The following is a 57,671-nucleotide window of genomic DNA, read 5'->3' as shown; positions in this document are numbered from 1 at the left end:
GACAAGGCTGGCAAGATCAGTACGATCGCGAGCAGCAGCGCGCAGGCCGCCGCCGCGAACTGCGGGAGGGTGCGCCACGTCCGCCGGGGTCGCGCGCCCGATGCCAGTGGCGCGAGCCCGGCGGCGGGTGCGCTTTCAGCGTGGTTTAGCGCTTCGACTAGCGCTTCGGACTGCCACAACGCCTGCAGATCGGCAAAGACCTCCCGATGACGTGCCGACGCTGCCATCCAAGCATCGAAGGCTGGCCCCGCAGCGGCGTCGAATACCGGCTGGTTGATACGGTCGATCCAGGCGGCTGCTTCCTCCGCGATCTGGCTCTCACGGTTCATCGCACATTTCCAGAAGCGCACGCCTCTCCCGGCATCGCCTTGTGGAGGTCTGCCAGGCCACGCGTAATGTGCTTCTCTACCGCCTTCGGGCTCAACCCCAGATCCCTCGCTATCGCGGCACAACTCTGCCCCTGCAATCGCCGACGGACAAGCACGTCGCGGCGCAGCGGCGGCATCGCCGCCAGTGCTTGCCGCAAGATCGCGACCTCCTGCCGACCGACCAGCACCCGATCGGGCAACGGCGCATGGCTGACGGGCTCTTCCTCGCGTTCGGCGACATAGCGGCTGTCGCGGCGATGATGGTCGATCAGCAAGTTCGCAGCGATCCGGAAGCCCAACGCATAGACGCTCACTAGTGTCTGCACGCGACTCTGGTGCACCAGCCGCGACAGTGTCTCCTGCACGACGTCCTCGACCACGTCGGTCCGGTTGGTGCGCGCCCTCACGTACCGGCTCAGCGTCGCAGCGATTGCGCGCCAATCCTCAGAAGGAGCTCCCTTACAGCTCTTAATCTGGTGCAGTATGGCGGGCATGGAGTATCCGGGTTGCTAGTCCCGCCGACCTAGACCGCGTTTGTGACAATCTCGGTGAGATCGGTAGAAGTGCGACAAGTACACAGTCGCGTTTGCAGATGCGCGAGTAAGCAACCGGATTGCAACACCCGTGTAACATAAATGAAACTAAATAGATTGTCGGGTTTATCGCCCGAGGCTCGTCTTTCCCGCAAACCATCTGGGGGAAGACATGTTCCACAAAATTCGACGCTCGCATCTTTTGCTTAGTTCCGTCGCGCTGTCCGTCTTCGTCAGCGCGCCTGCTGTCGCGCAGGCGACGTCGGCGCCGCGCCAGTTCACGTTCGACGTGCCGGCGCAGGACCTCGGCAATGCGCTGTTGGCCTTTTCGCGCCGGACTGGTCTGCAGCTCGCCTCGTCGCCGTCGCTGTTGAAGGGCGTCCGTGGCCAGCGCCTGCGCGGGCGGATGACCGCCGAGGAAGCACTCGCACAACTCACAGCGGGTAGCGACTTGGACGGCCGGATCGTCGACGGTACGGTAACGGTGGTCCGTCACATGCGCTTCGCCACGGCGGGGGCGCCCGTCCCTGCCGTGGCACTTGGCGGCGTGGCCCCACAGGTAACCAGCGCGTCGGACGTGCAGCTCGAGAACGGCACCGATATCGTCGTCACGGGCTATCGCGAGAGCATCGCCAAGGCGCAGCAGATCAAGAAAGCGGCGACCGGATCGCAGGACGTCATCCTGGCGCAGGACATCTCCGCCTTTCCCGACCAGAACCTCGCGGAAGCGCTGCAGCGCATTCCCGGCGTCGCGATCACGCGAGACAGCGGCGAAGGCCGGCAAATCTCGTTGCGCGGGCTCGGCGCGGATTTCACGCGCACCCAGCTCAACGGCATGGAGGTGCTAACCAACACCTCGTCGGGGCTGGACAGCCGATCGTCGGTCAGCCGTTCGCGGTCGTTCGATTACAGCATATTCGCGTCCGAGCTCTTCAACAAAGTCGTGGTCGAGAAATCCTACGCGGCCGAGCAGGATGAGGGCGGCATCGGCGGTACCGTCGGGCTGCACACGGCCAGGCCGTTCGATTATACCGGGCTTACCGTCGTCGCGTCCGCCAAGGGGCAGACGAACCAATATACCAAGGATGTCACGCCGCGGCTGGTAGGCCTGATATCGGACCGCTGGGGAGATTTCGGCTTCCTGGCATCGGTCGCGTACAGCACTGCGGACACGGTCGAATTCGGCTATCGCAACTGGAACTGGTCGCAGATCAATTTCGGTGCCCGGAATGTCGGGCCGACCGTCTCGGCGGCGGACCGCGCGCTGCTGGTGGGTGCGACCGGCGCCAACAGGATCTGGAACAGCCGCGCGCAGACCTATGCGACCTTCTTCAACAAGCGCGAGCGACTGGGCCTGACCACGGCACTGCAATATCATCCCGACGACCGCACCGATGTGTCGCTCGATGTGCTGTACGGCAAGCTGAACAACGACCGTACTTCGGGCGTAATCGGCGCCGCAGGCACGAATGGTATCGCCGCCAACAACGTGACCGGCACGCAGGTGCTGACCGGTGTGACCTTCGACGATTACAACGACATCGTCGGCGCATCGTTCGATCATGTCGACATGCGGACCGAATCGAAGGTCACGCATGACCAGACGACCTTCTGGCAGGCGGCGCTGAACGGCCACACCGATCTCAGCAGCAACCTGACGGTCAATTTCCTCGGCGGCTGGTCGAAATCGACGTTCGATTCAGACTATGCCCAGGTGTTGCTGGAGTCCGTCGACAAGAGCTACTCCTTCTCAGGTCTGAACACGGGATCGCCGCGCACCAGCTACGGCTTCGACACGACCGACGCGTCACAATGGGACCTGCAGGGCCTCGAAACCCGCGCCGATCGCATCACTAGCGAATTCTACAACAGCAAGGCGGAACTCGCCTGGACCGTCGGCTCGGGTTCGACGATCAAGGCGGGAGCCGGGTTCAAGCGTTTCACGAACAGCGGCTGGCAGCGCAAGGTCAACCCGAACTACGAGGACAAGCCGGGCAACCCCGACGTGCCGACCAGCATCCTGTCGAACAGCACCCTCGCCCCTTACATTATCGGCGACGTGGCGGAGACCTACGCGCTGCTCGGCCAGAGCACGACCGTGGATGCGAGCCGCACCGTCACCGGCACCGCATACGACCTGCTCGAGAAAACCTATGGCGCCTATCTGCAATACGACCTCAAGACCCAGCTCGGCAGCGTCGGGCTGCGCGCCAATTTCGGCGTGCGCTATTACCACACGGACCTTGGTTCGTCGGGAACGGCGCTGGTCGGCGGCGTGCTCGTGCCCGTAGACGTGACCAACAGCTATGACGGCTTCCTGCCCGCGGCGAACCTAGCGTTCGACATCAGCCGGTCGCTGGTCTTCCGCCTGAGCGGCAACCGCAATTTGAGCCGCCCCGCGTTGAACGACATGCGCGCGGCGGGCACGCTCAACCTCGCCACGTTCGGCGGCACGGTCGCTGCCGGCAACCCCAACCTTGCGCCCTTCAAGGCGGACTCCGTCGAGACCTCGCTGGAATATTATGACGGGCAGCGCGGCTCGCTGGCGATAGGCGCCTTCTACAAGAAGATGGACTCGTACATCACCTCGGAGACGCGGCTCGTCGCCTACGACACCACGGGATACCCCGCCGCGCTGCTGCCCCCCGGCGTCAGCCCCTCCGTACTGGTGAACTACACCCGTCCGATCAACGGGCCAGGCGCGTCGATCAAGGGCATCGAGATCGCGGCGAAGCGCGACTTCGATTTCCTGCCCGCGCCGTTCGACAAGCTCGGCGTGCTCGGCAACGTGACCCTCGCCAGGGGATCGAGCGACGTGTTCTATTCGGGGGTAGCGGTACGCCTGCCCTTGCCGACGCTGTCGAAATTCTCGTCCAACGCGACGCTCTATTACGATACCGATCACTGGGGGGTGCGCGGCTCCCTGGCGACGCGGTCGCGCTATCGCTGGGGCGATGGCGGCAACGGCAACATCGGCGAATACATCAAGGGCACGACGAATTTGGACGCGTCCGCCTATGTCAATCTGACGCGGCAGTTCAAGCTGTCGCTGGACGTGATCAACATCACCGACGAGCCCATCGTCCAATATGCCGACGGCACCGCCAAGCGCGTGATGACCAATACGGTAAGCGGCCGGACGTTCGCGTTCGGCGGGACCATGCGGTTCTAGCGGAATACAGGAGGGGGCAAGCGCCGCAGTGCGCGGACTTGCCCCCTCCAGCCGGCATTTCGTCCGTCACTCCTTGGGATGCTATCGCCTGGCGAGCCTTTCCGCTGCAGACGTCCCGTTCCTTCTCGTCAAAGGTTTTGCATCGTTTGATGGGCAGCAATCGTTCGGGGCGAGTTCGACGAAGAAAATGCGATCCTACGCCTACAAATCCCTGAAAGTTTCATGACCCGGTCAGTATCTCTTATAACATTCGATGAAGAACATCGGTGTCACGCCCGCTATCGAAAAAGCGATGTTTGACGACGCCCAATATATGCAGCGTGATTAGCGCGAGCATCGTGTAAGCCAGGGTCTTGTGTACCCACTCAAATATTGCAAAGGCATCGTCGTTTTTAGCTAAAATCTCCGGCAAATTGATGCCAAAAAACGGGACGCCGTCACTCTGAGTGAACGAACTCGACATTGCGTAACCCATCAGCGGAACGACCACCGCCAGCGTCAACATTGCATATTGGACAACGGTCGACAGCATATTCTCCCAGCCGCTCAGTTCGGCGGGATGCGGGGGCAGCGCCGAACGCGTCCGCACTACCAACGCTGTGAGGCCAATGATGAACGCGAGGACCCCAAATTCCTTGTGAACGGGATACATCCAGTCGAATTTGACGGCGGTGCTGTCGGGTAGCGAGGTCATCACCCATCCGAGCGCGATCAGCCCGATGATCAATCCAGCGCGGGTCCAGTGCAGGGCCCGCATCGGCACGGTATAGCGATCGCGACCATTCATTGCTCAATCCTTGCAGCGTGGGGCCGATCGTTGTGCTGGACGAAGAGTGTCCTCTCTCACGCTGTTTTGTCCATCAGCGAGGCGGCACGTTCGACATCGATCGGTAATGCGTTTTGCCCTGCGCCTAACACACACGATCCGTAATCCTATCCCCGCAATCTGGAGCCAGGATATATGATGATAGAAACGGAGCTCTTAATCATCAGATCGTTTAGGATCTGAGCCGCGGATGAGCTGTTTGCCTATCTTCACAAGCCTTCCGCACGATGTTTTCTGTCACTAGGTCTATCTGACAGGATCGCAGCGAACGCCGAGGCGTAAAAGAGATCTTACAGCGACGACTAGTCGGTAGCGCACCGTAACCAGCCCCGACACGGCACGCGTGCCGGTCCAGCGACGGCCGAGGCTATGGTCGGGCATTGTGTAGTCCGTGGTGGACGTCGACCACGCCATCCTCATAGGATACCGGCATTCCCGTAACGGTTTCCGCTAAGGGGACCATGCCGACGAACCGGATTGGCGCAACGAACGATAAAATCTGTTGAGGTTTGCCGAGCATAATCCGCTGCTCGACTTCAACCCCGGTCACCTTATGATCGGTGCTCGTCTCTGGCCACAGTATCACCGTTAGCGAAGACAGGGATCCAGACCCGTTCTGCTATTGTCGCGAGCGACCAAAACCGATGCCGGTAAAGCTGTCAGCAACCGCCAATCGAACTGGAAACGAACGGATCGGCATATGTAACCTTATCCTTTTTCAAAACCCACGGTGCGACCGATGAACCAGTTTACGATCCGGAAGCGTAGCCGTGGTAATCAGGAAGAATGACCTGGTTCGAGTCTCTCGCGAACACGCTTGAGAAAGCCTTCTAACCAAGGATGTGCTAGCCAAACGCATCGCCCTGACCGCCGCGCTCAAGCCGCGCAGTCGGGTCAGGATCGTGGTGACTGACAACGGTCCAGGCATACCATCACACCTGTCGCACGAAATGTTCCTGCCGTTCTTCAGGACCAAGTTCCGCGGCAATGGAGTCAGTCCCGTTTTCGCGCGGCAGATCGTCCTATTGAGCGTTTCGGTGCAGTTGCCGCGCTCCAGCCTTTCGTTTCCGGGACAACCAAGGCAAAGCGGCCGCATGGAGACGATCGGCAAACCGGTTCGCGAATGGCACGGCGTCACGCGGGAGATTTTCGAGACTGAGGTCGTACCGATGGGTGAACCAGCGGTACTCCGCGGGCTCGTCGCGGACTGGCCGGCGACCATCGCTGGCAGCCGTACGGGCCGTGAACTGGTCGCATATTTGGCGTCCCATGACTCGGGCGCGCCGCTGTCGACCTATGTCGGCGCACCCGCCATCGCCGGCAGGTTCTTTTACCGGGAGGACATGAACGGCTTCAACTTCGACCGCGGGACAGCGCCGTTTCGCGCCGTAGCCGATATGTTGCTCGGCGATCTTGCGACGGGTGCGGGTCCGGCGATCTACAGTGGCGCTGCATCCGCGGTGGAACACTTCCCGACATTCGCCGCCGACAACCCCATGCCGTTGCTCGATCCGACGGCGACACCCCGGTTGTGGATCGGGAATGCGGTGACGGTATCGACGCATTACGACACTGCCGACAATATCGCCTGCGTGGCTGCAGGCCATCGCCACTTTACCCTGTTCCCCCCCGCACAGGTCGCCAACCTGTATGTCGGGCCTTTGGAAAACACGATTTCCGGTCAACCCGTCAGCATGGTCGACCCGTTGGCGCCTGACCTGGAGCGCTTTCCACGCTATGCCCTGGCGGTGGAGACTGCGCGGTCGGCGGTGCTTGCGCCCGGCGACGCGATCTATGTGCCGACGATGTGGTGGCATCACGTTCGCTCGACCGAACGCCTCAACCTGCTCGTCAATTACTGGTGGAGCCCGCCGAACGATGCGTCGGCATTCGAAGCGCTGATCTACGCGATGCTGGCCGTTCGCAACCGGCCGGCAGCGGAGCGCCAGAACTGGCGCGCGTTTTTCGATCACTATGTTTTCGATGCGGACGCGGCCGACGCGGAGCATCTGCCGGAACACGCACGCGGTATCCTGGGACCCAGTAGTCCCGAGAGAACGGCGCTCATGCGGGAGTTCCTCCTGCGTGGACTGGGACGAAGGCCTTGAACGACCGGCGCCACGCCAGGCTGACGGTCAGCTTGTCGGGTACGAACCTCGAACGGGCAGCGGAGTATAACCAGCGCGTGGTATTGCAGGCGATCCGCTTGCGGGCGGTGACGACGCGGCAGGAGTTGGTCGCGGTGACGGGTCTGACGCCGCCGACCATCGCAACGATCACCCGCCGCCTGATTGCGGCCGGCCTGGTCCAGATCGTCGGACGCTTGCAACAGGGGCGCGGTCAGCCCGCCGTGCAATTGGGCATCGATCCCGATGGTGCGTTCGGCATCGGGGTCAACATCGACCGCGACCATTTGACCTTTGTCATTCTCGATCTGGCTGGAAATGTCCGGGCGCGCGTGTCCCAGGACATAGCCTATGCCCTTCCCGAACAGGTACGGGCATTCGTCGCCGGGGCGGTAACGACCTGCTGCGACAACCCTAGCGTGATAGTTGATCGGATCGTCGGCGCAGGCATCGCGGTTCCCGAACCGTTCAGCAAAGCCGGCTTTCACGATCAACCGACCGGCTACTCGGTGTGGAACGATCTCGACATCGCGGGCTTGCTGGCGGACCTGATGCCGTGGCCGCTGCACGTCGACAACGATGCCGCAACGGCAGCTTTGGGTGAGCTGGAGTTCGGCTCGGGCCGCAACTGCCACAATTTCTTTTACCTGCTGATCGGTGCGGGTCTTGGCGGCGGCCTGGTGATCGATGGAAGCTATTACAGGGGCGCGTCCGCAAGAAGCGGAGAAGTTGGCTATATCCTGAGCCGGGTTCCTGCTTCGAGCGGAAAGTCCATCGAAAGCCGCGTTTCGCTTTCCGCTCTGTACGATCGCCTGTCGGACGCTGGATGCGTTAGCGGGACACTTGCCGCGCTCGGCCTGGACGATGCTAGTACCAAGAGCGTCATCGACGCCTGGATTGCCGAAGCTTCCGAGATGCTGGTCGATCCGATGATCGCGATCAATTGCCTTATCAATCCGCAGGCTGTGCTGGTGGGCGGCCGGTTGCCCGAGCCGCTGATCGATGCCTTGGTCGCGGCCTTGACGCATGCGCTCGCCGAGCACGCCGCCGACATGCCGTCGATTGCGCCGATCAGGCGTGCGGCCATGGCCGCCGACGCACCGGCGGTTGGTGCAGCGCTGTTGCCGTTCAGCGATCTCATGCTGCCTTCGGACGCTATCCTGATGAACGTCGGACGGGACTGAGCGTATTTTTGAAAATCAAAATCAATATTGATTGACGACGCCTCCCGAGTGGTTTGAAACGCTGCCAATCCCGCAAAGGCGGGAACCGGGGAGAGAATGATGAAGACGAAGCTTTCGGTTGCCAGCGTCCTGGCGTTGCTGGGTGGCGCCACGGCGATGGCGCAGACCGCGCCGGCCTCGCTCTCCCCCGTCGCGCATCCCGAGACATGGCCAAAGGTGGCTGCGAAGCCCGCGCTGGATCCAACGCTCGAAGCTAGGATCGGCAAGATCCTTGCCGCTATGTCGGTCGAGGACAAGGTCGGGCAAATCATCCAGGCCGATATCGCGACCGTGAAGCCCGAGGACCTCAAGACATACAAGCTTGGCTCGGTGCTGAACGGCGGGAATTCGGCGCCCAACAGCGATGAACTGGCGCCGCCGGCGGAATGGCTGAAACTGGCCGATGCGTTCTACGACGCCTCGATGCAGCGCAATGACGGTCGCCCGAAGATCCCGACGATCTGGGGCACCGACGCGGTTCACGGCAACAACAACATCGTCGGGGCCACCCTGTTTCCGCACAATATCGGGCTGGGTGCGGCACGAGACCCCGCGCTGATGGAGAAGATCGGCCGTATTACGGCACGCGAGACGGCCGCCGCCGGTCTCGACTGGAGCTTCGCACCGACGCTGGCGGTCGTGCAGGACGATCGTTGGGGGCGCACGTACGAGAGCTATTCGGAAGAGCCTTCCGTGGTGGCCAGCTATGCGGGCCCGGTCGTTACCGGCATCCAGGGCAAGGTGGGTTCGCCGGATTTCATGACGCCCGGCCACGTCATCGCCACCACCAAGCACTTCGTCGGGGACGGCGGCACGGGTGGACGGGATCAGGGCGATACCAAGGTGTCGGAGGTCGTGCTGCGCGACGTTCATGCGGCCGGATACCCACCCGCGATCGAAGCCGGCACGCTGACAGTGATGGCCAGCTTTTCGAGCTGGAACGGCGAGAAGATGCACGGCAACAAGACATTGCTCACGGACGTGCTGAAGGGCCGGATGGGCTTCAACGGCTTCGTGGTCGGCGATTGGAACGCACACGGCCAGATCGCCGGATGCACCAACGAAAGCTGCGCTGCGGCGATCAATACCGGCCTCGACATGTTCATGATGTCGGGCGATTGGAAGGCGCTGTACCGCAACACGCTGGCGCAGGCCAAGTCGGGCGAAATCGTGCCTGCGCGTCTCGACGACGCGGTTCGTCGTATCCTGCGCGTGAAGATGCTGGCCGGCACCTTCACCGCGGGCAAGCCCTCGACGCGACGCTATGCCGGGCAGTTCGGCCTGATCGGATCGCCGGAAGGCCATGCCATCGGCCGGCAGGCGGTTCAAGAATCGCTCGTGTTGCTCAAGAATAACGGGGGTGTTCTGCCGCTCAAGCCCGAGGCGAATATCCTCGTCGCGGGTATCGCGGCCGACGATGTCGCGCAGCAGGCCGGCGGCTGGTCGATTACCTGGCAGGGGACGGACGTGCCGAAGCGCGGCTTTCCCAATGCGACGTCGATCTGGAGCGGCATCGACCAGGCCGTTCGCGCCGGCGGCGGGACCGCCACCTACTCGCCGACGGGCGCGTATTCCGCGAAACCCGACGCCGCGATCGTCGTGTTCGGCGAGACCCCCTATGCCGAATTCATGGGCGACCGACCGACCCTGGAATACTCGCCGGGCGACAAGAACGATGTCGCGCTGCTCCGCAAACTGAAAGCGGCGGGAATCCCCGTCGTCGCCGTTTTCCTGTCGGGCCGCCCGATGTGGGTGAATGCCGAACTCAACGCTTCGGACGCTTTCGTCGCGGCGTTTCTGCCGGGAAGCGAAGGCGCAGGCGTCGCCGACGTGCTGTTCGCGGGCAAGGACGGCAAACCCGTTCATGACTTCCGGGGCAAGCTGTCCTTCTCGTGGCCTAAGCGTCCCGACCAGTATGTCCTGAATGCCCGCGATCCGAATTACGACCCGCTGTTCAAGTTTGGTTACGGCCTCAGCTATGCGGATCGCGCCGTGGTCGGCACACTGGACGAGACCCGTCCCGTGGGCATGGCGGTAGACGCAGGCGGCGTCTTCTTCACGAAGGGGCGCGTACCCGAAGCGTGGAGCCTGTCGCTGGGCGAAGGCGACCGGGGATCGACCCGCATCGTCGGCAACAGTGGTCGAAGCCCGGCTGGCGCACTGACGATCGCCGGTATCGATCGCAATGCACAGGAGGACGCTCGACGCTTTACCTGGACCGGTACGCGCGAGGCGGACGTCAGGATCGAGGCCAACGCACCGCTCGACATCGCCCGTGAGGCCAATGGCGAGCTGAGCATGATCGTCCAGTTCCGGATGGACGCGAAGCCCGTGTCCGCCGTCGCTCTCTCGATGGCCAGCCCCGGCAAAACTGCCGCGGTCCCGATCACCGGCATTTTACAGGCGGCACCGATCGGCGAGTGGAAGTCCCTGGCGATTCCGCTCAAATGCTTCGTCACCGCCGGAGTCGATCCCCACAAGGTCACCGAGCCGCTCGTCATCTCGACTGCGGGGAAACTGATGCTCTCGATCTCCGACGTTCGTCTGGCGCATGCCGACGGACCGGTCGCGGCGTGCCCGAGCCGCTGAGGTGACGATCGCAGCGATCCTTTTCCTCCTGCCGATGCAGACTTTGGCGGCGACCAATTATCAGGTCGCCGCTCCCATGCCTGTGCCGTCGACCCGGCCGAGCTGGACGGACGAGTTCGCGGGGAAAACGATCGACCAGACGAAGTGGCGGTTCGATACGGCGAATAACAAGACCGGCTGGTTCAATCACGAACGGCAATACTATGCTGCCGATCGTCCTGAAAATGCTCGTATCGAAGACGGCGCGCTCGTGATCGAAGCACGGCGTGAAAGCCTGCCGGACAAGCCCGACTGGGGCGGTCAGACCTACACGTCCGCCAAGCTCGTGAGCCGCGTATCGCACGCCTATGGCTTCTACGAAGTCCGCGCGATGCTGCCATGCGCGCGGGGTACCTGGCCTGCGCTATGGCTGTTGCCGCGGACCGGCAAATGGCCGGACGCGGGCGAGATCGACGTCATGGAGATGGTGGGCTGGCAACCGAACATCGTCCACGCCACGCTCCACACCGCTGCATTCAATCACGCCAAGGGGACCCAGCGCGGCGGCCAGAACGAGGTATCGACGGCCTGTACCGCCTATCACCGCTATCAACTCGACTGGCGCCAGGACTCGATCACCATCGGCGTCGACGACAAGGCGTACATGCGCGTCGCGAACGATCGGCCGGGTGGCACCGATGCCTGGCCCTTTACCCGCCCCTACGACCTGATCCTCAACCTTGCCATTGGCGGCGACTGGGGCGGCGTGAAAGGTATCGACGACGCGGCCCTGCCCCAGCGAATGCGGATCGATTATGTCCGCTACTGGGCATCGGAGCGACGTATCAGATAGCGGCGCAGTGTGCGCGGATATAGTCCGATTGCGACGGCATCTGCGCGATCGTCTGGCGGATACCCAGCCGCATCCGCTCCACCGCCTCCACAAGTTTTCGTTCGTCGAGCCCATCGACGATCGGGTCGTACCCTTCGGGCGTAACCCCCTGCCCCAACATCACCGCCACCCAGCTCGCGAGCGAGAACAGTTCGTCGTCATAGCGGAAGAAGCGGCCCTTCGCCTGGAACAGTTCGGTCTTTCGACGCAGGCTGTCCGGCACGGTCATCGTCCGTACATGGTTCCAGAACGGTGAATCGTCCCTGGTCGTGGCGTGATAATGCAGGATGATGAAGTCGCGCACGCCGTCATATGCGCTGCCCATCAGGCGGTCATACTCGCCCGCCTCGACCTGCAGAAACCGTCGATCCGGAAACAGCGCGAGAAGCTTGGCGATCCCGGTCTGGATCAAATGGATCGAGGTCGATTCGAGCGGCTCGAGAAAGCCGCCGGAGAGGCCAAGTGCGACCACGTTGCGGTTCCAGAACCGCTTTCGCCGCCCCGTGACGAACGCCAGACGTCGCGGATCAGCGATCGGCGATCCTTCGACGGTCGCGAGCAGCGTCGCCTGCGCATCCTCGTCGGAGATATGCGCGCTCGAATAGACATAGCCGTTGCCGGTGCGGTGTTGCAGCGGAATGCGCCACTGCCAGCCGGCGCTTCGGGCGGTCGCGCGGGTGAATGGCACGGGGTCGCCGATGTTCGCCGTGGGGACCGCAACGGCGCGGTCGCACGGCAGCCAATGGCGCCAATCCTCATACCCGGTCTTCAGCGCGCCTTCGATCAGGAGACCGCGAAACCCCGAGCAATCGACGAACAACTCGCCTTCGATGCGACGTCCACCCTCGAGCGTGAGCGCCTCAACGAACCCGTCTTCGCCGCGCAATCCGACATCGACGATCCGGCCCTCGATACGCTCGACGCCGCGCGCTTCGGCATAGGAGCGCAAATATCTCGCGTAGAGCCCGGCGTCGAAATGGAACGCGTACGGCAACGTGCCGAACGGCGACCGCGGATCAGGCGATTGCCGCGCGAACCGCCCCGCCGCCGCTGCCACCGCGCACGGCGCGTAATGCCAAATGTCGGCGCACTGGCCCTGCTGGGCGAGCTTGAGGAAGAACTGGTGGAAGTTCAGCCCTTCGATATCGTGCCCGAACTGGCCGAAGGGGTGAAAATAGCGTTCGCCGATCCTGCGCCAGTCGACGAACTCGATGCCGAGCTTGAACGTGCCTTGCGTCTTCGCGACGAAGTCATCCTCGTCGATGCCCAGCATCTGATTGAACGTCGCGATTGTCGGAATCGTCGCCTCGCCGACACCGACGGTGCCGATTTCCTCGCTCTCGATCAGGCGAATACACGGCTGCCCCTGTCCTTGGCCGCCACCGAGGAACTTGGACAGCGCCGCCGCCGCCATCCAGCCGGCGGTGCCGCCGCCGACGATGACGACCTCGCGGATGGTGTGTTCGCTCATGCGTTGGTCCTCAAGCTTGCCAGATACGCGCGGTGTGTCGGGGCGGCGGCGACCGCCTTCGACAACCGCGTTCGAAAATCCGCCATCGCGGCGCGCGCACGCTTCGGATCGATAGCAGCGGCCAAAACGTCGCCGCGTCGGGGCAGGATACCTTGTCCAAGCAGCACCGCGTGCCAGCTATCGCGATCGAAGCTTTCGCCATCGCGGATCGGCAAACGCCCGCGCTCGCGAAACAGGGTGAGCGTCTCGGCCAGCTCCGGCGGCAACGTGGCGTCTCGCGCCGCCTGCCAAAACGGCTCCGGTCGATCGGACGTCGCGTAGTGCAGGATCAGGAAATCGCGGAGGCGATCCGCCTCCTGTCCCGTCTCACGGTTATAATACGCCAGCTCGACCTCGTCGAAATCGCGGTCGGGCAGCGACGCGACCAGTCGGTCGATCTGCGTATGCAAGACGTGGAGCGGTGCGGCTTCGAGCGGTTCGACGACGCAATCAGCCTCGCCGATCGCCACGACATTGCCGATCCAGGCGCGCGATCGCCTTCCGCTGCGGAACCGCCGAACGTCACCCGGCTCGGCGCGCACGCCGCTTGCATAGACGATGGCCGTATCGGTTCTGCCGGGCAGGCACGATGTCAGGCGCCATCCGCCATCGATCGCTTCGACCTGCTCAAGAGGTGACAGGAACCGATCACCAGGCTCGGCATCCGATGTCCCGCGCCTCTGGACGAAACTGTCGCCCGGCAACCACGGCGACCAATCCTGCCAATCGTCGCCGAACTGGGTGATAAGGTGCGCATCGGCGTTGGTCGCGTCGATGTAGAGGTCCGCCTCCAGACGCCCTCCATCGTCCAGGTGAAGTGCCGTTACGCGATCACCGTCCGTCTCGGCTTGTCGCAGCCCGCTGGCAGTCACCACGACACCCAAATGTCGGGCATAGGCTTCGATGAACCGGCGATAGACCGGTGGATCGAGCTGCAGCCCATTGGCATAGCCACCGAGCAAGCCCGCGCGCGGCGGTACGAACCGACCCGCTGCCGCCAACGCGGCCGCCGGTGCAAAGCTATCGAAGGGCTCGGTGCCACCCAGGCCTTCCCACAGCGTGGCAAAGGGCACACCATCGACAGGCATCCCGGCAGGGCCGTAGGCGTGGGTATAGTCGGCCCCGCTCCACCTCACGAACCGGGTGCCGAGCCGTATGCTCGCGCCGGTCCGCGTCAGGACATCGCGCTCGTCCAACCCGATGTCCGTGTGGAACTCCCCGATCGACGGTGATGCGCCGCCGAACAGGTCGACGAAGCCGGGACGCAGTTCCGCGACCGGGATCAATGCGACCGAGATACCGGGGACACGCGCCTTCAACGCAGCCGCGGCGCTCCAGCCCGCAACGCCGTCACCGACCACCGCGATCGTCCTGATGCGCGTATCGCTCATGCAGCCGCCGCCCCCGATTGCGCGATATAGGCGGCGTGATCGGGCATGGTCATGACAGCGTCCCGCGTTTTGGTGCGCAGCCGTGCCAGCGCCTGGACCAGCGCGGCATCGGACGGCCGGTCCGCACGCTGGTCATATCCTTTCGGCACCACGCCCTGCCCGAGATACACGGCAATCCAGCTCGGCTCGAGGAATACGCCTTCACGGTAGGTCATCACGCGCCCCCGCTGGCGGAACAACGTCATTTTCTCCGCGAGCGTGTCGGGTACGTCCATCGTCCTAACATGATCCCAGAACGGTGAATCGTCGCGCGTCGTCGCATGGTAATGCAGGATCAGGAAGTCGCGGATACGGTCGTATTCCAGATCGACTACCCGGTTGAACGCATCGCGGTCGATCGGCGAGATCGGCGTGGCGGGGAACAGCTCGAGCAACTGGGTAATCGCCAGCTGGATGAGATAAATGCTCGTCGATTCCAGTGGCTCAAGAAAGCCGCCGGCGAGTCCGACGCCGATGACGTTCCCGACCCAGCTGCGCGCTCTCCGGCCCGCCTTGAAACGCAGCATGCGCGGGTCCGCCAGCGGCGTGCTTTCGATCGATCGCAGCAAGGCGTCCTGCGCGACGCCGTCGTCGATGTGCGCGGACGAGTAGACATAGCCGTTGCCGACCCGGTGCTGGAGCGGAATACGCCATCGCCAGCCGGCAGGCATCGCGGTTGCCGTAGTGTAGGGCTTCAGCGTTCCAGCGTCGGCGCAGGGCACTGCGACTGCACGGTCGCAAGGCAGCCAATGCGACCAGTCCTCGAACGGCTCGCCCATCGCCTGTCCCAGTAACAGCGATCGGAACCCCGAGCAGTCGATGAACAGGTCGCCCGTAATTCGTTGGCCGTCGTCGAGCACGACCGCCACGACATCACCCGTGGCGCTCCGTTCGACATCGACCACGCGTCCTTCGGTTCGCGTCACCCCCTGCCGCTCGGCCCGAGCGCGGAGAAACGGAGCGTAGCGCGTCGCGTCGAACTGATAGGCGTAGCCAAAGGTCGACAACAACGAGCGCGGATCCTCCAGGGGCGGCGCGAACTTCGCGTGGCGGGCGGCGACGACCGGCAGCGAATAATCCGGAAGCGTGGCAATCTGTCCGGCACGGCTGAGATAATGGTGGAATCCTACCCCGTCGACATCGTGTCCGAAGGCGCCGAACGGATGGATATAGCTGTCGCCGATCCGCGCCCAGTCGCAGAACTCGATGCCGAGCTTGAACGTCGCGCCGGTCGCTCGCATGAACTCCGCCTCGTCGATACCCAAGCGCGTGTTGAAGGCTCGGATATGGGGCAGCGTAGCCTCGCCGACACCGACGATGCCGATCTCTTCGGACTCGACGAGGTGGACCTCCGCGACCGATCGGCCGGCAACGGCCGCAAGCGCAGCGGCAGTCATCCAGCCTGCGGTACCGCCGCCCACGACGACTACCTTGATAGGAGTGCGCGAAGCCGAATTGATAGCGATATCCTCTCCAGTTTGGCCGGTACGGTTATGCCGATCTCAGCGACTGTGACCTGTAGGCAACATATGAATGAAAATCAAAACAGTTATACCTCAGGACCACACGTCAAACATTGTCCTGCCGCCGGAACGCGAGCTACCGAGCACCATCACTCGCGTATTTGCGAGAAAGAGAGTCGGCGCACATTCGCAGCTCGGCCTCGGGGGAGAAACTGAATGCACGTCATTGCCTCGCGTAGCGCGCACCTATCTTTCGTCCGCTCGCTGGGTATCGGTGTGTCCGCATTGGCACTCACGTCCGGTGTGCAAGGCTTCGCGCAGACGGTGACGCAACCGACCGCGCCCACGACCAATTCCCAGGATGGCGGCATATCGCGGTCGACCGATCCCGTAGTGTCCGGCGCCGCCGCACCCGACGCGCAGACGGGGACGCCGGCTACGGGGCAGGATCCCGTTGCGGCCCAGACCGACGCAGCAACCGGTGACGAAATCGTCGTTACCGGCATCCGCGCCAGCCTGGCGAACTCGCAGGGTATCAAGCGCGATGCCGACACCGTCGTGGACGCGATCACTGCCGAAGATATCGGCGCCCTGCCGGACCGCTCGGTAACGGAGGCGCTCCAGCGCGTTCCCGGCGTCTCGATCAGCCGCTTCGCAGCCGGCAACGACTCCGATCACTTCTCGGTCGAGGGTTCCGGGATCGTCATTCGCGGACTGAACTACGTCCGCTCCGAATTCAACGGTCGCGACAGCTTCTCGGTCAATGGCGGCCGCGCGCTCAACTTCCAGGACGTCTCGCCCGAATTGCTCGGCTCGGTCGAAGTCTACAAGAACATGACCGCCGACCAGATCGAGGGCGGGATCGCCGGAACGGTCGTCCTCAACACGCGCAAGCCTTTCGATAGCAAGGAACCGGTCGTCTACGTGTCCGCGGACATGAACTACGGCGATTTTTCCAAGAAGGGCTCACCCTCCATCTCAGGCCTTGCGTCGAAGAACTTCGACACGAGCATTGGTCGGTTTGGCGTGCTCGTCGGCGGGTCGTATTCGCAGCTCTTCAGCCGCGCGGACGGCCTGCAGGTCACGAACTACCAGGCCCGCTTCAACGGTTCGCAGGACATCAACGGCGACGGGGTTAACGAAACCGACACCCTGGCAGGGCTTGCCCCGGGCCAGGTGGCGTACGCGCCAGTGGGCGCCGGCGTACGGACGCAGGAGTTCAACCGCGAGCGCATCGGTGCGGCAGGCGCGCTGCAGTTCGAATCGAACGACAAGTCGCTGCTCGCTACGCTGCAGTTCGTGCGCAGCGACGCACGCCAGACCTGGGGCGAGCGCACCGTGGAAACCGTGTCCGACGGCATCGACCGCGCCACCGCGCCGCGGCCGGGGACCAACTATACCTTTGGCGACGACGGCCTTTTCGAAACTGGTACGATTTCGCTCGACCGCGGTTACGTACCGGCCGGTGGACAGCAACGCGGCATGGTTACGCAGCTTTCGAATCGCGGCGTGAAGACGCGTGCAGTGACCAATGATTTTGGCGGCAACGTGAAGTGGCAGGCAACCGAAAAGCTGTCCTTCAACTTCGATGGCCAGTATGTAAAATCGACCACGAAGCAGACGGATCTTTCGGTCTATGGATCGACGTTCTCGGACGTCGCGCTCGACCTCACCGGCAATACGCCCGACATCAGCTTCCTCGCCCCTAACGGTGCCAACAGCCAGGCGTATTTCGCGGATCCGGCGAACAGCTATTATCGCGCTGCGATGGACCATTTCGAGGACAACAAGGGCCATGAATGGGCGTTCAAGGCGGACGCAACGTATGATTTCGGCGACGACAGCTTCCTGAAGAAGGCCAAGGTCGGTGCACGCTATGCCGACCGCGACCAGACGGTGCGGTATTCGCTGTATAACTGGGGCGTGCTGAGCGAAGTCTGGGATGGGTCGGGTCCCGTCACCTTTGCGGACACCAACTCGAACGGCTACGGCCTGTTCAGCTTCGATAATGTGTTCCGCGGCGACGGTCCGTCCGGGCTCGGCGCAAATTACATCAACGGAAATCCGGCATCCAGCTACGATGCCATCACCGCACAGGCACAGGCGGTCAATGCAATCTGGCGCAACCAGAAGGGTGCGAATTCGGGCGGATGGACGCCTGCCGCCCAGCGCGCGGGCGTGGTCGCCGGCACCAGCTTCCTGCCGAGCGAGGTTTACACCAATTCCGAAGAGACCAAAGCTGCATACGCCCGGCTCGACTTCGGTACGCAGGGCAACGACCTGTTCGGAGGCCTGAAGGTCTCGGGTAACGTCGGCCTCCGCTACATCCAGACGACGGACAAGGCGAACGGCTTCTTCACGTTCCCGACGCGCAACCAGATCATCGGCAGCGCTGCCAGCGTCGCGACCTTCTGTGGCCAGCCCGCACAGACGAGCCCGTTCTGCGGCCTTACATCGGCGCAGCAGCAGGACGTTCTGACGTTTTCCAATGGAACCGCGATCAACCAGACGACACGCAACCGCTTCGATCACTTCCTGCCGAGCTTCAACCTCAAGGTTGGCATCACGCCGAACCTGATCTCGCGCTTCGCCTATTCGAAGGCGATCTCGCGGCCGGGCTTCGAGCAGTTGCAGAGCACGACCCTGATCGCACCGACCAGCGGGCTTTCGGTGTTCCAGCTCGAAGGCGGCAGCCGGAATTCCAATCCGTTCCTGAAACCCGTCGAGGCGAACCAGTTCGATCTCACCGCGGAATGGTATTTCGCAAAGGTCGGGTCGTTGACCGCGGCGGCGTTTTACAAGGATCTGTCGAACGTCATCGTCGCGAACGTGGCGCAAACCCGCTCGATCACGAACAAGGGCATCACCCAGAACGTGTTGTTCGTGGCGCCACAGAACGCGGACAGCCACAGCAACGTGAAGGGCTTCGAAGTCGCCTATCAGCAGACCTATGATTTCCTTCCGGGGCTGCTGTCTGGGCTCGGCGTGCAGGCCAACTATACCTTTGTCGACCCGTCCAACATCCCGCAGGGCCGCGGCGCACAGGCCACTTCGCCGACCACGACGATCGACGTCTCTCGCCTGCCGCTCGAAGGGCTTTCGCGCCATACGATCAACGGCACGCTATTCTATGAAAAGGGACCATTGTCGTTGCGCGCCGCGTACAACTGGCGATCGAGGTATTTGCTGACGATCCGTGACGAGATCGCGCCATTCCTGCCGATCTATGCCAGTGCGTTCGGGCAGCTCGACGGGACGATCCTGTACTCGGTCAACGACAACTTCAAGATCGGGTTCCAGGGGGTAAATCTCCTCGACAGCACGACGAAGACGGAATCGGTCGTCAATGCCGAGGGGCTGCGCGCGCCGCGCAGTTACTTCAAGAACGATCGTCGATTCTCGCTGACCACGCGGCTGAAGTTCTAACCCAGGCGCAGGCCTGACACCGTCGTCAATGCTGCAGCTTCCTGTCATTGCGTCCGCAACAGAGAGCTGCAGTTTGCGATACGTTATCGAAAGGAAGACATCCGTGCTCTTCAGATATGTGTTGGGTGCGGCGGTGGCCCTCGCCGCTCCGACTGTCGCTTACTCGCATGACGGCGTCGCAAAAGCAGCGATACGGACATCCGACAGTCCGGCGACGGCGACCGGGCCGGCATGGCGCACCGCGTCGCGCCTCCACCGCGGCGTCAACATCATCGGATACGATCCGCTGTGGGACGATCCCCAGAAGGCACGGTTCAAGCCGCGTCATTTCCGGATCATCAAGCAGGGCGGGTTCGATTTCGTCCGGGTCGTGCTCCAGTCCTTCAAGCACATGGATGCCGGAAACCGCCTCGATCCGAAGTGGCTCGCAACGCTCGATGGTGTCGTCAAGGACGCGACCGCCGCCGGTTTGAGCGTCATTCTCGACGAGCACGACTTCAACCTGTGCTCGGAAGCGCCGGACGCGTGCGAACCCAGGCTGATCGCGTTCTGGGAACAGATCGGGGCACGCTATCGCGACGCGCCGGACAGCGTTCTGTTCGAATTGCTGAACGAGCCGCACGCGCCTCTGGATGGTCCCCGGTGGAACGCGATGCTGAGCAGGCTCATCCCTGCTGTACGCGCGACAAATCCGGGCCGGACGCTCGTCGTGGGGCCAACCCGCTGGAACAATCTGGAAGAACTGCCCGGACTCGAACTGCCCAAATCCGACCGGAACATTCTCGTCACCTTCCACTCGTACGAGCCTTTCCGATTCACCCACCAGGGGGCACCTTGGTCGCCGGAAACCGCCGGACTGAAGGACGTGCCCTTCACAGCCGCCGACGAGGCGAGGATCAAGGCCGATTACGACAAGGTCGGTGCATGGTCGCGCGCGAACGACCGCCCCGTACTGATGGGCGAGTTCGGCGCGTATGAGAAAAGCGGCACGCCAATTGAGGCACGTGCCCGTTACACGGCGACCGTCCGCCGCGAGGCCGAGGCGCATGGCTTCCCATGGGCGTATTGGCAGTTCGACAGCGACTTCATCCTGTACGACATCGACAAGGGTCGTTGGGTAGAGCCGATACGCAAGGCGCTTATACCCGAGCAACGGTAAAGCATTCGTCCGGAGCGGTATCAAGCCGACATGGGTCTGATCGGGAGCATGATCGTCCCGTTGCAGGCGCACGACGTAAGAATTATCGCGACGCACGGTTCTGGCAGGCGTGGGCGGCGCGGCTGGCATATGCACGGTCCGCCTTTGCACGGCCCGCCTCTGCACGACAGCGCAGGGCTAGCATCTTTCTGCTCAGCGACTTCATCGACTAGGACGAGGGCCGCGATGGGTTAAAACTCGCGCGGAGCGATGACGACTATGTATTTACGCCACTTGGGGGCGGGCGGGGCTTCCTAGAATCCGAAGTCGGGCAGGACAAGCCGATGCGCGATCCGCAACGGTTGCAGGGTACGGACAGGCAATGGGGCAAAGATGTCGCGGTGCCAGGAAAAATGCATCGCACCTGATCGTGTCTATTGCCGCGCGTTGCAGTGATGTTACCGATTGGCGACGGATCCGGGTCACACGGATCAACGCAGGAGGATGTTCGAAGCCCAAGGGGGGACCATCCATGATTCGCTTGCCCGTTCGTACGTCTGCCATCGCCCGACTGCTCGCCGCCAGCGCGCCGCTGCTCGTTTTCGCCGTGCCCGCCATCGCACAGGAACACGTGCCGGCTGCACAAGCGGCGAGCGATCCGGCGAGCGACCAAGGCGTCGGTGAGATCGTGGTTACCGCGACCCGCCGCCGGGAATCATCGAAGGATGTCCCGCTCGCGGTCACCGCGATCAGTGGCGAGAAGCTCGACGTGCTCAATTCGAGCGGCCTCGATATCCGCTTCCTCGCTGGCCGCACGCCGAGCCTCCAGGTCGAATCGTCGTTCGGACGGACCTTCCCGCGCTTCTACATCCGCGGCCTCGGCAACACCGATTTCGATCCCAACGCCGCGCAGCCGGTGTCGGTGGTGTATGACGACGTCGCGCTCGAGAACCCGATGCTGAAGTCGTTCCCGGTCTTCGATCTGCAAAGCGTCGAAGTGCTGCGCGGTCCGCAGGGCACGTTGTTCGGGCGCAACACGCCGGCGGGCGTCGTGAAGATCGATTCCGCCAAGCCGAACCCGGACAAGGTCTCGGGCTATGCGACCGGATCCTGGGCGACCTACAACACGATCAACGGCGAGGCTGCGCTCAACCTTCCGATCGGCAACGGCTTCGCGTTCCGCGCGTCGGGGATCATCCAGTCGCGCGACGACTGGGTGAAGAACGATTCCACGACGGGCAATGCGGATCGCAAGCTCGAGGGCTATCGCGACGTCGCCGGCCGCTTCCAGCTCGGCTATACCAGCAGCGACTTCAACGCCTTGCTCAACGTCCATGTCCGCGACCTGACGGGCTCGCCACGCATCTTCCGCGCCGGACTGTTCAAGCCGGGGACCAACGACTTCAACACCGGCTTCGACCCCAAGCACGTCACGCTCGACGGTTACACCAGCCAGAGCCTCACGCAGTGGGGTACCAACCTCCGGCTCGACTATCACCTCGACGGCATCGGCACCTTCTACTCTGTCACCGGATACGAGCAGGCCAAGGTCGAGAGCACCGGCGATGTCGACGGTGGCAACAACTACACGTTCCTCGGCGGAACGATCGGCACGATCGGCGTCGGACTGTTCCCGTCGAACACCGGCGGCCTGACCAAGCCCAAGGAGTTCAGCCAGGAGCTCCGCTACGCCAGCGAGGACATGAACGGCATCCGCCTCCAGGGTGGTCTGTATTATTTCCACCAGACGCTGCGCTATCACCAGTATGACTATGCGTTCGGCGGTACCGGATCGCGCGCGACCGACCTCGACCAGGATATCTACCACGACAACCGCAACGAGAATTACGGCGCGTTCGCCTCGATCGAGGCCAAGCCCGTCGACTTGCTGACGCTCCGCGCGGGCGTCCGCTATTCGCACGACTATCGCAACGACCTCGTCACAGCACCGATCCCCGGCACCGGGATCAGCGATACGCTGCCCGCGCGCGCGGTCGTTCGTGGCTCGAACGTGACCTGGGACGCGAGCGCGACCTATGAATTGACGCCGGCGATCAACGTCTATTCGCGGCTCGCGACCGGCTATCAGGGCCCCGCGATCCAGGACCGCGTGACCTTCGGCAGCGTCCAGAGCACCGCGCCGAAGCAGACGACCTTCTCGGGCGAGAGCGGCTTCAAGGGCACGCTGCTCGACCGGAAAGTGAACTTCTCGCTCGACGCCTATTGGTACAGCACCAAGGACCTGCAGATCACTGCGGTCGGCGGCAGCAGCAATTCGGCACGCCTGATCAGCGCGAACAAGGCGATCGGCTACGGCGTCGAGGGAGAGTTCGAGGCGCGGCCATTGCCGGAACTGACGCTGACCGCGAGCGGCAGCTACAACTTCACCGAGATTCGCGATCGAAATATCGGCGTCGGGGTATGCGCGACCTGCACCGTGCTGGATCCGATCGTCAACGGGTTCGCGGTGATCGACGGCAACGATCTTCCCCAGGCGCCCCGCTGGATCGCCAACTGGACCGCGCGCTACGGGATCCCGCTCGGCAATGGCGGCGAGGTCTATGCCTATACCGACTGGGTCTATCGCAGCCGCATCAACTTCTTCCTGTACGAAGCCGTCGAGTTCACCGGCAAGTCGTCGCTCGAAGGCGGCCTCAAGGTCGGCTATAAATCGCCGCAAGGGTATGAGGTCGGCGCGTTCGTCCGCAACATCACCAACCAGTATCGCAGCATCAGCGCGATCGACTTCAACAACCTGACGGGCATGATCAACGAACCGCGGATCATCGGCGGTCAGTTCAAGGTCGCATTTTGAGATAAGACGCCGGACTGAGCGCCTTACGGTCAATCTTGGTTCGCAAGCGAGCCAAAGGCACTGTCGTCTGACGTAACACCGTGGTGGGCCGGTGCTTCGGCACTGGCCCTAACCTTGGATCCACTGTCGACAAGGGCGCCCCTAGAATAAAACTTCCGGTCGGACTTGATCACGGACATCTTACAAAGATTCCGGCGTTCTGACTTCTGCCATTCGTTCATTGGGTGAATCGCGCTTCGCAGCCCCCGCCAGCACTGGCTCCAACTCACCAAAATGCGGTAAAAATGCAACATTGTTGCAGATGCGTGACGATGTACGAAGTTTTCGATTGCTAGAACACGTCCGTTGTGGCCGTTTGGTGCACGATGACGATGCAGTGAAATGACACCGTCACGACATTCGCAGGGCTGGTCAAAAAGCGTTTCGATACGCCGAACACAATCGACGATCGAGAACGGGAACATCTGGAGAAGACTTTTGAAGAGCTAGGTTTTCCAAGGGGGCTTTAGATGATCAGATACACGACTTCGACCGTCGCACTGGCGGTTGCACTACTATCGTGCCCCGCCGCCTTCGCAGCCGAACGAGATACCATACAGGACGCGGCTACAGGCTCCCCTCAGGACACCACTCCCCAAGGGGTTGCACCCGTGGAGGCCGAACCAACGAGTGAGATCCTTGTGCTTGGTACGCGACGTACCGACCGTACGTTGGCCAACTCGCCCTCGCCCGTCGACATCATCAGTGCGGACGACCTAACCACGCAGCCTGCCGCCAACATGATCGATGCGCTCAAGAACATCGTACCGTCCTTCTATGCCGGCCAGAACTCGATCTCGGACGCGTCGACCTTCGTTCGCTCGCCATCGCTTCGTGGCCTGTCGGGTGACCAGGTCCTCGTGATGCTGAACGGCAAACGCTACAACCGGTCGGCACTGGTGCAGGTCTACGGCGGCAGCGATACCGGGCTTGGCCGCGGTGCCCAGGGTCCCGACATCTCGGCAATTCCGTCGCTCGCGATCGGCAATCTCCAGGTGCTGCGCGAAGGCGCCACCGCGCAATATGGCTCGGACGCGATCGCCGGCGTACTGAACTATGGCCTGCGCCAAGATCAGGGCATCGAACTGGTCGGTCGCACCGGGCAATATTATGCGGGAGACGGCGAAAGTTACCAGATCGCCGGCAATGCGGGCCTGAAGGGCGACTGGGGCTTCATCAACGCGACCGGCGAATATGTCGACGAGGGGCAAACCAGCCGTGGTCGAACCCGCCCATCGGCGGCGAACTTCGCGCAGAACTTCCCGGCGCTCGCGACGCAGCTGCCCAATTTCCCCGGCCCCGTGCAGATCTGGGGCAATTCGCCCTCGCACGGCTTCAAGTCGGTGCTCAACACGGCGATCAACGTCACCCCCGACAGCAAACTCTATTTCTTCGGCAACTTCGCGCAGAGCAAGGGCAACCAGAGCTTCAACTACCGTGCGCCCGTGAGCAGCACCGCAGTCGATTCAGCCGGGGTGGTCCGCAATCAGGGTGCGAACGGCGCGTTCAACAACACGTTCTTCCTGACCCCCTGCCCGACCGGCAACGCGACCTGCCCGACCGGCGGCTTCGTACGGGACGGCAACATCTTCAAGTTCAACCAGCTCTATCCGGCCGGCTTCACGCCGCGCTTCGTCGGCAAGTCGCAGGAACTCTACGGCGTGCTCGGCTACAAGGGCACCAGCGGCGATTTGAGCTATGACCTGTCGGGCACGCTGGCCCGCAACAAGCTGTCGCTTTCGATGTATAACTCGGCCAACTTTTCCTACGGGCCGGCGACCCAGACGAGCTTCGATTTCGGCGACCTGATCCAGAAGGAAGTGAACTTCAACGCCGACTTCACCTACGCGGCGGACCTCGGGCTCGCGGCGCCGCTGACGATCTCGGCCGGTGGTGAATTCCGCAAGGAAACCTACGAGCAGACCGCGGGCGATACGCAGTCCTATGCGGCCGGTCCCTACGCCGTCGCGCAACGGCTCTACACGCTGACCGCGCCGGGCGTGTATACCGCCTCCGGTACGACCGCGGCGCAGGGCGTCGGCGCGAGTGGCTATGCCGGCACCAGCCCGGCCACCGCGGGCAAGTTCGACCAGAAAGCCTATGCCGCTTATGTAGGTCTTGAAACCGATATCACCGACGCGCTAACGGTCGGCGCGGCAGGGCGGTACGAGCATTACAACACGTTCGGCGATGCCTGGGTCGGCAAGGTCAACGCACTTTACAAGTTCGTCGAAGGGTTCTCGGTTCGCGGCAGCTTCGGCACCGGCTTCCATGCGCCTTCCCCGGGCCAGTCGAACGTCTCGATCGTCACGACCTCGTTCAACGGCGGCAACGCGTTCCAGGCGGGCACCTATCCGGTCAACAGCGCGCCCGCACAATATTACGGCGCCGAACCTCTGACGCCCGAAAAGTCGACCAACTATGGCTTGGGCGTCATCCTGGAGCCTGTCCGGGGCATGACGATCACGGTCGACGGCTACCAGATCGACCTCCGCAACCGCATCGGCCTTACCTCGCCCTTTATCGTCACCGCAGCGGCGGTCGCGGCGCAACCGGCACTGCAAGCCGTTGGCGTCGATGGTCAGGTCCAGTATTTCACCAATGGCTTCAAGACGCAGACCCGCGGCATCGACGTCGTCGCCACCTACCGCACGAAGCTCAGCGATGCTCAGTTGAACTTCTCACTGGCGTACAACTACAACAAGACCAAGGTTACCGACTACGATTCTCGTGTGATCAATTTCCCCATCCTTATCGATGCGGAAAACCTGGCGCCGAAGCATCGCATCGTCTTCAACGCCAATTGGTCGCTGGATAATCTGAGCTTCAATGTCCGCGAGAATTACTACAGCTCGTTCACCGCGGCGCAGGATTACGGCGTCACCAACATCCTGACCAACGGCATCGTGACCGGGGCGACGCCCAACCAGGTTTTCGGCGGCAAGTTCGTCACCGATCTCGAAGTAAGCTATGTCTTCGCCGAGCATTTCACCCTGTCGATCGGCGCGCAGAACTTTACCGACGAACACCCCGATCGCCTCGCGGCGAACGGAACGGTGCAGATCTATCCCCTGACCGGCGGCACGTCCGACGGCCAGGTCTACCCGCGCGGTGGTGGCCCGTTCGGCTTCAACGGCGGCTTCTACTACACGCGTCTTCGTGTAAAATATTGAAATGGACATGGGGGCGCGAGTGCGTCCCCACGTTTCCGTTCAGCGACGTAACGAACAAACAAAGTTTAGACTTTAGGTCGTTACATCCATTCCACATGAAGCCCTCGGCGCCCATGCCTGCGAACTGCTGTTACAAGACGAGAGGCCGCAAACAGCCCTTAGAAACACGAGCTTTCATCGCTGACTGATCCTCACGATACGAAATCTGCGACCGCGATGTCTTTGCCGACTACACGACGTGTCGGTGGAAAAACCTCCGTCCTACCTTCGCGCTTGACGCCTGCATGGCGGGCACCGAAAGTTGGGGTAATGGCACCCACCCCGAACCATCGTTGGCCGAGCGACCTGATGCAGGCCGCGCTCGCGCTCCACGACAACCAGCTTCACGTCGCCGAACCGCTGCTGAAGGCGTATCTCAAGCGCGATCCGTTCGATGCGCGGGCGATCCGGATGCTGGCCGAACTGGCCGGGCGGATCGGGCGGTACGGCGATGCGGAGGTATTGCTGCGCCGTGCGGTCGAACTGGCGCCGGGCTTTACCGCGGCGCGCGCGAACCTCGCGCTCGTGTTGTACCGCCAGAACCGCGCGCCCGAAGCGCTGACCTTGCTCGACGCGGTGATCGCCGACGAGCCGGACAATCCCGGACATGCGAACCTGAAGGCGGCTGCCCTTGGGCGGCTCGGCGGGTTCGAGGATGCGATCGCGCTGTATGAAAAAGTACTGCACGACGCGCCGGGCCAGCCGCGCGTGTGGCTGAGCTACGGTCACATGCTCAAGACGGTGGGGCGTCGCGACGACGGTATTGCCGCCTATCGCCGCGCGTTGGCGCTGTTGCCGACCCTCGGCGACGCGTGGTGGAGCCTCGCCAATCTCAAGACGGTACGGTTCGACGACGCCGATATCGCATCGATGGAGGCTGGCCTCGCTCGGGACGATCTGGATGACGAGGACCGCTTCCATCTCGATTTCGCGCTCGGCAAGGCATTCGAGGATCGCCGAGAACCTGTGCAGTCGTTCGCGCATTACGCGGCGGGCAACGCACTCCGCCGGACCCGGATCGTGTACGACGCCGACGAAACGCGCATATTCGTCGACCGCAGCATCGCGCTGCTGACGCCCGATTTCCTGGACGCGCGCCGCGGCCAGGGATGCGAGGCACCCGACCCGATCTTCGTCCTTGGCATGCCGCGTGCGGGTTCGACTTTGATCGAGCAGATCCTCGCCAGCCATAGCCGCGTCGAGGGCACCACCGAACTCCCCGACATGCCCGCGCTCGCCCGCCGCATCGCCGACTATCCGCAGGGCATCGCCACCCTCTCTGCGGATGCACTGCGCGAGATCGGCGAGGAGTATCTGCGTCGTGCCGCGATCCAGCGGCGCACCGATCGCCCGTTCTTCATCGACAAGCTCCCCAACAATTGGGCGCATACCGCGTTGATCCACCTCGCCTTGCCCAATGCGCGGATCATCGACGCGCGGCGCGACCCGCTCGACTGCTGCTTCTCGAACTTCAAGCAGCATTACGCGCGGGGGCAGACGTTCAGTTATTCGCTCGACGATCTCGGCCGCTATTACCGCGACTATGTCCGGCTGATGACGCATGTCGACGCGGTGCTGCCGGGCCGCGTCCACCGCGTCGATCACGAAGCCCTGCTTGAAAACACCGAGGTCGAGGTCCGTGCGCTGCTCGCAGCGTGTGGCCTCGACTACGAACCCGCATGCCTCGCCTTCCACGAGACCGAGCGCGCGGTCCGCACCGCCAGTTCCGAACAGGTGCGTCGGCCGATCAACCGTGACGGCGTCGATGCCTGGCGGCCGTACGAAATGTGGCTCGATCCGCTGAAAACCGCACTTGGCGACCTGCTACGCGCATGATCCGTGGTAAAAACGTCACGCTCACGTAATAAAGCTGCAAAATAGGCCAGCTTTGTTTGACGTTCGCTGCACTGCACCACAGTCTCTGCGCATAAACGCTTGGGGGCTCGCGCATGCACATATTCGATCGTCGGTTGTTGATCGGCTCGCTCTTGGCCTCTTCTGCGATAGTGTCTTCCGCTCACGCTCAGACTGGCCCTGCCGTGGCACCGGCACCGGCCAAGCAGACCGCCCCTACCGCGCAGACCGCCGGCGAGTATGAAGGCGACATCGTCGTCACCGCGCAGAAGCGCGATCAGAACATCCAGAACGTCCCGATCAGCATCCAGGCGATCGGCACCAAGCGGCTCGACGATCTCAACATCTCGAACTTCAACCAATATACGCAGCTACTGCCGTCGGTATCGTTCCAGACGACGCAGCCAGGATCGACCGTCGTCTACATGCGCGGCGTCGCATCGGGCGGCGATGGCAATCATTCGGGCCCCCTGCCCTCGGTCGGCACCTACCTGGATGAGCAGCCGGTGACGACGATCGGCGGCACGCTCGACGTCCACATCTACGACATCGCCCGGATCGAGAGCCTCGCCGGGCCACAGGGCACGCTGTACGGCGCGTCGTCCGAAGCAGGCACGATCCGGATCATCACCAACAAGCCCGACACGAGCGACTTTTACGGCCGCGTCGATGGCGAGGTGAACAGCGTCAAGTCGGGCGGGATCGGCAGCAAGGTCGAAGGCATGCTCAACATGCCGCTGTCGCAGTCCGCAGCGCTACGCGTGGTCGGCTTCTATCAGCGCGATGCGGGGTACATCGACAACGTCGCCGGGTGCCGCAGCTACCTTCCGGAACCGACCCCGACCTCGTGCACATCAGCGAATGGTGGCGTGGTCGTCGACAACGCCGCGTTCGTGAAGAAGAACTACAACGATACCGAGACCTATGGCGGCCGCGCGGCGCTGAAGGTCGATCTCGACAGCAACTGGACCGTGACGCCGACCGTTCTGTACCAGGAACAGCGCAACCACGGCACCTATGGCTACGACCCGAAGGTCGGCGATCTCGAAGTTCAGCATTTCTTCCCCGAGTTCCGCCGCGACCGGTTCATCCAGGGCGCGCTGACGATCGAGGGCAAGGTCGGCAACTGGGACGTCACCTATGCCGGCGCGTATCTCGACCGGAAGACGTACACGTCGAGCGACTATACCGATTACGCCGAAGCCTATGACTCGGCTTATTCGTCGGTCGGCGGGCTCGCTGGCTATTTCTATTATCAGGACAATGCCGGCCGGACGATCGATCCGCGGCAGAAGATCATCGGCACCGATCATTTCAAGAAGACCAGCCAGGAACTGCGCGTCGCATCGCCGGTCGAGGACCGGTTCCGGATCGTCGCCGGCGCCTTCTATCAGCGCCAGACCAACGCGATCTTCCAGGATTATCAGATCGCCAATCTCGGCACCGCGGTATCCGTCAACGGATCGCCCGGCACGCTGTGGCTGACCAAGCAGGAGCGCGTCGACAAGGATTACGCGATGTTCGGCGAGGCGAGCTTCGACATCCTGCCGAACCTGACCGCGACCGCGGGTGGCCGCGCGTATATCTACGACAATTCGCTGATCGGCTTCTACGGGTTCGGGCGTAATCCTGCGGTCGATCCGGACGATGGCCGGCCCTACACCGCGACGCCGTTCAACGCGGCGGGCAGCAGCCTGACGGGCGTTGCGGGCTGTTATCTGGCCAACGGCCAGACCCTCCGCGAGGCGTATAGGAGCGGCGGCGATACCTCCACGCTGCTGCCGGCGGCGGTGGCCGGATCGCCCTGCACCAATCTCGCGACCTACACGACCACCGGATTGGTCCCCAAGAAGACGCAGGGACAAGGCGCCACGTATCGCTTCAACCTGACCTTCAAGCCAAGTGACAAGGTACTGGCCTATGCCACCTTCTCGCGCGGTTTCCGGCCGGGCGGGATCAACCGTCGCGGCGACGTTGCGCCGTATGACGCGGATTTCCTGACCAATTACGAGCTGGGCCTGAAGACGACGCTGTTCGATCGGCTACGCTTCAATGCCGCAATCTACCAGCAGGCGTGGGACAAGTTCCAGTTCTCGTTCCTGGGGCTGAACAGCTTCACGATCATCCAGAACGGACCGAACGCTCGGATCAGGGGCGCGGAGGCGGACGCGAACTTCTCCACGGGCGGCCTGTCGCTGACCGCGGCAGCGTCCTACACCGATGCGAAGACGCGCAACGACTTGTGCGCCACGCAGACCTGTAGCGGCACTGGCCTCGACGTACTTGCGCCGAAGGGCACGCGCTTGCCGATCACGCCACGCTTCAAGGCAAGCGGGACGGCGCGCTACAGCGTCCCGGTCGGCACGGCGAAGGCGTATATTCAAGGGCTCGTCGCGCACCAAAGTTCGGCAGCAGCGGATATCCGACTGGCGCAGACGGCGAGCTTCGGCCGACTCAAGGCGTACACGACCGCCAATGCGTCGATCGGCGCGGACCTGTCCGGCTACACGCTAGAGTTGTTCGTCCAGAATCTGTGGGACGAACGCGCGCAATTGTCGCGGTTCCAGCAGTGCGGGACGTGTTCGCAGCGCACCTACATCGTCAGCAGTACGCCGCGGACGATCGGCCTGCGCGCGGGAGCGAAGTTCTAGGAATTGGTTCGTCGCGATCCTCCCCCGCAAAGGGGAGGATAAGAATTCTCCGAGGAAAGATGATGATGACGTCCAAGCTCAAGCTTCTACTAGCCTGCACCGCCGCAATGGTCGGCATCCCGGCCTCCTCGCAGACTCCAGCCGCCACCAACGGTCTCGAAATCGCGAAGAAGATGATCGCGTTTCGCAGCGTGCGTGGTCCCGGCAACCAGACCCCGCAGCTCGCCGCCTATCTGAAGCAGACATTGGTCGCGGGCGGCTTTGCGGCTGCAGACGTCACGATCACCCCTGTCGACGACACCGCCTATCTGATCGCAACGTGGAACGGCAGCGATCCGGCGCTGAAGCCGATCGTCGTCTCCGGACATATCGACGTCGTCGAGGCCAAGCCCGCCGACTGGCAGCGCGATCCGTTCACCGCGGTGGTCGAGAACGGATATCTCTACGGCCGTGGCGCCACCGACATGAAGCTCGACGCAGCGCTCGCGATCGCGACGCTGCTCGACATGAAGAAGGCGGGCTACACGCCAAAGCGCGGCATCGTCCTCGCGCTGTCCGGCGACGAAGAAACGGTGATGAAGACCTCGTCGCTGATCGCCGAAAAGCTCAAGGCCAGCGAGATGGCGCTCAACATCGACGGCGGCGGCGGACTGTACGACGAGGCCGGCAAACCCGAGTATTTCACGATCGGCGCCGCCGAAAAGACCTATGCCGACTTCCAGCTCGAGGTGACGAACCCCGGCGGACACTCGTCCGCGCCGCGGAAGGTCAACGCGATCAACGAGCTTTCCGCCGCACTGGTCAAGATCGGCGCGTATCGCTTCACGCCACAGCTGTCGCCGATCACCAAAGGCTATTTCGAGGGCGTCGCACCGCGTCAGACCCCCGAACTCGGCGCCGCGATGCGCGCGTTCGTCGCCAATCCTGCCGACCAGAAGGCGATTGAAACGCTCGCCGCCAACACCGGCTATGTCGGCCAGATCGGCACGACCTGCGTCACGACTATGGTCAGTGGTGGCCACGCCCTGAACGCGCTGCCGCAGCGTGCGACCGCCAACATCAACTGCCGCATCTTTCCCGGCGTGAAACCCGAGACAGTGATGGCCGAACTCGCCAGGGTCGCCGCCGATCCGGGTGTGAAGTTCAGCGACGTCACCGAAGGATCGAACCCGACCGACGCCTCGCCGCTGCGCGCGGACCTGACCGGCCCAGTCAAGACGGCAATGGGCAAGATCCGTCCAGGCGTGCCGATCTTCCCGAGCATGTCGGCGGGTGCGAGCGATTCGATGTGGTATCGCTCGGTCGGCGTGCCGAGCTACGGCGTCAGCCCGATCTTCATCAAGCAATCGGACGACTTCAGCCACGGCCTCAACGAACGCACCCCGATCGACAACATTCCGCTCGCGATCACCTATTACCGCTCACTTTTCACCGATCTGACGAAATAGCGCACAGGGCACCGGGATCGGCCGTTGCGCTGCACGACCGATCCCATTTTTTAGCGTCGCAAGTTTGGCATGAATATACTTGAGAAGACCCGCCTGATCTTACGGGTTTCGACTTCCCAATCCGATCCTAATGGCATCGTTCGACTGTCGATTTTCGGCTGATTTGATTCGGTTCTGGTCTTTGCAGGACGCTGCCGCTCTGCAGTTTTAATTTATTGGTCGGCTTCTGCTGAGGGCTGTGTTGAAATCTCCACGAGTGCGGAGTTTCTAGTTGGCGCCCCGGACACGCGGTAAGGTTGCTTCGAGCGTCACCTAGCTGTTTGCAGCGGAGCCAGGTGTGAAACTAGCAGCCGGGAAAATGTGGTGGCGGGACACAATGGGCTCGCGCAACCTGGGATCTTGAGCGCGACGAGCGAAGCGGATTGCCCGAGCCCACGGAGGGTCTCGGGCGACTGGGTGCGGTACGACACCCGCACGACCCGGGCACCGGTGCTTGCGTCACGCAGGCGTTCGATTAGCAGCGCCCCGCCCGGCGGAACGTCGTTGGTGGCATAGCCCGGCGCTTTCAGATCGACCCGAAGCGCGGCGGCGAGCGCCGTGACGTTGGTGTCATGCCCCATGAACACCGTCAGCCGCGGTCCCGTCGAGGACAAGGCTGCCAGTACCTCGCGGCCGAGCACGGCGGCTTGATGCGCGGCCATATAGGACGGATGCGTGTACACGGCGAACAAGGCGGCATGCAGCGCGCCGAGCTGCTCGATAGTCGCAGGATTCGCGCGGCCCCAACCAACGCTCTCGCGTGGCAGGCCCTCGACCTCCTGCAGCAGCAGTACCTGCGCAATACCGGAGGCGGCGCGGATCGGCCCCGCCAGCACGAGATCGTGGCCATCGGCGCTTGCGCTGACCGCCGGCGTGCCAGCAGGGACGCATCCCCGCTCCACCGACGTACAGCCAAGCACCTGATCGAGTCGCGCTAGCGCAGCGCCGTGACGTCGGGCGAGTGCCGCCATGCCACCCGTCTCATGGTTGATGGATGCAATCGCTGCGCGCGCGTCGAAGGCCGTCGCCCGTGCACGCAACGGCTCGAAGATCGCGTCCGCGGTACCGAGCGGCTTGTGTTCGATGGCGAGATCGCAGCCGGGCGCAAGGCCCTCCGCATAGGCCTGCCCGCTCGCGATCGTCCGATCGGAACTGTTCGATCTGATCCGGACGACACCCGCCGGACACCCGTTTGGCGTCATCAACCCGCGCGCCGCGAGCAACCTTCGGTCGTACGCCGCCACCTGTTCGAGGGCCCGCACGCCATGCGGGGTGATCCGGCTTTCAGCCACAGGCCAAGCCGGCCACGGTGCACCGGTGCGGGTGTCCAACGGCACCTCGCCGTCAAGCGGCGCGCGGATGCCGTGGCGCATGACCAACACTGCCCGCTCGACCACCAAGACGCGCTTCGGCGCGGCGCTAGCGATCGAGCCGATCAGCAGCGCGGCGACGGCACACACGGTCCCGAAACCACGCAACTTCAAGTTGCACCTCAAGGTTGCAGGCTGCAACCGCCGGGCACACGCACCGGACTGCAGCGCGCCATCGCCTTGCCCGGCAACGTTACCGCGAAGCCGACGTGCAGCGGGTCGGGCGCGCCGGGGTAATAATCGGTGCTGACCGCCTGCGCGCCACTCGCCAGGGCGGCGTTCGCCTTGGCATAGTCGCGGCTGCGGGCTTCCACCGTGCCGGCGTCGGTGCGGGTGCGAACGATCACGCCCTCGCCGACCCAGCGCCGGATCCGTTCCCCATCGACCAGCGGGTCCTGGACGATCTGGATGGCGGATTCGGGCTGGTCGTCCGGGTACCAGCCGAACATCGCCCGGCCGGCCAGCGACGGGTGACCGTCGCGGTAGACGTCCGACACTGCCTTGCGCACGTCGAACAGTATGTAGATCCGCCCCCGTGCCGCTGCCAATGTCGGCCATCCCCGCGTATGTACCGCTTCGCGCAGACTCGCTGCCGTACCGCGCACCTCGTCCGGCGTGATCAGACGCCTACCCGGCAGCACGGATCGGATCTCGCCGTCGAGCGCATCGAGCAGCGTCTTGTCATCGAGCGGTATCGGGCTGCCGATCTCCGGCCGCCCCGACGGCGTGTCGGCGGCGTTGATGGTGATCATGACCGGCAGATGCCGCGGGTGTGCGCGCGACCAGCGGTTCACTTCGCCGAGGCACCGGACCAGAGTCACGCAGGTGCTCATGTAATCCACGTCGGGAATGTGGAAGACCTTGTACCCAGGCTTGAGCATTGCCGCGCGGTCGAAGCTCGTCGTTTCGCCGGCCGCCTTGGCCCACGCCTCGCCCTTGGGCGACGCATAGCGCCCGCCATCGGGGTCGGCGAAGATATCGATCTCGATCTGGCGCACCCCGCGGTCGAGTTGATGCGCGAGCGGCAGGTGGTAATAGTCCAGCCCCTCCGCCATCCGCGGCTCGGCGGCACGGATCTTCGCCATCACCGCCGTCGGAATCCGTGCCTTGAAGCTGTTGTGCGAGCCGACCACCTGAATGTCGTTCATCGCTCGCTGTGCCGTCGCGCCGGTCGAAACCAGCGCAGCGGCGGCGAGTAGCATCGACCTGAGCATCAGAACTGCGCCCGCACGCCGAACAGGATAGTGCGGCCGTAATTGTTGATCTCGCCGAACTGGATTTCCTTGTCGTTGTAGCTGTAGCTGTTGGCGTTGGCGATGTTGATCGCCTCGACGCTGAAGGTCAGCGCGTTCGTGGCGCGCACCGATATGTTGCCGTCCAGCGTACCGAATGCCGCGACGAAGGTCGGCACCTGCGTCGTGCTGCCGACGCCCGACAGATATTTGTCGCGCCACGTATAGGAGATACGCGCTGCCAGCGGCCCCTTGTCGTAGAAGCCGACGACGTTGAAGCTGTTCTTCGACAAGCCGATCAGCTGATCCTTGATCGGACGCGCACCCGCCGTGTAGTTCGCCTGCACCGACGTGTGGGTATAGGACGCCTGGACGCCGAGCCCGTCGAATGGCGCCGGCAGGAACGTGAAGACCTGATTGTACGCTGCTTCGGCACCATAGACCTTGGCGCTGCCGCCGTTGACCTGTGTGCTGAGCAGCACCGTGCCGCGGCCGGGGATCTCGACATTGATGTTCTGCGCGGTGATGTAGTCGTCCATCGCCTTGTAGAACAGCGCGCCGGTAAGCGATCCCGAGCGGTTGAAATACCATTCGAGCGACCCGTCATACTGGGTGGCAAGGAAGGGCTGCAGCGCAGGATTGCCGCCGCTAGCAGTCGCCTGATCGGTCGAGACAGTGATCTGCGGTGCGCTCTGCGTAACGTTCGGCCGCGTGAGCACGCGACTGGCGGCGAGACGCCCGACCAGATCGCGGGTCAGCTCGGCGCGTAGGTTGAAGCTCGGCAACCAGTTGCTGAACGTCTGCGGAAAACGTGCCGGCGTGACGACGTTACCGGCAGTCAGATTGCCGCTCGCCACCTGATCGGTGTGGACGTAGCGCACGCCGACATTGCCGGTGACAGCCACGCTGCCGACCGGAAACCCATAGTCCGCACGGACATAACCGCCTGCCGTCTTCTCCGTCACGACGTAAGAAGCGCGCAGGTCGCCCGCCGACAGCGGGCTGTTGGCGATCGCGTCGGTGAACAGCTTGTCGTAGAACACGCTGGTGATCGGCACGAGCCAGGTCCGCGGGATATTGCCGCCGACGCCCGACAGGAAATCGTCGAACGGGAGCTGCTCGAAGCCATTGGGTGCGAAACCGGTCAGCGACGTGTTCGCCGCCGGGTTCACCGTGAAGTCGCGACGACGATAATCGCGCTTGCGCCAGTGATATTCGCCGCCGGCCGCCAGTTTGGTGATGAGGCCATCCAGGTCGTGATCGACATCGAGCCGCCCGTAGGTGTCCCAGTCCTTGCTGTTCTTCGGCGCGATGTTGAACGGGTAGAGCGTGTAGTTGGCGGGATTCAGGACGTTGACCGGCGTGGAGATCGTCGGAGCCACCTTGTAGCCGCCCGACGAGTCATAGGTCAGCGGCGCGAAGAACTGGATACGGCTGCGCACCGTGCCCTCGGCGTAGCTGGGGTGATAGCTATGCGCGAACGACCAGTTGGCGTTGGCGACGACGTTCCAGCCCTCGGGCGTCCAGGCCTGCTTCAGCCCTACCGTGATCAGGTCGTGTCGGTTGAGGCTATATTCGCGCGTGCCCATGAAGCGCACGTCGTTGATCGTCGCCGCGACAACGCTATTGCCGTCGAGCTTGACCGAACCGGGCACCAGCACCGGTTTGTGACCGGCAACGCTGGCGTCGTCGGGATAGATGTCGAGGCCATATTCGTCATAGGCGATGTCGAGCCGCGTCGCGAGCACGTCGAGCGTCGTCTCCAGCTCCGGGCTGGGCTTCCACTGCGCCGAGATCATGCCCGACAGCCGCTTGCGATCCTCGGTCTCCACGGTCGGGCGAGTGCGCCCCGGCGTGTAGAACCCCTTCCCCAGCGCCGACGCGAACTTATCGAGATACCAGCCGGTGTTGTAGGAGCGGTCGTTACGGACCTCCTTCCCCCAATATTGCGCGCCGGCGAGAATGCCGAACGTACCGTCGTCGGTCTTAGCGCTGATCAACGCGGTGGCGTTGGGCTTCACCTTGTCGGTCAGCGTCGTGTAGGTGCCGCGCAGGTTCAGCGTGGTCTTGTTGCCGACGTCGAGCGGGCGGAAGGTCTTCACGTCAATATTGCCGCCCAGCGCACCCTCCGTCATGTCCGACGTCGGCGTCTTGACCACGTCGATCTGCGACACGAACTCGGCCGGCAGCATCTCGAAGCGGAACTGACGACCGTTGGCGCCGCCATTCTCGATCAGATCATTGATCGCCACCGGGCGCCCGTTGAGCAGCGTGCTCTGGAACTGCGGCCCGAGACCACGGACGCTGACGTACAGCCCCTCGCCGCGAGGGCGCGTGATGGTGACGCCTGGAATGAGCTGGAGTGCTTCCGCCACGTTCTGCGCGGGAAACTTGCCGATGTCGGTCGCGTTGATCGCGTCCACGCCGTAGCCTGCCTGCCGCTTGGTCTCGGTCGCCGCGGCGAGGCTTCGCGCGTAGGAACCGGTAACGACGATATCCCCTGTGGCGTCGGCTTCGGGATTTCCCGCGGTATCAGCGGCGCGGGTTTGCTCCGTGTCGGACGCGCTAGCGCTGGTCTGCGCGCTAGCCGATTGCGTTGCGCCCAGAGCCGCAAGCGTAAGCGGCAGCGTCGCCCAAAGCAGGCGCGAATGATGCAACATGTCGAGTATTCTCCCCCCGGACCGACCGGTCCGACCCAGCGGTGCATTAAAACGCGCATGTTGCGGGCTGGCGGCACTAAAGTTTCACTGCCGTTACGGTTCTATTTCGGGCACGTTGCATGGCAATTTTAAAGGCGCCTGAGGACACCGAGGCCGCCCACCCGACGACGTGGTCACGAGGGTTTAATTAGAACGCTTCTTTCGAATAGTACGGCGTTGCGTTCTGCTGCGTTGTCTCAAGCACTTTGCCGGTGAGTACCAGACCAGATGCGCTGTGCGTGATCTGAACCATTAGCGGCCATCCAGAACGGCCTGCCCGCCTCCCGACTTCCGCCATTCGTTCATTAGATGCTGAATAAATCCACGACGCTGGTCGGCGCGTCCGATCCGAAGAAGCGGGACAGGTTTCTCGCACTGAGCTGTGCAATCGGTTGGCTCCGTGCGAACAGGTCATGCTCGTAAATGGCTAGGGCCCTTTCGTTATCGCCGTGATGGTCGATCAATGCACGCGCGAGTTCCGCTCCATCGAACATTGCCAGATTGGCGCCTTCCCCCGCGAACGGCGACATGAGGTGCGCGGCGTCGCCCAGCAGCGTCGCGCCTTTTACGCGGGGCCAGGTCAGCAAAGGCGGCAACGCGTAGATGGGGCGCACAACCGGGACCTTCTCCCCGTCGGTGATCAGGGCACGTAGCGATCGCGACCAGCCGTCGAACAAGACCTCGATTTGGGCGGCCGTGATCGGCAGGGCTATGGCCAGCCACTTCTCGGGCTGACTGACAGCTACATAGGTGTGGATGCTGCCGTCGGCGTTACGGTGCGCGAGGATGCCTTGGCCGGGCGCCACCGCCATCAACGTGCCCGACCCGATCACCGCCGCGGCGGGGGCCGCGCGCGGATCGTCCGCGTCGAAGTGAAGCTCGACAAAGCAGGTGCCGGTATAGGCGGGCTGGGCGTCGGTCACGAGTGGGCGTACGCGCGACCAGGCACCATCGGCCCCGATCAGCAGTATCGTTTCGACCACGGAGCCGTCGGTGAATGCGACCGTGTGGCGACCACGTCCCACAGCCTGCACCGACGCGACCTTGCGGCCCCACTGCACGATCTCTGACGGCAAGGCATTCAGCAGCAACCGGCGTAGGTCACCGCGGTCCACCTCGGGGCGAGCGGTGGCGGCATTGCCCGGTCGATCGAGCAACACCGTGCCATGCCGGTCGACGACCCGCTTGGCATCCTCGCCCGGCCGGACTAGCTTCAGGAATGCATGGTACAGTCCGAGCGTATGCAGTGCCTGCTGACCGCTGTGTTCGTGCAGGTCGAGCAGGCCACCCTGGGCCCGCTCGTCCGGCGACGGCTCGCCGTCATAGACGACGACCCCGATGCCGCTGCGATGCAAGGCGCCGGCGAGCACCAAGCCGCCCAGGCCCGCGCCAATGATGGTAACGTCTTCTCGCATTTGTCCGCGCTCCTAGCCGGCGCAGGTCAAGCCTGCGTTGCCGTTGATGGAGCCGCTAGCCAGCTATCAGCCGGCGTGTGCGCGATGGGGGTGTTGACCACGCCATCGTTTTTCGCAGCACGGGCTGTCTATGATAAGATGGTTTGTCACGCAACATCGAGGCCGCGTGACGCTCTGCCCATTTCCCGACGTTCGGCTGCACTACCCGACGTTTCTACGTCGACGCTCCTTCACTTCGTAATATGATCACCTTGCCTCGGCATGTCGAAGATCTGACTCGAACACCCCGGTTGAAAGTGTGGGCCTTTTGATTGAGGTCATCATAAGATTCACATTTTCCTCGGCGCTGTCACATGAATCGTACACTGTATGCCTACGCGTTGGTTGTCGGCCTTATATGGGACGCATCGCGATAGCTTTGGGGTAGCAGAATGGCGATTGGTCGAAGAGCCTTCCTAATCGGTGCATCGGGCGCCGCTGCTACGCCACCAGGGGCAGCCAGCACTTTACGGCGTTCGGTTACGCGTGGCTCGATCATGGACGTCGAACACGTCGTGATCCTGATGCAGGAGAACCGGTCGTTCGATCATTATTTCGGCACGCTGCGCGGCGTACGCGGTTTTGCGGATCCACGGCCGGTGACGTTGCCCGGCGGTAGATCGGTCTGGGCGCAACGCGGTGCCGACCGCGATGGCGGGCGGATCACCTGGCCTTTCCGGCTCGATTACAACAGCAGCAACGCGCGCTGTTTCACCGGGCTCGATCATAGCTGGAAGGACAGCCAGGCGCGCTGGCGCAACTGGGACGTCTGGGCGGAGCAGAAGGGCCCGCTGACCATGGCGCACCTGACCCGCGCCGACATCCCGTATTACCATGCGCTGGCGGACCAGTTCACGATCTGCGACGGCTATCATTGCTCGCTGCAAGGCCCGACCGGCCCCAACCGGCTTTATCATTTCAGCGGCACGAACGGCTTGAGCGTCGGGCAGGAAGGCGCTTATTGCGTCACCAACGGCGGTACCGATGGCAATCCCGGCGCCGACATGGCCAAGGACGACGCGACGCAGGGCCTGCCTTGGCGCACCTATGCCGGCCGGCTCGAGGAGGCGGGCGTTCCCTGGCGCGTGTACCAGGAGCTCGCCAATTATTCCGACAATCCGCTCGGTTATTTCAGCGAGTTCCGAAAGCTGGACCGGTCTTCGCCGCATTATCGGCGTGGGCGGTCCTATGTCGACTGGATCGACGGCGTTGCGCCCGAGGATCCAGAAAAGACGCAGGCCAAACACCTGATCGCCGCGTTTACCGCGGACGTCGCCGCGGACCGGCTTCCGGCGGTGTCGTGGATCGTGCCGATGATGCAGATGAGCGAGCATCCCGACGCGCCCGTGCCGTTCGGCGAGGTGCTGATCAGCAGCGTGGTCGCGGCGCTCGCGTCCAATCCGAAGGTCTGGGCGAAGACCGCGCTGATCCTCAACTACGACGAGAACGACGGCTTCTTCGATCACGTTCCAGCTCCCGTCCCCGCGATCGCACCGCGCTACGGTGCGAGCAACGTTGACGTCCGCAGCGAGACCTATCAGGGCGAGCCGGTCGGCCTGGGGCCACGCGTGCCGATGACCGTGATCTCACCGTGGACGCGCGGCGGATGGGTCAATTCGCAGCTGTTCGACCATACGTCGGTGCTGCGGTTCCTGGAGAAGCGCTTCGGCGTTGCCGAGCCGAACATCTCGCCGTGGCGGCGCGCGGTGTGCGGCGACCTCACCTCGATCTTCGACTTCGACGTGCCGCACAGCGCACGCCTCGACACGCGCTGGGCGGCGGCGCTTCCGTCGGTCGCCGGCTATGTCGAGGAAACCGAGCGACTTTGCGCGACTGCACCTGCCCCGATCATTGCCAAGGGGGAAGGCGTACCCGTGCAGGAACCCGGCACCCGGCTGGCGCGTGCGCTGCCGTACCGCTTCGCCGTCGAGCCCGTCTGGGGGGGCGCGGCGCTCACGCTCAATTTCGTGAACCAGGGCCCGGTCGGGATCGTCTTCGGCGTGCAGGACGAGGTAAATTTCCCCGGTTGGCGCTACTTCACCGTCGCGGCGAACTCTCGTCTGAGCGAAGCGTGGCCGATCCGTGCGGACCAGCCGCACGCGCTGGTCGTTCGGGGGCCAAACGGGTTCCAGCGCGACTATCGCGGGCAGGCGGGGAGCGCAGGGATCGAGGCAGTGGCGCTATGGCGTGAAGACGGCACGGCCGGCATTTTGCAGCTCCGCAACCGCGGCAGCGCGCCGGTGACGATGGCGCTGCATTGCGCGCATAGCGGCAAGCGACGCGAGATCGCGGTCGCTGCCGACGGCACGGCTAAGGTCCCGATCGCTTCGGCCGATCATCGCTGGTACGACCTGTTGCTGACCTCAGCGAATGGCGTGCGGCTACGCCTGGCGGGGCATGTCGAGACTGGGCGGTCCGGCATCAGCGAGCCCGCTGCGGCGTTTCCGCACCCCGCCTGAGCCGCTCCTACTGTCATGGCCGTGTCGCGAAGCCTGCCTAGTTGCGGCGCTTGGCGGGGGCGGACGCAATGCAAAGAGACGGCTCGGTAGAAGGCGAGCGCTTGCTGAGCGCGGGCTTTCTGTCGCTCGCGACGATGGAATTTCTCGAACGCTTCGCCGTCTCCGGCGTGAAGTCGCTCCTGGTGCTGATCTTCCTGGACCGGGTGCTCGTCGGCGACGTGTCGCGCGTCGTCGGCGTGACTGCCTTCAGCGAGACCAGCGCGGCGATGTTCGGGCCCTTGTCCGCCACCGGACTTGCCTCGCAGCTATACGGCTATGCCAATGCGCTGATCTATTTGGCGATACCGGTCGGCGGGCTGATCGGCGATGTGATCCGAAACCGGCGCGTGATGGTCGCGGCGGGCGGTATCGGCATGCTGCTCGGCCTGACGTTGATGCTCGGCGATCCGACATTCCTCCTCGGGCTGGTTCCCTTCGCGATCGGCGCGGGGGTGTTGAAGGGCAATCTGTCGGCACAGCTGGGCGCGCTGTTCCAGGACGAGGCTCAGCGCCGACGGGGCTACGCGGTCTATCTCGGCTTTCTCAACGCCGGAGTGATCTGTGGGCCGCTGGTCTGCGGAGCGCTCGCCGCGTTCGCCGGTCAGGACTATGCGATCGCCGCAGCGGCCGCCGCCGTCGCGCTGGGTCTGGCGATCTACGCGGTGACCGGCCGTGCGGCGCCAGCAGCCCCTCCCGCGGACTTGGCGGCGTCAACACCCGACCCGGCTCGATCGACTGCGCTGCTCGTCGTTGCCTTGGCCGCCGTGTACCTCTGCTATTCGGCCTATGATCAGCTCGGCAACATCTTCCTGGTCTGGGCGCGGACGCGAGCCGACCGGCATGTCCTGGGCTGGACCATGCCGGTGGCGTGGTTCCTGTCGCTAGACGGCGTCTTCACGCTGGCGCTGATCACGGTGTCGCAGGTCGCGTCGCGAGCGCTGCAACGGCGGGGCATCCGGATCGGCGCGGTGACGCAGATATTCCTCGGCGGAATGCTGTGTTCGGCGGGCTATCTCGTCCTTGCGCTGGGCGACGCGACCAGTGGTGGCGCACCGCTCGCGCTACCCTGGACGCTGGCCTATCTGGTCCTCATCGATGGGGCGATCGTGCTGATTTGGCCGTCTGCGCTGAGCCTGATCGCGGGCAGCGCGCCGCGTCATCTCGTCGGCTTCTGGATGGGACTGTTCTACCTTCACGGCGTTTTCGCGAGCCTGTGGGCCGGGTTCAGCGGCGTCTTCTATGAGCGGATCGCGAGCCCGCAATTCTGGTTGCTCCACGCCGCCGTCGCAGCCGCCGGCGCGCTCCTGATCGTCGTCGCCGCACCGGCGCTGATCCGCGCCGGGCGGCGGCGTCAGGCGATCACCACCTCGGCATGCGCGAAGGCGCGGGCATAGTCGTCCTCCAGCGGCTTGTCGGTCACCAATATGCCGACATCGGTCAACGCCGCCGTCTGGATCAGCGCATACCGCCCGAACTTCGATGAATCCGCCGCGAGCAGCACCTGCTTCGACGTCGCATAGGCGATACGGCTCATCGCCGCCTCTCCGGGATGAAAGTCCATCAGCCCGCGCTCCAGACTGATGCCGCCGACCGACAGGATCGCCAGGTGCGGCGTGAAACCGCGGACATATTCCTGCGCGACATGATCGGAGAATGCGCGGTAATCATAATCCATCTGACCGCCGGCGAGGAACAGGCGGTTATTGTTGATCCCGCCAAGATCGCTCGCGACGCGCAGCGAGTTGGTGATGACGGTCAACGAGCGCCGGTCCGCCAGGTGCCGCGCGATGAAGCAGCTCGTCGTACCGGAGTCGATGAACACGATCGCGCCGTCCTGCACGAACTCGGCCGCCGCGCGTGCGACACGGATCTTCGCGTCGGCATTCTCCTCCATGCGCTGGTGGAGCGGCCCCTCGTGCACAGGCGTCGTCATCCGCGCGCCGCCATGCTCGCGAATGATGACGCCGTGATCCTCGAGTGCGCGCAGTTCGCGGCGGATCGTCTCGTCCGAGACCGCGAGATCGGCGGCCAGCGCGGTTACCGACAGGGTTCGGCCGCCGCGCAACCGCGCCATGATCTCGCTCTGCCGCTGTGATCGTTTCTCTATCGTCCCCTCCATCAAGGTCTTCGTCGGTGAACCCGCGTGGGCGAGACATGCTCCATGCCTCGCTCCACGCGCAAGCGATGCCTAGAAGCCCACCACTGCCGTCAACCGCACCGAGCGCGGCGTCTGGTAATTCACCGGTGCGCGATAATCGGAGTTGGCCGATCCGTCACTCAACTCACCGAAATTGTTGAACGACGTGACCGCCGAACTGGCGAACAGGTTGAACACGTCGAGCCGGAGCGACGCCTGGAGATGGGGGATCGGCAGGTGGACGACTGCGCTGACGTCGACCTGCGCCAACCAGTCGCCGGTGAACGCCGTACCGCGTGGGATCAGCTCGCCTTGGCAGTAATAGCCGTAGCCGTGATAGGTGTTCGCATAGGCATCCACCGCCAGCGGCACCGCGCCGATGCAGCTGTAATGCGGGGCCGATTGCACGAGCATGTTGGCGCCGAGATCCAGAGCCTCGAACAGCCGGTAGCTGCCATAAGCCTTGAAGCTGTGGCGCCGATCGTTGGGCAGATACCCGTAAGCCCCGTTGACGAAACCTGGCGAGTCGAAGTCCGCGGTGCGATTGATCGCGAGCTGTCCGTTCTCCGATCGCACGCCGCCTTCGTAATTCCCCTTGTCGAACGCGAGCGTGTAGGACGCGGACAGGCTCCACTTCTCGTCGAAGCTGCGATCGAAGGTCAGCGTCAGCGCGTTGTAGTTGCGGCTCGGTGCGGGATAGCCGAGATCGTCCTTCTTCAGCGTCACGGTCGGGGTCGAGCCGTCAGGCAGCTTGTTGATCTGCGTCGTGATGTCCTTGCCCGGGTTGCCGATGACGAACTGGCTGCCACCCGGATACGCCGACAGACAGGCCGCTGCGGTGAAGCCCTTGCCGACGCAATAGGCGCGCGCGCCAGCGTCGATCGAGACGTCCTCGATCACGTTGGTCAGTTCGCGGTGCGTGAAATAGGCTCCGATCCGGATGCGATCGCTGAACTGGTGCTCCGCGCCGATGATGAACTCCCGATCCGACTGGGGCTTGATGTTACTCGCGATCGCGCCCGCCGGGTTGAACGCCGAGCCGTCCGCCGAGACTTCGCAATTCTTGATGCCGGTGTCGGGGCAGTTCGTGGTGTTGACGACCGACAGAAGCGGGGTGCCGGCGACGGGAACGCTGCCCGCGCCGCTGACGCCGTTGAACAGATTGTAGCGCGTGTACGTGACCAGGCTGCCTGCGACGTTCAGGTTGATGTCCCCCGCCATCGGCAGGAAGTATTTGGAATAGGATCCGAAGATCTTGGTGCGCCCGTCGCCGACCGGATCGAACGCGGCCCCGAGGCGCGGCGCCCATTGGTTGCCCGATTTGAAGAACGACTTCCCGTTCACGCCCTGGTTGCTGAAGCGATCGTTGCGCACGCCGAGATCGAGGCGCAGTCGGTTATCGAGCAGCGACCATTGGTCCTGCAAATAAAAGGCTTCGTTGCGGACATGTGCGACGCCGCTCTGCTCGTAGACGCGCGTCGTGTAGTATTGCGTGCCGATCGGAGCACCGATCCTCGCGGCGGACTGCGCCGTGACGTTGAAGATCTTGTATGCGCCGCCGCCGATAGTTTCGAAGGTTTGCGACTGAGTGTTCTTCTCATGGTCATAGCCGAAGCGCACATGGTGTGCGCCAAGCAACTGAAACTGGAGATCGGCATCGACGCGGTAGAATTCGCGCTCGTTGTCGGTGCTGCTGAACGCGTCCGTCACCTTGTTGGCGCCGATCTGGATACCGGCCGGGTCGGTGCGGTAATCGATGACCTGCGGGTTGGTCACGTCGAGCGGGACGTTGCCCGAGCGAAGCTTGTTCACGCCGTATGCACCCGACAGCGTCAGCCACGGTGTGAAGGTGCCGGTATAACGACCGACATAGTTGATCCCGCCCGCCCGCGCGTTGGTGCCGCCGGTCTTGCCGCCGAGACTATGGTCGGTGCGATCCCAGTCGTAGCTGCGGTTGCGCGTCTCGTTCGTGGTGTCGAAATAGGTGAATTCGAAATGGTGGTCGCCATTGATGTAGCCGTCGACCTTGCCACCCCAGAACGGGCTCGTGTTCGCCACGCCCGTCGCGTTGTTCTGGTTGGCCTGCGGCGTCAGCGTCCGGATCTCGCGCATGTTGTAGAGGCCATAGACGAACAGATGGTCCCTGATGATCGGGCCGCTCGCCTGGAACACCAGTTCTTTCCGGCTTGCGGTCGCGTGGCGGTAGTCGACGGTGCGGGTCGACGGCGCGCTGCCGCGAAGATCGTTGGGCTCCCATATGCCGGTGACGCTCGCATGATAGTCGTTGGTGCCGGACTTGGTCGTGGCGACGACATAGCCGCCGGTCGCGCGACCGAACTCCGCGGGTGCGCCGCCGGTCTTCACTTCGACCGTCTGGTAGAAGTCGAACGGTACTTCGGCCGGCTGTCCGCCTGACACGAAATCGGTCACGTTCAAGCCGTTGATGTAGAACGCGTTCTCGGTGAACGCCGCGCCGCCGATCGATACCTGGTTGGAGAAGCCGCCATTCGACGGCGACGAGCCCTGAACCGCGCCGGGAGTCAGCAACATCACGTCGCGCAAGGTGCGCCCGATCGGTACGCGCGTCGTCAGCGAGCCGAGATTGATCGTGCTGCCGACCGTAGTATCCTGAAAGTCGGCCGTACGCTGGCGGGTGCCGACGACGACGATGTCGCCGCTCTGCTCGGCTGGAACCAGGCGGAAGCTGTTGGCACCGCCGGATTCGCGGGTCAGCGGAATTCCGCGTTCGTCATAGGTTGCGAAGCCCGGCGCGGTGATGGCGACGTCGTAATTGCCGGGCGGAAGCTGCGGGATGGTGTAGCTGCCCGTCGAGTCCGTCGCGGCAACGCGGCTGACGCCTCGGTCCGATGAGGTGATCTTGACCTGCGCCCCGACGATCGCGGTCCCGTCCTGCCCTGTCACGCGACCGGACGCGGCGATGTTCGTATAGTCCTGGGCTTCGACCGATGTCGCCCCGATCATCAAGGCCGGGGCGGTGGAGCCGAGCATTAACAGCGCGCGCAGAACTGCGCGCGACGAAAGTCGCATGGAACGAAGCATCGAAACCCCTTTTAAGAGCGCGGCATGCACAGCCGCTGCACTAAAAGACGTCCTATCTTCGTCATGTGGATGTTCTGTGACACATCCACAGAATATCAACTTTTATCGAAGCCAAATTTAGTTGCGAAGTCGGAGGTCGCGCCTGCTATCTGGGTTCACCTTGAGACCCATTCCCGGTCGCTCGGGGGCTCGTCCCCACATCTCAACTTCAGACACTCATGCACAATCCGTTTTGGCAGTCATCGCTAACGTTCGAATTGCCCTCTGACGTGTACATTTTACATGCAGCCAAGCGTCGAGGTGACCCGCGCCACCTCAACGCCACCCAAGCGCTGGCGCGACGTGGGTCAGGACGGACTCGAGTACATGCGCGTTGTAGTCGACGCCGAGTTGGTTCGGCACAGTAAGCAGCACCGTATCGGCTTCGGCAATGCCTTCGTCGGCGCGGAGCTGTTCGATCAACTGGTCTGGCTCAGCCGCATAGGACCGGCCGAACACGGCCCGCATGTTGTCGATCACGCCGATCTGGTCGCTGCTCTCACCACGCCCGAAATAAGCGCGGTCGCGATCGTTCATCAGCGCGAAGATCGAGCGCGATACCGATACGCGCGGCTCCCAGTCATGCCCCGCATCCTTCCACGCCTGACGATAGAGCCGGATCTGCTTGGCTTGCTGGACGTGGAGCGGTTCGCCGCTCTCGTCCGCCTTCAGCGTCGAGCTTTGCAGGTTCATGCCGTTTTGCGCGGCCCAGACCGCGGTGGCGTTCGACGATGAGCCCCACCAGATGCGCCGCCGTAAGCCTGGCGCATGCGGTTCGAGACGCAACAACCCTGGTGGATTGGGAAACATCGGGTTTGGGCTCGGCTGCGCGAACCCCTCGCCCTTGAGCAGATTGAGCAGCACCTCGGCATGCCGGCGGCCCATGTCGGCGTCGGTTTCGCCCTCGGCGGGTGCGTAGCCGAAGTGACGCCACCCTTCGACCACCTGCTCGGGCGAACCGCGGCTGATCCCAAGCTGCAAGCGGCCACCGCTGATCAGGTCGGCCGAACCCGCATCCTCCGCCATGTAGAACGGGTTCTCGTAGCGCATGTCGATTACGCCGGTGCCGATCTCGATCCGGCTGGTCCTGGCGCCGACCGCGGCCAGCAGCGGGAAGGGCGATGCGAGTTGCTGGGCAAAATGATGCACGCGGAAGTACGCGCCTTCGGCGCCCAATTCCTCGGCAGCAACGGCCAGGTCGATCGACTGCAGCAACACGTCCGAGGCGGACCGCGTCGCGGATTGGGCCGATGATGACCAATGACCGAACGAAAGGAACCCGATCTTCTTCATGGCGCAATCCTGATGTTCATCGCCGTCAAGGCTGTCGCGGCGAGCTGACTTCGTATCGTTTAGATAGGGTGTCGATGACGCCGCGTCGCGACAACGACGAGAAACGGAGCTATTCTGGTTTGGCGGCGACGAGCGACCACGCTGCGTGACCATCCCCGCTCATTTGCCGTACGCGGGGTCCATCACGGCAGACACACGCGCGCCGCCATCGGCAGGTTACTGCGAGCCGTGCAAGGCCAGACCGGCCGCGCGCATCGAACAGAGACGTTCGGGCGAGGACACCGACAAGCTGTCCCACGCGAACGCGGAGCGGGATGCCGCGCCATAGGACCAGATGTGCTGCGCGACGATTATCATCTCCTCATGCGTGGGCGCCCTCCCCTCGCCCATGCAATCGATCACGGCATCCACGAACAAGGGACTGGTCGATCGCGACATGCTGAGGCACCTCAATGGGACTGAGACCCGATGTAGGCCTCGCGGGCTTCACCAACATGGCCGGCCACCCGATACGCGGCAGACGGAACGGTGCGCGAGCCAGACAGCGCGACCGCTGTATCTCCCCAAGCCGCATCGGCGTATAATGCGTTGTCGCCATCACCCTTGCCGCGAGCACGGTGACGATAGAGAGCTGGGATCAGCTTCCGCCCGCAGTGCCGAGTGCCTGCCATGCCAAACGTTCAAGATTACGACCTCGCCTATAGCAAGAAGCGCGAACAAGCCGAGCGGCAGGCGTCGGCCTTGGCGAACGACAGGTGCGCCAAAGCCGTCCATCGATCCTTGGCGCTGCTCTATGGCGATCGTGTCATCTCTGCCCGGCGCGCGATCAATGCCAGCGGTTTAAAGTCATAGCGAAAGCGTTTGGCACGCGCGGAGGCTCGAAGCCGGCATCGATATTACGAGCCTTGCGTTTCATTTGCAGGCAATGTTGCACGGAGGCTTCGTCGTCACGCCGGCTGCCGGCTACCGGCAAGCCGCCCGCTATATCGTGCAACACTGGCGCGATATGCGATACTAATGTGCGAAGGAGACGAGCGATGAGCAATAGCCGCGAACTCAGCGTCGAGCGACGCATCGCCGCCCCTGTGGACGCGGTCTGGCGGACTATGACGAACCGCTTCGAGGAGTGGTTCTGTCCGCGACCTTGGCGCGCAGAAGCACGCGATATCGCGTGGCGCCCAGGCGGTCGCAGTCTGGTGGTTATGCATGGACCCAATGGCGAGGAGATGCCCAACGAAGGCGTGGTCCTCGACTATGAGCCAAACCGCCGCTTCGTGTTCACCGACGCCTTCACGGCCGGCTGGAAGCCGAGCGGCCCGTTCATGGTCGGCCTGTTCGAGATCGCGCCGGACGGGGACGGCACCCTCTTCACCGCCACGGCGCGCCACTGGACCGACGAGGCGCTGGAGCAGCATCGCTCGATGGGCTTTGAAGGCGGCTGGGGCGCGATGGCTGATCAACTCAAGACGCTCGCCGAGGGAGGCACGTTGTAACCGCCGCCTCTATGGAGTTGCTTTCTCCGGCCTGAAGACCGTCGGGCATCAATCGCCCGATACTGACATTCCCGCCAGAAGCGGCGCGTAGGCGGCAAGCCTGCGGGAGACGTGGTCCGTGAACAGCCGGACGCGCTTCGTCTTGCGCGTGTCCCCCTGCGTCAGGACCCAGAGCGTTCCGTACAGGTGGAGGTCGGTGCCCGGCACTCTTTCGAGCAGCGGGTCCGCATCGCCGACAAAGCATGGCAGCGTCGTGATGCCGAGCCCTTGCCGGACGGCAGCGATCTCCGCGCCTGCGTCGGTGACCCTGAAGGGAACCGCAATGGTACGGACATCGCCTTCGCTCGCCCAATCCGGAATGCCGTGCGTGCTGATGACGATCCAGCGGAGGGGATCGGACGCGCCCGCGCGCTTGGTATCGGACGCGCCCGCGCGCCATGCAGCCAGCCGATCGCGGGCGATGTAGACGCCGCCGAACAGCTCCGGTCCCTTCAATCCGTGCAGATTGAGCGGCAGGGTCTTGCGGTCGTAGACGACGCGGATCGCGACGTCGGCCTCCCGATTGGTCAAATTCGCGAGGTCGCCGGAGGACTGGATTTCCATTTCGATGTCCGGATGCCGGCGCGCGAAATCGGCGAAATCCGGCAACAGAAGGTGCGTCGCGAGGATCGGGGTCAGCGTCACTCGCAGGAGCCCGCGCACGCTCTGGTCGCGCCCGAAGACCCTCGTCTCCAGTTGGTGCGACGAGGATTCCATTTGCAGCGCGAATTCGAGAACCTCCTCGCCCGCCGTCGTCAGACGGTAGCCCGAGGGCAGTTTCTCGAACATCTGCGCGCCGAGCCGCTGTTCGAGGTTCGCGATACGTCGCAGCACGGTCGCGTGGTTCACCGCGAGACGCTTGGCGGCCGCGCGCACCGACCCCTCGCGCGCGGCGGCCAGAAAGTAGCGAACGTCGTCCCAGTCGATCATGGTGCATTCCCGCGCCGCAAGCTGCACGCTCATCATAGCACGAGGAGGCGGGATTAGCGCACGACGCGTCCCGTGGATCGTTTCCGCACCACCGATGTGCAAAATTCCACAATCCCTGCCCGGTTTTGACGAACCCATGTTGAGGTTCGCGGGGAAATGTCCCGGGACGGCAGGACACCCTGTCGGCGAACAAGGATGCACGACATGACCAGATTAGAAGGAAAGACCGCCGTGATCACCGGCGGCGCGACCGGTATCGGCCTCGCCTCGGCAAAGCGGTTCATCGAGGAAGGCGCCTTCATCTTCATCTATGGGCGGCGACAGGATGCGCTCGATGCCGCAGTGGCAGAGCTCGGGTCGCATGCCCGCGCGGTGAAAGGCTCGGTCGCCGACGAGTCCGACCTCGACCGCCTCTACGCCGCGGTGAAGGCCGAGCGCGGGACGCTCGACATCGTCTTTGCCAATGCAGGCGCAGGAAGTCCGCTCCCACTCGGCCAGATCACCGCCGAACACATCGACGAGACCTTCGACACCAACGTGAAGGGGACGATCTTCACCGTCCAGAAGGCGTTGCCGCTGATGCGCGAGGGCGGTTCGATCATCCTGACCGGATCGAGCGCAGGCACCACGGGCGCCCCCGGGTTTACCGCCTACAGCGCCAGCAAGGCGGCCGTGCGCAACCTCGCGCGGAGTTGGGCGGAAGACCTCAAGGGCACCGGCATCCGCGTGAACGTCCTGTCCCCCGGCGCGACGGCGACCGAGCTCGCCAAGGCCGCGCTCGGCGAGGAGGGCCAGAAGGCCTACGGCGCGATGACTCCGCTGCTCCGCATGGCCGATCCGGCCGAGATCGCGGCAGCCGCAGCCTTTCTCGCATCGTCGGACAGCAGCTTCATGACCGCCAGCGAACTCGCCGTCGACGGTGGCCTCGCACAGCTCTGACGCGTCCCGACGGCCGATCACCCGCCGATCACCCGTGTGATCGGAACCAGCACCCAAGCACGAAGGAACATCCTGTGGACCATACTCTCAAAGGAAAGACCGCTCTCGTTACCGGAGCATCGCGTGGCATCGGCCGCGCCATCGCCGAACGTCTCGCACGCGACGGTGCGACCGTCGCGCTGACCTACAACACCAGCAAATCCGGCGCGGACGAAGCGGTCGCGGCCATCGAGAAAGCTGGTGGCACTGCGTTCGCGATTCATGCGGACCTGGTGGACCCGGCAACCGTGCCGGTCCTGTTCGACACGCTCGACCACGAGTTCACCAAGCGGAACGGCAGCAAAACACTCGACATCCTGGTCAACAACGCGGGCAATGCCGGCTGGATCGGCTTCAAGGACGCGACGCCCGCCAGCTGGGACACGCTGATGGCGGTCTACCTGCGCGCACCGTTCTTCATCGTGCAGGCCGCGATGGATCGCCTTGTCGATGGCGGACGGATCATCAACATCTCGTCCGCCCCCGCGACGAAGCCGGTAACGATGGCGCCGATCTACTCGATGGCCAAGGCCGCCATCAACACCCTGACGCATGCGCTCGCCTCCGAACTGGGGCCACGCGGGATCACCGCGAACGCCGTCGCACCAGGCTTCACGCGGACCGACGCGAACGCGGCCTTACGGGAGAATCCAGCACTCGTGAAGGCGGCCGAGGCCGACATCGCGCTGGGCCGCTTTGGCGAGCCCTCGGAAATCGCCGCCGTCGTGGCGTTCCTGGCATCCGACGACGGCCACTGGGTGACCGGCCAGACGATCGAAGCGAGCGGCGGCTACAAACTCTGACCACCCGAAACCCCAAGGAGATTATCATGACCTACGCAATCATCGGCTTCGGCGAGATCGGCCAGACCCTCGCCAAGGCATTCGCCCGCAAGGGAATCGCGGTATCCGTCGCCACCACGCGCGATCCGGAAAGCTTTGCATCGACCGCGGTAGCGATCGGTCCCGACATCACGCCCACGACGCTCGCCGAGGCGGTCGAGGCGGACGTCATCTTCCTGGCCGTCCGCTACCAATCGCACCCCGATGTCGCGAAGGCGCTGCCGGACTGGCGGGGCAAGATCATCGTCGATGTGACCAATGCGTACGGTGTGTCCGCGGAGGATATGGGCGGACGGCCCTCGGCCAAGGTCGTCGCGGACGCCTTCGCCGGCGGCAGGGTGGTCAAGGGCTTCAACCATCTGGTCGCTGCCGTGCTCGACCAGGACCCGGCCGTACAGGGTGGCAAGCGCGTCGTGTTCCTGTCGAGCGACGACGACGATGCGGCAGCACAGGTCGGCGTGCTGGCGGAAGATCTCGGCTTCGCGCCGATCCAGCTCGGCGGGCTTTCGGACGGTGGGCTACTCGTCCAGGCACACGACAAGAGCTGGGGCCGCCTGATCTTCAAGGACCTGGTCAGGTTCGGCTGATGGACGCTGCCTGAAATGGGAGAGAATGCCGTGGGCACCGAGAAGAACGTCCAGACTGTGAAGGACTTCTTCGCCGCGATCGGTCGCGGCGACAAGAAAGGCCTGCTGGCACTGGTCGCCGAGGAAATCGAGTGGATCATCCCGGGCAAGGACTGGCCGCTGGCCGGTACCTACCGAGGACATGCGGGATTGGTGGATCTGCTCGAGACGGCAGCCAGGCGCCTTCGGCTTCGCTGTCGACCGGCAGAAACAACAGAAATTCGTGGCCCCCGATGCGGGCGAACACGTCGTCCGATCGGATCAAGTCGCGCACCCACTGGCGAAGGCCTGTAGCGCCTCGCCCCCGCGGCATGACCGTGGCGGTCGTTGATTTGCTTGAAACCGTCGAGGTCGACATATGCGAGTATCCCCCACTGCTGAACCTTCGCGGCCGCCGTGGCATTGTCGTAAAAGGCCTGCTCGTTGACGAGCCCGGTCAAGGGATCACTCCGCGCGCGGTTCCATTCGCGATCGTGCGAGCGACGCGTGCCGGACATCAAACGATGATGATCGTCACCGCCAAAATCCGCATCGCCATGTTCCAGGCGATCGCCGTCCGAGCAATGGGATAAGCCTCCAGCCCGTTCGCGGCGAGCGATACCGCCACACAAGTGGCGCTAGTCAGCGCAGCCTCGCGCCAGCCCAAGGTCCACCCAGCGCTGAGCGGGCGACATCGCTCGAGGCGGCGAAGGTAGTTTCATTTTTCTGCCGTAACGATCAAACATGAGACTTGTGTTACGGAAAATGACTCAACCTGTGGGATTGAACAGGTGAGGACTGCTTGGCGCTTTCGTCTGGACCAGTGCGATCAACGGCTCCCGAATACGCATCGCCGAAATTTTGTTACACGGGTAATCCCTCTCGTGATCGAAAACGCCCGCCCTGTCCGCTCGCCGACCTCGGGCGCAAACGTGTTCGCCATCTTGCGCGTCATGACTCTCAGTTTCAGGAGTTGGGTTTCGACAAACCCGGGGCGGGTCAATCCGCTTTCTTCAAGCTGCATCCGAACCTGAGCCGTTTGCATTGTAAGAAGGCGAGGTGGGTTATCGCGGCGTTCGAGAGTAACGCGGTAAAACGCAGGTGTTCGAACGGTTGCGTGCGCTCATCGATGCGGTGGTGCTGACGCCGGAAGACGGCAATCTCGCGATCGACCTGCGCGGCGAGCTTGCCTCGATGCTGTCGCTATGTGCCGGAGCGGAAACGCAAAAAGCCTCCGCCGGTGTGACCGAGGAGGCGTTGCAAATCAAGATGGTTGCGGGGACAGGATTTGAACCTGTGACCTTCAGGTTATGAGCCTGACGAGCTACCGGGCTGCTCCACCCCGCGATACTTCGCTATTGCGAAGGAGGGTATGGGACGTTGTGAATGGGTTTGTGATATGGTGCATGTTGCATGTTGCACGGGCTTCAATGCCTGGCGACGACCTACTCTTCCATCGCTTGAGCGATAGTACCATTGGCGCAGTCGGGTTTCACGGCCGAGTTCGGAATGGGATCGGGTGGGACACCGACGCTATAGCCACCAGGCAATGGAGCCGGTGCGACATGCGAGCGCGTCATATCTGGGTCCCCGCCGCGGCTTTCGCGTTGGCGGGGTTTTAAAATCGATACCGTGCAAGGTTTGTAGTGGTATTCGACCAATCCCTCGACGGCGAGGGGATTGGCAATCTGGCGTCGTCTTAATCATCCGCACGCATCTTATGGCTAGCTAGTTGCCCAGTGTTGTCATTGATGGTGTGAGACTCTCAAGCGCGAATAGAGCAATTAGTATCGGTTAGCTCCATGCGTTACCGCACTTCTACATCCGATCTATCAACGTCGTGGTCTCCGACGGCTCTATGAAATCTTATCTCGAGGGAGGCTTCCCGCTTAGATGCTTTCAGCGGTTATCCCGTCCATACATAGCTACCCAGCTGCGCTCCTGGCGGAACGACTGGTACACCAGAGGTATGTTCAACCCGGTCCTCTCGTACTAGGGTCAACTCCTCTCAAATTTCGACGCCCACGGCAGATAGGGACCAAACTGTCTCGCGACGTTCTGAACCCAGCTCACGTACCACTTTAATTGGCGAACAGCCAAACCCTTGGGACCTGCTCCAGCCCCAGGATGTGATGAGCCGACATCGAGGTGCCAAACAACCCCGTCGATATGAGCTCTTGGGGGTTATCAGCCTGTTATCCCCGGCGTACCTTTTATCCGTTGAGCGATGGCCCTTCCACGAGGGACCACCGGATCACTATGACCGACTTTCGTCTCTGCTCGACTTGTCAGTCTCGCAGTCAGGCGGGCTTATGCCATTGCACTCTAACAGACGGTTTCCGACCGTCCTGAGCCCACCATTGCGCGCCTCCGTTACTCTTTAGGAGGCGACCGCCCCAGTCAAACTACCCGCCACAGAGGGTCCCTGTTCCGGCTTACGGAACGAGGTTAGACATCAGAAACAAACAGGGTGGTATTTCACCTATGGCTCCACATCAGCTGGCGCCGATGCTTCAAAGCCTCCCACCTATGCTACACAGTTTCTTCCTAATGCCACTCTGAAGCTGCAGTAAAGGTGCACGGGGTCTTTCCGTCTAACCGCGGGTACTCCGCATCTTCACGGAGAATTCAATTTCGCTGAGCATGTCCTGGAGACAGTGGGGAAGTCGTTACGCCATTCGTGCAGGTCGGAACTTACCCGACAAGGAATTTCGCTACCTTAGGACCGTTATAGTTACGGCCGCCGTTTACCTGGGCTTCATTTCAGAGCTTGCACCCCTCCACTTAACCTTCAGGCACCGGGCAGGCGTCAGGCCCTATACGTCGTCTTGAAGCCGACTTAGCAGAGCCCTGTGTTTTTGCTAAACAGTCGCTACCCCCTGGCCTGTGCCCCCTCAAAGTGCTTGCGCATAGTGAGGGCCTCCTTCTTCCGAAGGTACGGAGGCAATTTGCCGAGTTCCTTCAGGACACTTCTCTCAAGCGCCTTGGTATACTCTACCTGACCACCTGTGTCGGTTTCGGGTACGGTCTATACGGTGGGGCTATTTCCTGGAACCATTTCGAAGCCATCCCAATCCGATAAGGGATGACAACACACATGATCCGTCACACACCACCAGGCCCACGAATATTAACGTGGTTCCCATCGACTACCCCCTTCGGGCTCGTCTTAGGGGCCGGCTCACCCTGCGCGGATTAGCCTTGCGCAGGAACCCTTGGTCTTTCGGCGAGAGGGCATCTCACCCTCTTTATCGCTACTCATGTCTGCATTCGCACTTCCGATACCTCCACGACCCATTACCAGATCGCTTCACAGGCTTACGGAACGCTCCGCTACCGCGTACCACATAAGTGGCACACCCTAAGCTTCGGCACGTATCTTGAGCCCCGTTACATCTTCGCCGCAGGACCTCTTGTTTAGACCAGTGAGCTGTTACGCTTTCTTTAAAGGATGGCTGCTTCTAAGCCAACCTCCTGGTTGTTTTGGAAGTCCCACATGCTTTCCCACTTAGATACGATTTGGGGGCCTTAGCTGTAGGTCAGGGCTGTTTCCCTTTTGACGACGGACCTTAGCACCCGCCGTCTGTCTCCCGCATATCACTCTTAGGTATTCGGAGTTTGGTTAGGTTTGGTAGATCTCGCGACCCCCTAGCCCATCCAGTGCTCTACCCCCTAAGGTGTTCGTGCGAGGCACTACCTCAATAGTTTTCGCGGAGAACCAGCTATTTCCCGGCTTGATTGGCCTTTCACCCCTAAACACAACTCATCCGGTAACTTTTCAACGTTAATCGGTTCGGACCTCCAGTGCATGTTACTGCACCTTCATCCTGGTCATGCCTAGATCGCCGGGTTTCGGGTCTAATACATCAAACTCTGGCGCCCTATTCAGACTCGCTTTCGCTGCGCCTACACCTATCGGCTTAAGCTTGCTTGATACATTAAGTCACAGACCCATTATGCAAGAGGTACGCTGTCAGGCCATAAAAGCCCTCCAACTGCTTGTAGGCAATCCGTTTCAGGTACTGTTTCACTCCCCTCATCGGGGTGCTTTTCACCTTTCCCTCACGGTACTAGTTCGCTATCGGTCACATACGAGTATTTAGGCTTGGAGGGTGGTCCCCCCATGTTCAGACAGAATTTCACGTGTTCCGCCCTACTCGAGTCCTGAATTCTCACTTTCGCATACGGGGCTGTCACCCGCTATGGCGCTACTTTCCAGAAGCTTCTGCTAGTTGAAATTCAGGCACTGGCCTGGTCCGCGTTCGCTCG

35 protein-coding genes, 1 tRNA gene, 2 rRNA genes and 1 pseudogene (2 of these 39 only partly in view) are annotated in these 57,671 nt (G+C 63.1%); 21 read left to right on the top strand and 18 right to left on the bottom strand.

Annotated features, from left to right (window positions below; all coding sequences use genetic code 11):
- Together E5673_RS04095 and E5673_RS04090 are read right to left on the bottom strand one after the other, a co-directional pair.
- A protein-coding gene (locus E5673_RS04095; protein ID WP_136189040.1) for a FecR domain-containing protein crosses the window boundary here: on the bottom strand, positions 1-329 show its 5' portion. The gene continues 643 nt to the left of window position 1, outside the view; the window shows 329 of its 972 coding nt (coding positions 1-329); its start codon is at positions 327-329; its stop codon lies off the left edge, out of view.
- Complete coding sequence (locus E5673_RS04090) at positions 326-862, bottom strand: RNA polymerase sigma factor (RefSeq protein WP_136189039.1); 537 nt, start codon at positions 860-862, stop codon at positions 326-328. Before E5673_RS04090 ends, E5673_RS04095 begins: the two co-directional genes overlap by 4 nt.
- A gap of 211 nt (positions 863-1,073) precedes the next feature.
- On the opposite strand from E5673_RS04090, the gene E5673_RS04085 reads away from it, so the two are divergent.
- The gene (locus E5673_RS04085; RefSeq protein WP_136189038.1) at positions 1,074-4,073 is read left to right on the top strand and encodes a TonB-dependent receptor; all 3,000 of its coding nucleotides are present in this window, start codon (positions 1,074-1,076) and stop codon (positions 4,071-4,073) included.
- Positions 4,074-4,314: 241 nt separating this feature from the next.
- Here the strand turns inward: E5673_RS04085 and E5673_RS04080 are convergent, their stop codons facing one another.
- Positions 4,315-4,860 (bottom strand): cytochrome b, encoded by a 546-nt coding sequence (locus E5673_RS04080; RefSeq protein ID WP_210731802.1) that lies wholly within the window; start codon positions 4,858-4,860, stop codon positions 4,315-4,317.
- 881 nt (positions 4,861-5,741) lie between these two features.
- On the opposite strand from E5673_RS04080, the pseudogene E5673_RS20200 reads away from it, so the two are divergent.
- The 5 genes and pseudogenes from E5673_RS20200 to E5673_RS04060 form a co-directional block, all read left to right on the top strand.
- A pseudogene (locus E5673_RS20200) lies at positions 5,742-5,930 on the top strand (ATP-binding protein); the annotation flags it as partial.
- Between the two features lie 63 nt (positions 5,931-5,993).
- A complete protein-coding gene (locus E5673_RS04075) occupies positions 5,994-7,007 on the top strand; it encodes a cupin-like domain-containing protein (RefSeq protein ID WP_136189037.1) in 1,014 nt (337 codons plus the stop codon).
- Positions 7,004-8,209 carry an ROK family transcriptional regulator gene (locus E5673_RS04070; protein ID WP_136189036.1) on the top strand — a complete coding sequence of 402 codons (1,206 nt, stop codon included), beginning with the start codon at positions 7,004-7,006 and terminating at the stop codon, positions 8,207-8,209. The genes E5673_RS04075 and E5673_RS04070 overlap by 4 nt, the downstream gene beginning before the upstream one ends.
- A 99-nt stretch (positions 8,210-8,308) precedes the next feature.
- Positions 8,309-10,837 carry an exo 1,3/1,4-beta-D-glucan glucohydrolase gene (locus E5673_RS04065; protein ID WP_136189035.1) on the top strand — a complete coding sequence of 843 codons (2,529 nt, stop codon included), beginning with the start codon at positions 8,309-8,311 and terminating at the stop codon, positions 10,835-10,837.
- Positions 10,800-11,669, top strand: a complete 870-nt coding sequence (locus E5673_RS04060) for a glycoside hydrolase family 16 protein (RefSeq protein ID WP_247599568.1) — start codon at positions 10,800-10,802, stop codon at positions 11,667-11,669. The genes E5673_RS04065 and E5673_RS04060 overlap by 38 nt, the downstream gene beginning before the upstream one ends.
- Here E5673_RS04060 and E5673_RS04055 read toward each other — a convergent pair.
- The 3 genes from E5673_RS04055 to E5673_RS04045 are packed head-to-tail and all read right to left on the bottom strand — an operon-like array spanning position 11,662 to position 16,069.
- A complete protein-coding gene (locus E5673_RS04055) occupies positions 11,662-13,179 on the bottom strand; it encodes a tryptophan halogenase family protein (protein ID WP_136189034.1) in 1,518 nt (505 codons plus the stop codon). The genes E5673_RS04060 and E5673_RS04055 overlap by 8 nt on opposite strands.
- Entirely contained in the window at positions 13,176-14,609 is a 1,434-nt protein-coding gene (locus E5673_RS04050) for a tryptophan 7-halogenase (RefSeq protein ID WP_136189033.1), read from the bottom strand. The genes E5673_RS04055 and E5673_RS04050 overlap by 4 nt, the downstream gene beginning before the upstream one ends.
- The gene (locus tag E5673_RS04045) at positions 14,606-16,069 is read right to left on the bottom strand and encodes a tryptophan halogenase family protein (protein ID WP_281727882.1); all 1,464 of its coding nucleotides are present in this window, start codon (positions 16,067-16,069) and stop codon (positions 14,606-14,608) included. The genes E5673_RS04050 and E5673_RS04045 overlap by 4 nt, the downstream gene beginning before the upstream one ends.
- A 258-nt stretch (positions 16,070-16,327) precedes the next feature.
- Between E5673_RS04045 and E5673_RS04040 the strand changes: the two genes are divergently transcribed.
- From E5673_RS04040 to E5673_RS04010, 7 genes are all read left to right on the top strand, one after another.
- Entirely contained in the window at positions 16,328-19,537 is a 3,210-nt protein-coding gene (locus E5673_RS04040) for a TonB-dependent receptor (protein ID WP_136189032.1), read from the top strand.
- 103 nt (positions 19,538-19,640) lie between these two features.
- Positions 19,641-20,696, top strand: coding sequence for a glycoside hydrolase family 5 protein (locus E5673_RS04035; protein ID WP_247599567.1), 1,056 nt, complete (start codon positions 19,641-19,643; stop codon positions 20,694-20,696).
- Between the two features lie 511 nt (positions 20,697-21,207).
- On the top strand, positions 21,208-23,490 hold the full coding sequence (locus E5673_RS04030; RefSeq protein ID WP_247599566.1) for a TonB-dependent receptor: 2,283 nt from the start codon (positions 21,208-21,210) through the stop codon (positions 23,488-23,490).
- Between the two features lie 650 nt (positions 23,491-24,140).
- Entirely contained in the window at positions 24,141-26,702 is a 2,562-nt protein-coding gene (locus tag E5673_RS04025) for a TonB-dependent receptor (protein ID WP_247599565.1), read from the top strand.
- Between the two features lie 309 nt (positions 26,703-27,011).
- Complete coding sequence (locus E5673_RS04020) at positions 27,012-28,577, top strand: sulfotransferase (RefSeq protein WP_247599564.1); 1,566 nt, start codon at positions 27,012-27,014, stop codon at positions 28,575-28,577.
- 113 nt (positions 28,578-28,690) lie between these two features.
- Positions 28,691-31,246 (top strand): TonB-dependent receptor, encoded by a 2,556-nt coding sequence (locus E5673_RS04015; protein WP_136189029.1) that lies wholly within the window; start codon positions 28,691-28,693, stop codon positions 31,244-31,246.
- Between the two features lie 59 nt (positions 31,247-31,305).
- The gene (locus E5673_RS04010; RefSeq protein ID WP_136189028.1) at positions 31,306-32,694 is read left to right on the top strand and encodes a M20/M25/M40 family metallo-hydrolase; all 1,389 of its coding nucleotides are present in this window, start codon (positions 31,306-31,308) and stop codon (positions 32,692-32,694) included.
- 308 nt (positions 32,695-33,002) lie between these two features.
- Here E5673_RS04010 and E5673_RS04005 read toward each other — a convergent pair whose 3' ends face one another.
- From E5673_RS04005 to E5673_RS03990, 4 genes are all read right to left on the bottom strand, one after another.
- Complete coding sequence (locus E5673_RS04005; RefSeq protein WP_210731801.1) at positions 33,003-34,217, bottom strand: histidine-type phosphatase; 1,215 nt, start codon at positions 34,215-34,217, stop codon at positions 33,003-33,005.
- Positions 34,218-34,225: 8 nt separating this feature from the next.
- On the bottom strand, positions 34,226-35,317 hold the full coding sequence (locus E5673_RS04000; RefSeq protein WP_136189027.1) for a Ca2+-dependent phosphoinositide-specific phospholipase C: 1,092 nt from the start codon (positions 35,315-35,317) through the stop codon (positions 34,226-34,228).
- Entirely contained in the window at positions 35,317-37,995 is a 2,679-nt protein-coding gene (locus E5673_RS03995) for a TonB-dependent receptor (protein ID WP_136189026.1), read from the bottom strand. Before E5673_RS03995 ends, E5673_RS04000 begins: the two co-directional genes overlap by 1 nt.
- A gap of 344 nt (positions 37,996-38,339) precedes the next feature.
- On the bottom strand, positions 38,340-39,449 hold the full coding sequence (locus E5673_RS03990) for an NAD(P)/FAD-dependent oxidoreductase (RefSeq protein ID WP_136189025.1): 1,110 nt from the start codon (positions 39,447-39,449) through the stop codon (positions 38,340-38,342).
- 431 nt (positions 39,450-39,880) lie between these two features.
- Between E5673_RS03990 and E5673_RS03985 the strand changes: the two genes are divergently transcribed.
- Both E5673_RS03985 and E5673_RS03980 read left to right on the top strand, forming a co-directional pair.
- On the top strand, positions 39,881-41,947 hold the full coding sequence (locus tag E5673_RS03985) for a phospholipase C, phosphocholine-specific (RefSeq protein ID WP_136189024.1): 2,067 nt from the start codon (positions 39,881-39,883) through the stop codon (positions 41,945-41,947).
- A gap of 68 nt (positions 41,948-42,015) precedes the next feature.
- Positions 42,016-43,380: an MFS transporter gene (locus E5673_RS03980; protein WP_136189023.1), complete on the top strand. Its 1,365-nt coding sequence runs from the start codon at positions 42,016-42,018 to the stop codon at positions 43,378-43,380.
- On the opposite strand, the gene E5673_RS03975 is transcribed toward E5673_RS03980, so the two are convergent.
- The 4 genes from E5673_RS03975 to E5673_RS03960 form a co-directional block, all read right to left on the bottom strand.
- Positions 43,338-44,105 (bottom strand): DeoR/GlpR family DNA-binding transcription regulator, encoded by a 768-nt coding sequence (locus E5673_RS03975; RefSeq protein WP_247599563.1) that lies wholly within the window; start codon positions 44,103-44,105, stop codon positions 43,338-43,340. The genes E5673_RS03980 and E5673_RS03975 overlap by 43 nt on opposite strands.
- A gap of 69 nt (positions 44,106-44,174) precedes the next feature.
- The gene (locus E5673_RS03970; protein WP_136189021.1) at positions 44,175-47,183 is read right to left on the bottom strand and encodes a carboxypeptidase regulatory-like domain-containing protein; all 3,009 of its coding nucleotides are present in this window, start codon (positions 47,181-47,183) and stop codon (positions 44,175-44,177) included.
- 315 nt (positions 47,184-47,498) lie between these two features.
- Positions 47,499-48,515, bottom strand: a complete 1,017-nt coding sequence (locus tag E5673_RS03965) for an LLM class flavin-dependent oxidoreductase (RefSeq protein ID WP_136189020.1) — start codon at positions 48,513-48,515, stop codon at positions 47,499-47,501.
- Positions 48,516-48,731: 216 nt separating this feature from the next.
- Positions 48,732-48,953: a hypothetical protein gene (locus tag E5673_RS03960; RefSeq protein ID WP_136189019.1), complete on the bottom strand. Its 222-nt coding sequence runs from the start codon at positions 48,951-48,953 to the stop codon at positions 48,732-48,734.
- Positions 48,954-49,552: 599 nt separating this feature from the next.
- Between E5673_RS03960 and E5673_RS03955 the strand changes: the two genes are divergently transcribed.
- A complete protein-coding gene (locus E5673_RS03955; RefSeq protein ID WP_136189018.1) occupies positions 49,553-50,008 on the top strand; it encodes an SRPBCC domain-containing protein in 456 nt (151 codons plus the stop codon).
- Between the two features lie 48 nt (positions 50,009-50,056).
- Here the strand turns inward: E5673_RS03955 and E5673_RS03950 are convergent, their stop codons facing one another.
- Positions 50,057-50,977, bottom strand: a complete 921-nt coding sequence (locus E5673_RS03950; RefSeq protein WP_136189017.1) for a LysR family transcriptional regulator — start codon at positions 50,975-50,977, stop codon at positions 50,057-50,059.
- A gap of 204 nt (positions 50,978-51,181) precedes the next feature.
- Between E5673_RS03950 and E5673_RS03945 the strand changes: the two genes are divergently transcribed.
- The 5 genes from E5673_RS03945 to E5673_RS19935 all read left to right on the top strand — a co-directional run bounded on the left by E5673_RS03945 (position 51,182) and on the right by E5673_RS19935 (position 53,995).
- On the top strand, positions 51,182-51,916 hold the full coding sequence (locus E5673_RS03945; RefSeq protein WP_136189016.1) for an SDR family oxidoreductase: 735 nt from the start codon (positions 51,182-51,184) through the stop codon (positions 51,914-51,916).
- A gap of 74 nt (positions 51,917-51,990) precedes the next feature.
- Positions 51,991-52,758 carry an SDR family oxidoreductase gene (locus E5673_RS03940; protein WP_136189015.1) on the top strand — a complete coding sequence of 256 codons (768 nt, stop codon included), beginning with the start codon at positions 51,991-51,993 and terminating at the stop codon, positions 52,756-52,758.
- Between the two features lie 26 nt (positions 52,759-52,784).
- On the top strand, positions 52,785-53,384 hold the full coding sequence (locus tag E5673_RS03935) for an NADPH-dependent F420 reductase (RefSeq protein WP_136189014.1): 600 nt from the start codon (positions 52,785-52,787) through the stop codon (positions 53,382-53,384).
- Positions 53,385-53,414: 30 nt separating this feature from the next.
- A complete protein-coding gene (locus tag E5673_RS19940; protein WP_247599562.1) occupies positions 53,415-53,717 on the top strand; it encodes a nuclear transport factor 2 family protein in 303 nt (100 codons plus the stop codon).
- A 17-nt stretch (positions 53,718-53,734) separates the two neighbouring features.
- Positions 53,735-53,995, top strand: coding sequence for a hypothetical protein (locus tag E5673_RS19935; protein ID WP_247599561.1), 261 nt, complete (start codon positions 53,735-53,737; stop codon positions 53,993-53,995).
- Between the two features lie 677 nt (positions 53,996-54,672).
- On the opposite strand, the gene E5673_RS03920 is transcribed toward E5673_RS19935, so the two are convergent.
- The 3 genes from E5673_RS03920 to E5673_RS03910 form a co-directional block, all read right to left on the bottom strand.
- Positions 54,673-54,749: transfer RNA gene (locus E5673_RS03920), tRNA-Met, on the bottom strand.
- A gap of 85 nt (positions 54,750-54,834) precedes the next feature.
- Positions 54,835-54,949, bottom strand: a 5S ribosomal RNA gene (gene rrf / locus E5673_RS03915).
- 217 nt (positions 54,950-55,166) lie between these two features.
- Positions 55,167-57,671: ribosomal RNA gene (locus E5673_RS03910) — 23S ribosomal RNA — on the bottom strand; it runs 329 nt beyond the window's last position.

The sequence above is a fragment of the Sphingomonas sp. PAMC26645 genome (assembly GCF_004795835.1).
GTDB lineage: Bacteria > Pseudomonadota > Alphaproteobacteria > Sphingomonadales > Sphingomonadaceae > Sphingomonas.
The sequence above is the reverse complement of the archived record's forward strand: the minus strand, read 5'-3'. Positions and strand labels throughout refer to the sequence as shown.

What these genes read in the sequence shown, in the direction of transcription:
- E5673_RS04090 (WP_136189039.1), bottom strand. Translation starts at nt 862, where the DNA reads ATGCCCGCCATACTGCACCAGATTAAGAGCTGTAAGGGAGCTCCTTCT.
- E5673_RS04085 (WP_136189038.1), top strand. Translation starts at nt 1,074, where the DNA reads ATGTTCCACAAAATTCGACGCTCGCATCTTTTGCTTAGTTCCGTCGCG.
- E5673_RS04080 (WP_210731802.1), bottom strand. Translation starts at nt 4,860, where the DNA reads ATGAATGGTCGCGATCGCTATACCGTGCCGATGCGGGCCCTGCACTGG.
- E5673_RS04075 (WP_136189037.1), top strand. Translation starts at nt 5,994, where the DNA reads ATGGAGACGATCGGCAAACCGGTTCGCGAATGGCACGGCGTCACGCGG.
- E5673_RS04065 (WP_136189035.1), top strand. Translation starts at nt 8,309, where the DNA reads ATGAAGACGAAGCTTTCGGTTGCCAGCGTCCTGGCGTTGCTGGGTGGC.
- E5673_RS04060 (WP_247599568.1), top strand. Translation starts at nt 10,800, where the DNA reads ATGCCGACGGACCGGTCGCGGCGTGCCCGAGCCGCTGAGGTGACGATC.
- E5673_RS04055 (WP_136189034.1), bottom strand. Translation starts at nt 13,179, where the DNA reads ATGAGCGAACACACCATCCGCGAGGTCGTCATCGTCGGCGGCGGCACC.
- E5673_RS04050 (WP_136189033.1), bottom strand. Translation starts at nt 14,609, where the DNA reads ATGAGCGATACGCGCATCAGGACGATCGCGGTGGTCGGTGACGGCGTT.
- E5673_RS04040 (WP_136189032.1), top strand. Translation starts at nt 16,328, where the DNA reads ATGCACGTCATTGCCTCGCGTAGCGCGCACCTATCTTTCGTCCGCTCG.
- E5673_RS04030 (WP_247599566.1), top strand. Translation starts at nt 21,208, where the DNA reads ATGATTCGCTTGCCCGTTCGTACGTCTGCCATCGCCCGACTGCTCGCC.
- E5673_RS04020 (WP_247599564.1), top strand. Translation starts at nt 27,012, where the DNA reads ATGGCACCCACCCCGAACCATCGTTGGCCGAGCGACCTGATGCAGGCC.
- E5673_RS04015 (WP_136189029.1), top strand. Translation starts at nt 28,691, where the DNA reads ATGCACATATTCGATCGTCGGTTGTTGATCGGCTCGCTCTTGGCCTCT.
- E5673_RS04010 (WP_136189028.1), top strand. Translation starts at nt 31,306, where the DNA reads ATGATGATGACGTCCAAGCTCAAGCTTCTACTAGCCTGCACCGCCGCA.
- E5673_RS04000 (WP_136189027.1), bottom strand. Translation starts at nt 35,317, where the DNA reads ATGCTCAGGTCGATGCTACTCGCCGCCGCTGCGCTGGTTTCGACCGGC.
- E5673_RS03995 (WP_136189026.1), bottom strand. Translation starts at nt 37,995, where the DNA reads ATGTTGCATCATTCGCGCCTGCTTTGGGCGACGCTGCCGCTTACGCTT.
- E5673_RS03990 (WP_136189025.1), bottom strand. Translation starts at nt 39,449, where the DNA reads ATGCGAGAAGACGTTACCATCATTGGCGCGGGCCTGGGCGGCTTGGTG.
- E5673_RS03985 (WP_136189024.1), top strand. Translation starts at nt 39,881, where the DNA reads ATGGCGATTGGTCGAAGAGCCTTCCTAATCGGTGCATCGGGCGCCGCT.
- E5673_RS03980 (WP_136189023.1), top strand. Translation starts at nt 42,016, where the DNA reads ATGCAAAGAGACGGCTCGGTAGAAGGCGAGCGCTTGCTGAGCGCGGGC.
- E5673_RS03975 (WP_247599563.1), bottom strand. Translation starts at nt 44,105, where the DNA reads ATGGAGGGGACGATAGAGAAACGATCACAGCGGCAGAGCGAGATCATG.
- E5673_RS03970 (WP_136189021.1), bottom strand. Translation starts at nt 47,183, where the DNA reads ATGCTTCGTTCCATGCGACTTTCGTCGCGCGCAGTTCTGCGCGCGCTG.
- E5673_RS03965 (WP_136189020.1), bottom strand. Translation starts at nt 48,515, where the DNA reads ATGAAGAAGATCGGGTTCCTTTCGTTCGGTCATTGGTCATCATCGGCC.
- E5673_RS03960 (WP_136189019.1), bottom strand. Translation starts at nt 48,953, where the DNA reads ATGTCGCGATCGACCAGTCCCTTGTTCGTGGATGCCGTGATCGATTGC.
- E5673_RS03955 (WP_136189018.1), top strand. Translation starts at nt 49,553, where the DNA reads ATGAGCAATAGCCGCGAACTCAGCGTCGAGCGACGCATCGCCGCCCCT.
- E5673_RS03950 (WP_136189017.1), bottom strand. Translation starts at nt 50,977, where the DNA reads ATGATCGACTGGGACGACGTTCGCTACTTTCTGGCCGCCGCGCGCGAG.
- E5673_RS03945 (WP_136189016.1), top strand. Translation starts at nt 51,182, where the DNA reads ATGACCAGATTAGAAGGAAAGACCGCCGTGATCACCGGCGGCGCGACC.
- E5673_RS03935 (WP_136189014.1), top strand. Translation starts at nt 52,785, where the DNA reads ATGACCTACGCAATCATCGGCTTCGGCGAGATCGGCCAGACCCTCGCC.
- E5673_RS19935 (WP_247599561.1), top strand. Translation starts at nt 53,735, where the DNA reads ATGACCGTGGCGGTCGTTGATTTGCTTGAAACCGTCGAGGTCGACATA.